This window comes from Hoylesella pleuritidis, assembly GCF_963541955.1.
GTDB lineage: Bacteria > Bacteroidota > Bacteroidia > Bacteroidales > Bacteroidaceae > Prevotella > Prevotella pleuritidis.
In genome coordinates this window covers 115,343-173,013 of the sequence record NZ_CAUTUT010000003.1, presented here as the reverse complement: position 1 = coordinate 173,013, position 57,671 = coordinate 115,343, and the positions used below count along the sequence as shown (strand labels likewise).

Below are 57,671 nucleotides of genomic sequence, written 5' to 3'. Positions count from 1 at the left end.
TTATTCAGACAGGCAACAATAAGACTGAAGTGGGCAATTACCCAATCGTGAATGTTTACGCCAATTTCCATTTAAAGCGTACTCGATTCTTTGTAATGATGAGTCATATTAATGCGGGATTGGGCAATCAGAACTATTTTCTCACCCCCCACTACCCTCTTAACGACCGTGTATTTCGTTTCGGTCTGAGCTGGAATTTCTTCAATTAACGTAAGTTTGACAACAAATTTCTCTTCGAAAAAAGACTTCTCATTGACAGACATCCCATTTACAGCAGAAGGCCGATGGATACGAGAAGTCCGTAGATAAAAATATTGCGGGCAGTTTCGCCGAGAATTCCGTTCAAGGCATGCCCCTCGTTGATTCGAACCATCTTTTGATACGTTTTTAGATGCAATAAAAGGTAGATCAGCGGAAGCAATGCGCCCCACAAACTATCGACTGCCATAAACACAAAACTCATCAGATAAGCGGCAACACCCAAGTAAGAATAAAGCCGTCGTGTAAGAGCAGGACCGAGTACAACGGCCAGAGTTCGTTTACCGGCCCGCCGATCGCCGGCAAGATCACGGTAGTTATTGACCACCAAGAGGGCGTCTATAACGATTCCGCAAGCCAGTGCCGCGATAAAAACCTCCCAAGTAACCGGTTGAGAACCTGTCGGCATTTCGAGATAGTAAGTTAATGTGACCGGTACAATACCGAAAAACAGCAGAACAAGGACATCGCCCATCGCAACGTAAGACAAATGTGTGGTATAAAGGAAACAGAACACAACGCATAGCAGACCAAAGACAACCATCCAAACACCCCCCCACGCAATGAGCGGAGCTCCCACCAGACAAGCCAAAACAGTAGCAACGGTAATACCTCGACGCATTGCCCCGACGGTAATCCAACCTTGCGAGCAAGCCCGTTTCGGGCCCAAACGAGTTTCATCATCATTATGTCGGACGAAATCAAAATAATCATTGATGAAGTTAGCATCGATCTGCATAATGAAAGCGAATAAAAAACACAAAACAACCGGCATCGCATTGATTTGCCATACCGAATCTCGCAGAGCCAGTGCCGTAGCAATCATCACCGGAACAGCTGCTCCCGTAAGTGTTTTGGGGCGTGAGGCCAGCACCCAAGCCTTTACCGAGTTCGTCTCGACAACATTATCATTCATATCTCCGTTCTATTTTCTTGCAAAGTTACGGATAAAACATTATTTTTGCAAACAAAACGAAACGCAATGATGCCTACCCCCGATGTCACACTCGATTTGATGGAGTTTGTCGAACAAAACATACTTCCCCGCTACGCAGCCTTTGACAAGGCACACCGACTACCCCACATTACGCGTATAATTCGGCGTGCACTGGAATTGGCGAAGAAGATCGGAGCCGACTGCAATATGACCTACGTTGCCGCCGCCTACCACGATCTGGGGCTCGCCGGACCACGAGCCGTACATCACCTCACAAGTGGTAAGATTCTCGGAGCCGATGCCCGACTGCGCAGGTGGTTCACGTCTCAGCAAATCAAGATAATGAAAGAAGCCGTAGAAGACCATCGGGCATCGGCCTCGCACGCTCCGAGAAACATCTACGGAAAGATCATTGCCGAAGCCAACCGCGACTTAGAGCCCGACGTCGTGTTTCGTCGCACGATAGAATACGGTTTAGACCGCTATCCCGAAAAGAATAAAGAGGCGCAATGGAAGCGTTTTGTCAGCCATCTGGAAAACAAGTATTCCACCCACGGATACGTCCGGTTATGGATTCCGAATTCTCCGAATGAGGCGAACCTCAAAAAGATTCGTGAAATCATTAACGACAAAACACTGCTGCGGGAGAGATTCGAACAGATATACGAAAGCGCCCCCGCTGCTGACCCGCTCATCTGCCCATGAGTGAGAGCGGAGCACCACACAATCTACCCCCTATCTTTCAGTTTATTTTTACCTGTCCGGCCATCTGCAAGAGCAAACAACACTGCCTATCGGTCAGACTTTTCATCATTTGAGTCCGATATAAGTATGCAAATATGCGATAGAAAAAGGACGAATTTCCGGCAAAAAAACGACATTGAAAGGAAACTTCTAACACCTTGTAAATAAGCAATTTACAAAAATTATCGGACAATCCAGGAAAAGTCATCCCAACGTCTTGTAGAAAAGTACTATCGTTTCATCAAAAAAGTACTATCGTTTTAGGTAAAAGGTACTATCGTTTTTACGAAAAGGTACTATCGTTTTTTATGAAAGATAGTATCGGGTTAAAATAAAAGTACTCCCATTTGTTTGGAAAAGCAAAAACTTTTCGTTATCTTTGTGGCAGACACTTGGGGGGAAGGTTCTGCGAAGAGTACAGATAACGTTGCCCCGTGGTCTGTAAACAAACTAAATTTTTATCATTATGGACTATTCGTTGAATAAACGGAAAATGAGTGTAGGCCCGTTGAAAGGCAAGGAAGTGTTTGTGGCAAGCCCTGTTTGCCAGAAACAGCGTGTGTCGTTCGAGAAACTCTGCGAACGGATGGCAGAAGACAGCACCGTGGGCGATGCCGACGTGGCTGCCGTGTTTTACAAGTTTCGCAAGGTGCTGAGCCAGCTTTGTTCGCAAGGCTTCATCGTCGATGCCGGTCCGCTGGGTACATTTCGCCCCACGTTCACCTCGAAATCTGTGGAGAAAGAGGAAGACTTCAAGCCGGTGGATTGCATCTCGAAGACACAGATTCTCTTCACGCCTACGCAGGAATTCCGCCAGTTGAAGAATGTTGAATTCTTCCGCGTAGCAAAGCAGGGGAAGAAGAAACCCAAACCGAAGCCTTGAAAACGCAGTGAGGGAAACCGATTGAACGGCGCGCGGCCGAGAGAAAGCACGGCGCGGCTTGCGGTCGGGTCTCAAAGCGTAAGGCTGAATTCGAGAAAGAGTGTATTGAAAACGCTTGTTATTCTGTCTGCAAAGGTCATACTTTGCGGCGAATAACAAGCGTTTTGAGGTTGAAGCGGAAGTCTGCACCATTGTTGGCAGTTCGCTCAAGGCTGAATCGTAATCCGTTCTGTTCCGACGAATCGGCGTTTTTTTATTTGCGAACGGATATATCTCAGGACTTGTCTTGCAGACTTTTATTCGGCTTTTCCGAAGGTGAGTCCGTACATCCGGTAAATGTCCGTCAGGCGACTGAGGCGCTGCTTGAAGGCGTCATAATTCTTCTTGTCTGACGGAATCCATTGTATTTCCGAGATGGCTGCCATACGCGGGAGCACCTGGTATTCTATCAATTCTTTGCAGGTTACATACTCTGTCCACAGGTTGGCCTGTACGCCGAAGATGTGTTTCTTAGCTGCATCACTGAGATTGTCGGGCACGGGCTCGAACGAATATACTTTGCTCAAGGGCAGATAACCGCCGATCAACAGTGGCTCGTTCCTCTGTTCTTTCGCTTGATAGTAGTCGAAATAGGCATAAGTTGTGGGCGACATAATCACGTCGTGCCCCATTTCTGATGCTTTCAGACCGCCGTCCATTCCTCTCCACGACATAATCGTGGCGCTTTTGTCTACATTCCCTTCGAGAATCTCATCCCAACCAATCATTTTACGTCCCTTGCTGTTGAGGTATTTCTCTACTCGTGTCATAAAATAGCCTTGCAATTTATCCTCTGCCGACATCTTTCCGTCGGCCGTAATATGCTCGTCTTTGATGCGCTGTTGACATCTGGGACAGGTCTTCCAGCGGGTCTTCGGGGCTTCGTCTCCCCCAAGATGGATGTATTCCGAGGGGAAGATATCTAATAATTCGTCGAGCACGTTGTTTACGAAGTCGAATGTTTGATCGTTGCCGGCACAAAGAATGTCGTCGAACACGCCCCATAACGGACTCACTTCATACGGACCTCCGGTACATCCCAATCGGGGATAAGCAGCCAACGCACCCAGCATATGGCCCGGCATATCGATTTCGGGGATGACGGTGATGTAGCGCTCCTTGGCGTAACGAACGATTTCGCGGGCTTCATCTTGTGTATAATATCCGCCATAAGGCGTATTGTCGAATACGGTTGAATTGCGCCCCAGCACAGTTTTCTTACGCACCGAACCTATTTTCGTCAATTCGGGATACTTCTTTATCTCTATACGCCAACCTTGGTCCTCGGTGAGATGCCAATGGAATACATTCATATTGTGCAGCGCGAGCAAGTCTATATACTCTTTCACAACATCCACGGGGAAATAATGGCGCGCACAGTCTAACATCATTCCGCGGTAAGAAAAACGCGGCGTATCAGTAATTATGACGGCAGGCAACGAAACATTTGCCGCATTCTGAATAAGGGGTAACGACTTTCTGAGGGTCTGAATACCGTAAAATACACCACGAGAGGTAGCTCCGGAAAGGTTGACAGCTTTCTTGCTGACAATCAATTTGTAGGATTCGTTTCCTGATACCTTTTTGTCCAATGCCAGAATAATGTCTGCACATTTGCTGCGCCCTTTTGTCGACAAGCTTAACGAGAGTCCCGTAGACTCTTTGACATATTCTGCCAGAAACTCGGCATTTCGCTTCATCTCGGCATTTCCGTCGGGATAAATAATTTTCGTGCCAGCGGAAAGTACAAATGCTTCTCCCTTCTGCATCGCAATCGAACGAGGCTGTGGTACGACATTATAATCTGCCGCACTTTCCGCGGCATTCACCGGCATAAAGAACATTGTTCCCACGAATGCCGAAAACAAATTAAATAAACACTTCATACGATATGTTATATAGTTTAAAAATTATTTTTTTCAAAGTTAGCACTTTGTATTGAACTATTGGGATTGGTGAAATGAAATTTAATAATATTTCACGTTATTACCTGTGATAATGGATTTTTCCCTTCCGAATATTTGGTATATTGGCAGAAATGCTCTATCTTTGCATAAGAAATAAGGAGATCACATAGGGTTGTATCGATTCGATCGGGATACTCATCAAATAAAATCGAAAAACCGAGAATGCTTCTTTTGCTAATGGCGGGCCACAAACAACCTTCGGGGACAAGCTGTAAAGCCGGTGGATTACAAAGGCGGAGAGCTCTCAAATCTTAATTACTCGGAGTTTCATCACATCATCGGTATGACCCTTTTTACAAAACGGCAGACAAGTTCTGCCGTTTTCAGCTTTCAAACATTCATTTTCAATAACTATGTTTTCTGGTATTATCGAAGAAATGGCTACTATCGTGGCTATCCATAAAGAAAAAGAGAATATTGATTTCAGTTTGAGGTGTACGTTCACCGACCAACTGAAAATCGATCAAAGCGTAAGTCATAACGGTGTTTGCCTGACCGTGGTAAGAATAGAGGATGATGTCTACACAGTCACGGCAATGAAAGAAACACTCGATCGCTCGAATCTTGGGTTGCTCCGAATTGGCGATCGAGTAAATATTGAGCGTTCGATGCCAATGAACGGACGCTTAGACGGACATATCGTGCAAGGACACGTGGACGAGACAGCCGTCTGCACAAAAATGGAAGATGCCGATGGCTCAACCTATTTCACGTTTGAATATCCCTTTGATAAGGAAATGGCACAACGCGGATATTTCACTGTTGACAAGGGTTCGGTCACGATTAACGGTGTATCTCTCACGGTCTGTAATCCTACGGAAAATACAGTTACGGTTGCCATTATTCCTTACACACGAGAGAACACCAACTTTTGTGATATGCAGATAGGTTCGGTGGTTAATTTAGAGTTTGATATTTTGGGAAAATATATCGCCCGTCTGCAAAGTTTCAACAACTAAGACAACAAACAAGGATGATTTCGAGGATTCGGAATCATCCTTGTTCCATATCATTATAAACCTCCCGGAATACAAACATTTGTTAAGAAACGGCGGGCTTGATAAACTTTTCACAACGATTTCAAGTCTAAGCAATAAACTGATCTTCGGTGTGCCGGAGTTTGTCAATCACTAAACGAAACAATTTATGAAGAAATCTCGAATCATCACAATTGCCACGCTGTTGTTTGCTTTCCTCCCGGCAGCAAGCCAAGCTAAACAATGGACTTTGAGAGATTGTATCGACTACGCGATGCGTAACAACATTACCATTCAGAAAAACCGACTTTCCAAACGAAGTGCCGAGGAAGACGTGTGGCAATCGCGAGCTGCACTGTTGCCTTCGTTGAACGCCACCACTTCGCAATCGGTTACTTATCGACCGTGGCCCAAGACAGGCAGTTCGACCGTTGCAGGAGGCTATGTGCAGTCGAGCATCGACAAGGTTTACTATAACGGCAGTTATGGTGTCAACGCCAATTGGACGGTATGGAACGGGAATCAAAACCGGAATACGGTCAAGAGAAATAAGCTCTTAGCTGACCAGGCTGAGCTCGACTCGGCTATAACGGCCAATTCGATTCAGGAGCAAATCGCCCAGTTCTATGTGCAGATTCTCTATTCCACGGATGCCATCGCGGTAAACCGACAGAGTTTGGAGACAAGTAAGAAGAACGAAGAACGCGGACAAGAAATGCTGGCTGTGGGAAAAATGAGTCGGGCTGACTTGGCCCAACTCACCTCGCAGCGCGCACAAGACGAGTATAATATTGTGGCCGCCGAAAGCAGTCTGCGAAACTACAAACGCCAGCTGAAGCAACTTTTGCAAATCACCGATGATGAAAACTTCGAAGTGGTCATTCCGACAGCTACCGATGAGATGGCCTTGCAGGAGGTCCCTGCATTGAACAACGTTTATATGACAGCTTTGGCCCAGCGACCAGAAATCAAGAATAGTCGATTGGCCATTGAGAGCAGTGGTCTTGATATCAAGATAGCTAAAGCTCAAGGACTACCTACCATTAGTATGAATGCAGGTGTGGGCACCAACACCACATCAATGAGCAACACGGTATGGGGCACGCAGCTCAAGACCAACTTCGATGTGATGGGAGGCGTGACGGTGAGTGTTCCAATTTTCGACAACCGCTCGAAGAAAACGGCTATCAACAAGGCGGTAATCCGGCAGCAGAATAGTCTGCTCGACCTGCGCGACAAGCAGACACAACTCTATTCTAACATCGAGAACTATTGGCTCGAAGCTACGACTAATCAGAATAAGTTCCGAGCTTCACAGGCGAGTGTAGCCAGTGCGCAAGAGAGTTATGAGCTGTTGAGCGAGCAATTCCGTTTGGGATTGAAGAATATTGTCGAGTTGATGACCGGAAAAAACAATCTGCTCACGGCGCAACAAAACAAGCTGCAAAGCAAATATCTCACGATATTGAATATCGACTTACTGAAATTCTATCAAACGGGCGAACTGAAGTAAGAATCACCCGTAGCAGCCTGAAATGTAGTGGCCAAGTAGTTGGGCCACTACGAGACGGTGAAAAGAAGCGGTAAGGAATATTATATTTGGTTTCATACGAGGATTCGCGGCGAATCTTAAACATTCTGACCCATATACTTGCGCATTTAAAGATATTTAATTAACTTTGCAACCAATTATGACGACATACTGTGTGCAAAATAATAAAGGTATGATGCCGATACAGGAAAACAGTGATTTTTCCGTAAACTTCTCGGCTGCTTCTTTGGGAGGTCCACATATTTTGCTACCACACCCTCCCACACACACCCACAGGCGCATCGCCGCTAACCTCTTTCCAAAACGTTTTTACGCGCGTGTGCGTGAAGCGCCGTGCATATCCATAAACAAAGGGAGCCCGAGAGTTCTCTTTGCTGGCTTTTTTGTGCCTCTTCAAAAATCTATAAGAAGGAAAATAAGATAAAGATAAACCCGTAAAATTAGTTATAAGATGAACAAAAAACACTTAATGAAGCAGGCTTATAGTAAACCTGAATTCAAAGTTATTAACATTGAACCTGACACCCATCTGTTGGAAAGCTCCTTGCAAGGCGATCACAATCCGGCCGATGATGATGAAGTGTTGAATGCTAAGCCTTATGATTCCTTCGAGGAGGAAACCTCGAAGAATCTTTGGGAAGAGTAGAAATAGAAAGTTACAAAGAGAATAGAGAATTAAAAAGAAATGAAGAAAATGAAGACAAGCATTTTTTCTGTATTAACCATAGCTACCATACTATCTACTGCCTGTTCCAATTATGACACGATGCAAAATGATAAAGAACAGGATTTTGATATAAAAGGATTGACTGAATTTGCCGTTGGTGATAACAATGCCACCCGAACTTCGGGTGAATATACGGGAACAGGCATAAAATTCTATTGGACAGAGGGCGATGAACTCTGGATAGCCGACGGTGGATTGACTAAAAGTATCAAGAGCGATATCACCGGAAAGACGGAAACAGCTAAGTTTTATTTTACAGGCACTTATACTGCCAATAGCTACCCTGTTCGTTACACGGGCGGTAATGCCGGCGACAAGGTGACGATCAAAGCTATACAAAAGCAAGAACAACCTAACGACGGATCGCATATCGGCAAAGATGGCGACTGTGGAACAGGTACGGCCACAAAGAGCGGAGGACGGTATAAATTCCGGCTCAGTCACAAAGCGTCATACATCACCTTTGTGCCTTACTACAGCCACGGATTTGCAGAAGATGTAAAAGTAACCCAAATCAAAGTAACTGCCGATAAGGCCATAGCAGGTACTTACAATTTCGACGATACAGGACTTCAGACCTCTACTGCGACAAACATTTCCAAGCGCATTACGCTTATACTCAAAAATGGCAATGACGATGGTTTTGAAATACCGAAAAGCGAAACCGTCTACAAGAATGCTGCCATTATGGTATTATCTCCCGGCACGTACAATGATTTCACGGTGGAATACACGCTCTACGACCAAAAGACTCACGTAAAAGGGACTGTTACTAAGAATTACGGCACGCGCACTTTCAATGTCGGAAAGAACAAGAAAGTAGCCTACGATTTGGCCGTTCCACATTACGGACAGGAGTATTACCTATGGGACGCCATTAACCATTGTTGGAAAGGCCACGAAACCGGACAACCCAAATTTAACAACGAAAGCAATAAAGCTGAATACCCCAAATCAGCAGATATCGATCGTTGGTTTAATGACAATGTTGGTTACCCGGAGTCAGCTTCTCGCAGTTGCAAAGATTGTCCCAACGTGAACGAGATGCACTGGTATGTTAAGAACGGAGACCCTCATTGGGATGGCACGACAATATGGGAAACAATGGGACACCTATACCAAGGTGGTGTATGGTTTAAGAAAAAGAGCGAGATAGTCGGATTCAGCTCCACTCAAGCTCCAGACAATAAAGATTACACCACAAATTCAGAGGAAGCCGAGATAAATAATAATTCTGTCAAGAAAGGTAAACCGACAGTCTCGAGCAATTATTTTTATCTTCCAACGTTAGGTTGTTATTCAAGCGGAGGTGCTCTTCTTTACGTAGGAGTATATGGAGAATATTGGTCGAAAACACCCAGCCATAAGGAATCTAAGCACCAACGCTTTTCATATTACTTAGCATTAGATGAAAACAGTGTAGGGGTGAGCAGTGAAGACCGTTTCAAGGCATTCAAAGTATGGACCGCCCAATAGTCCTTGTCTTTTGTAAGAACCATAGTTTCCTGTTACTCCAAAAGGAGCGACAGACATTCTCTCAAAACTATCTTCGACAAGATATGGTCTTCGAAAGAGAATGATACGAAATCAACCCCAGGGGTAGACATTGGTCTACCCCTGGGGTACACTTCAGTCTACCCTAAGGATACACACCTGCCAACCCTTAGGGATAGCATTAGGCTTCCCTAAGGAAACGAGAAAGAGAGCCCCCGAGGCACGCTCTTACCGCCAGCATCATCAAAACACCTAAAAGTCTGCGTCTGTCTCGACATCTGTGCAAAGCAACTCATTCGTCAAGTACCCAACATTCATCGGCAGGACTATATGCGAATCCCTCAAAATTAAAATCGAATAAGTCATCAGGCTGTGCACATCGATTGGTTATCAGATGTCGAGCCATTGCTCCGCGACACATCTTGGCATATACTACCACGGTTTTCAATCTCCCTCCCCGACGCACCACAAACTCTGGATGAATTACCCGAATGGCTTTCTCTACTTTACGCCAATCGAATAATCGCTTCATTTCTGCGCTAGCTAAATTGATTAAAATACCGTCATCGGCTTGCACAGATTCGATGAGAACATCGGTGAGAAGCGGTTTCCAATAATCGAACATACTACAATCATTCTCCGGTAACACGACGTTTCCCTCCAAACGATAAGTCTTGATTTCATCGAATGGTCTGAGCAGACCATATAAAAAGGAAGTAATCCAAAGGTGTTGTTGGGCAAATTCTGCATCGGTATTGCTGAATTCATCAGGCTTTAAATACTTATACGCAATGCCGGTATATGACAATACCGCGGCGAGTCGCTGATTCGGATTGAGAAAATCGGTATATCTCAACTTATTGAGTGTTGCAATTTGCATATTGCATCTCAACATTTGTTGCAGTTCTTCACTTGAATAATCCATCAACTGTACGGCATTCTCCTCTGCCTCACGTTGAAATCTCGGAAGGGTACGATACCTCGGAGCAATTTCGCTCTCTGTTGTCATATCCTTTGCACATGCCAGTAATATCTGCATAACTTTGCATTAAAATAAATTTATCGCCGACCTTTATTCATCGAAACAGGGAGACATCTCCGAAGATGTCTCCCTGTTTTACGAGCCTCTTGTCGGATTCGAACCAACGACCCCGAGATTACAAATCACGTGCTCTGGCCAACTGAGCTAAAGAGGCGGGGTGGGTGAGCTACTTACATCGCGCCGCTACAACCAACTACCTTTGCTACGTTCCCGTCCTGGAGGATTCGAAGGGAGCTGGCCGTGCAAGACTCACCCGTATTGCGACCGCAAAGGTAGTCAAAAAAGTTCAGACAGGAAAATGAATCAAATGAAACTTCCGCCTTTTAACACTTATTTGAATGAAGATCGTATTTGGGTGATTGTCGTTCTGTTCTTTATTCTTCTATGATTCCAATTTCGAGAAACTTTTTGACAAGTTCTTCTACATCTTTGCGGGCCTCTGCTTCGCTGACATCATAATGTGTCGTGAGGAGACAAACAAGATCTTCAATGGTAAAATCCTTATCACTAATCTGTTCCCAAAGGAATGCCGAAGTATCATTCATTGTGATAATGTTACTGAAATCAATGTTTTCTTCGCCTTCGGCTACAATAACTTGTCTACCGCAAATGGTGCGGAGATTGAATCCTTTTTTTGCTTTCATATTCTAAATGGGTTTGAAAAATCTAAGCCAAATCTGTCGGTAAACTGCCAAAAGATAACGCCGGATTGGATAGAGGAAAGTCCACAGCCACGAATAAAGCAACCATTTGAAACTGTTGGTCTTGTCAATTTTCTTCCGACTTTTACGGTAGAAACCAATAGCAAAACCTTTGATATCCTCTTTTCGACAGTGCTCTTCAAGGATATTGCCGTCACCTCGCAAGATAACATTATTATCTTCTACCTTAATAATTCTGTGAAGGACATAATGTCCGGGAGTTATTTCAGCTAATACGACATCACCTTTTCGAATGTCTTTGGCCTTAGTGAGCAAAGCCTTATCTCGATCGTTCTCCAAAAACGGCCGCATACTGAATCCTCTGAGGTTGATAGTAACCGTATGACCTTCATCCATCAATCGAACAACCTCGGGCAAGATTTCGGTGTTAGAGAAATGTATCTTTTTTACTTCGCTATGGTCTTGTTGCATAAGATGGCAGCCTCTTTATTGGGTAAACAGTGTAATGTGTAGATAGCTGTGGTCTCGACGATTCGGGTAATGGTGTCACACGCTCTGTTGAAAATGTCCGAATCCCATTTCATTGATGAACAGGAAGGAAGCAATGAAGTAAATGCCTCGATGGGAGAAAGCCTGTCTATACGATTCTCCGGAGCCCGATCAATTCGTGTGATGGCGCCTAATCGCGCTTTTACATTACGATAACAGGGAGTTTTTCCGCTCCACGGGCTTCCATAAATATATGGTTCGCCATCAACAATACGTATGATCGGGTTGTCGTCATTCATCAAATCGCAACCTGGGATATAACGGAGCCAGAGACTGACGTGTGTGCTTTTTCCTGTCCCGCTCTTGGCATTAAAAGCATAGCCATATCCGTTTTGTCTAACAAGAGAAGCGTGGATGAGCAGCGTTTGATGAAAACTTCCACCAAAGGAAAATATCATCATCAGTGCATTCTGTAAGCCGAAGCAACGCATATTATAATTGCCCCAAAGTTTGCAAGTACAGTCTGAAAAGTCCTTATTGGTCTGTAACAAACAGCAAATCTTCCCTTCAAGATCTTTGATGATATATTGATAACCGCCATTATTGAGTCGGTCAACAATCGTATCGCCGTTACCTGTATCGAAAGCACGAATTCTTTTACAATGCTCTTCGGAAACTTCAGTCAACGTATCATTAACAACAAGCTGAAAAAACAAATCTTTCGGTTCATTTAAGACCCTGAAAGGCTCGAAAGAAGGTAGTAAATCCACATTATCAATTGCGGTATCCTGAAAAACAATGCGGATATATAAATCCGCTATACAATAGTAATTAGTACTGTTATTTGCCATTTTCGTTTTGCTTCCTACAAACAAATAAAGATCAAATCTGCCTCAATCGATTTCTGTTGCAAATATAGTGCTGATGGTCTGTAACCTATCATTCCCATCTTATTTGCCCAAAACGGCATCCTGGATTTCATCATCCGTAGGGCTTACGGCTTGAAATCGGAAATCGGAAACATTGATATATTTGACATCAAAACGGCCTTTATCCGTATATTTTTTACGCATTGCGAGAAACTTCTTTTCGATATCTCTACGCTTTTCCTTGTACACGATAATACAAGTACGATGTTGCAACCCTTTATCAGACAAATAATCACGCAATTGATTTGCATAACTTTCTCTACCATAAAGAAAGTGCGACTTATCACTTACGTATGCTGTCTTAATAGATTGAATATCGGTGAAGTAAACGGTTGAGTCATTAAAAGACATCGAAACCCCATAAGCATATATTATTGCTTGTTTATTCTTGGCCGACATATTTGAAAATGTCAACAGCGTGCAAACGAAAAATGCTATCAGAAAATGTTTGTTCAATCTCATTTTACCTTAATTGTATCTTTATATTATGTATGATTCTATTGTCCGAGATAAGATTTCAGCATCTTATTTTTGGTGTTATGTCTGAGCCGTCGGATAGCTTTTTCTTTGATTTGTCGTACCCTTTCACGGGTAAGTCCATACTTATCACCGATTTCTTCAAGTGTCATTTCCGGCTGATTGATACCGAAAAAGGCTTCAATGATGTTTCGTTCGCGTTCGTTCAGCACATTCAAGGCACTCGAAATTTCAGCACGGAGCGACTCCATCACCAATTCATTGTCAGCCATCGGCGAATCCGCATTGGGCAAGACATCCAAAAGACTGTTATCTTCACCTTCAATAAAAGGAGCATCTACGGAAATGTGTTTACTGGGTGCTTTCATCGCATCCACGATTTTGTCTTCCGGCAAATCCACTTTATCGGCAATTTCATCAACACTTGGCCGCCGTTCGTTTTCCTGTTCAAACTTATTCAGAATGCGGTTGATTCTATTGACCGACCCTACTTGATTCAAAGGAAGCCGTACTATACGGCTCTGCTCGGCAATGGCTTGCAGAATACTCTGTCTGATCCACCATACGGCATAGGATATAAATTTAAATCCACGCGTTTCATCAAACTTTTCCGCGGCTTTGATAAGTCCCAGATTGCCTTCATTGATGAGGTCGGGTAAACTCAGTCCTTGATTTTGATACTGCTTTGCAACAGACACCACGAATCGTAAATTAGCTTTGGTCAATCGTTCAAGAGCCTCCTTATCTCCTTTCTTAATACGTTGAGCCAATTCCACTTCTTCTTCAATCGAGATGAGCTCTTCGTGTCCTATCTCTTGAAGATACTTGTCGAGTGATGCACTTTCTCGATTAGTGATTGATTTCGTGATTTTCAGTTGTCTCATTAAGTTCTACTTATTTATGCCTGATGCAAATTTAATGGTTTTCCTGCACTTCTGCAAATATTTTATAGTTTATTTGAGAAAATGACTCCGAAATATCCATATTGTACAAGCGTTTCAATGGAATAAGGAGTTCGATAGGGCCTCTCTGCTACTGTAAGCAAATGAGTCATACCGAACTCCTGATGGCTTTATACGGTCATTATTTATTCAAGCGGAACAGCGAAGTAGCCTTTCTTGCCCGTAGGATAAATTCCTTGAATATATAATACCGGATCTTTGCTTGTCGATGCGTCTTTCACCAACTGTTGCATAGCATCTATCGACTTCACCGGCGTATCATTGACTTTCTGGATAATGAATCCTTTGTTGATACCAGCAGTCTTCAATTTCCCGTTATTTACTTTGATAACTTCCAATCCGAAACTGATATTCAGCTGTTTTTTCAAAGTTTCCGGCACCTCACGGAAGTTACCTCCGAGAACATCTAAATCTGCTTTCTTGACAATATTCGTATTACCTTGCTCATTTTTTAAGGTAATAGTAGTCGTCTTCTTTATCTTGTTGTGCAGGTAAGTGAGTGTCAACTTATCACCCGGACGTTTGTTCGCGAGAATAGCAGACAGCTCGCCGAACTTGGTAATCTTCTTTCCATCAACAGAAACTATGACATCTCCCTCCTTGATTCCGGCTGCTTGTGCACCGCTCTCTTCCGAAACCTTAGCCACATAAACACCTTCCATTGTGCCGAGATCGATTTCTTTACCCTTGTTTTTCTGTTCATCGATATAGTTCTTTACATCGCCGCCTTGAATTCCGATAAATGCACGCTGAACAGTTCCGTAAGTTTTAAGATCGGAAACCACTTTATTCATAATAGCAGTAGGGATTGCAAAGCCGTAGCCGCTGTACGAACCTGTCTCCGAATAAAGCATTGCATTGATTCCGATAAGTTCACCGCGTGTGTTGACCAATGCCCCGCCGGAATTGCCTCGATTAATAGCAGCATCGGTCTGAATGAATGATTCCACGCCGTTTGCATACAGAGTACGAGCTTTCGCACTGACAATACCCGCCGTAACAGTATTAGTCAGGTTGAAAGGATTACCTATGGCAAGTACCCATTCGCCCACTTTCAGATCGTCGCTGTTACCTATTGATACGGCAGGAAAGTTTTTTCCCTCAACCTTAATCAATGCCAAATCTGTGGTTTTATCTGTTCCGATAATTCGAGCAGAATATTCTTTATTATCGTTTGTCGTCACAGTAAGTTCGTCGGCACCATCAACCACGTGATTATTTGTAACGATATATCCGTCGGAAGAAATTATGACGCCCGACCCGGAGCCTTGTTGCTTAGGCGTACGAACTTGCCTTTTCTGCGTACCTCCATTGCCTTGATTCGGACTCCCAAAGAAACCGAACGGATCACCAAAGAAGTCGCTGAATGGATCTGTTTGTACATCGACTGTTTGCACCTTGCTATTGCGAGTGTTCAATATATGCACTACGCTTGGCAAAGCTTTCTCTGCAGCATAAGTTAAATCAACAGGCTGCCCTGCCGGAACAGTTGCTGCCGCCGCGTTGGCTTTGACAAAAGCCCCCGCCGAAAATGCAACGGCAATGACACACATTGCTGAAAGCAAATACTTTGAATACTTTTTCATTGTCTTGTTATTTTGTTTAAATATCTTCTCTATCTGCATTGAAGCGATGAGTAGGGACACTCCCTTGTTCGCAACACTTGCAAATATAAGAGCAAAAAACGGATTTCTGCCAATCTGTCTTATTTCTTTATTCCATTTTAACACTCGAATTTAACATCTTAACGGCTCTTAATGGAGTGCTTGTCAACTTTTTACATTCGTTTAATGCCGACTATTGACAAGTTTGTCAGCTGTCAATTCTATAAGATTTTTCCGAACGATGAAGCACACAAAACAGTCATTTTATAATCTGTTGATAATCAGAGATTTCTCCATTTAAATTCATCCCATCTGCAAAAAGCTGTTTCTCAGCTTGCAAGTAACAATTAATCATCGTGTAACTAACGGTTAATTGTCACTCGTTTAATTGTTAATCGCCTTATGTTTAGCCGTTAATTGAAACATACGTCATATCTTATTGATTATCAGCAGTATATGACCATATTATAATTTATTATGAGCGGATGCCCGCAATGTCCTTATTCACCTCAGCATCGTGCGTGATTCTGAGGACAAGAAAATAGGCTCGGGCATAGTTTTCTTTAAAGAATGTTTCAAATTCTCTCATTATTCTAATATCGACTTATCACAATTCGACTATGTAAAATAGACAAAAGATAGCGAAAACGAATGTGTCGAGGTGAAAAAACAAGAAATAGAGGAGACCTTTCAGATTAATTTCGTACTTTTGCAACCATAATCAAGATGACAGTAAATAGTTATGAACGTTTTAGAATTAAGTGAGCAGGAGATTGTCAGACGGCAGAGTCTGCAACAACTGCGGGCTATGGGCATCGACCCCTACCCTGCCGCAGAGTATCCGACAAATGCTTTCTCTACCGATATAAAGGCTGATTTTAATGAGAATGATAAGCGAGAAGTATGCATTGCGGGTCGACTGATGAGTCGGCGGGTAATGGGTAAGGCCTCGTTTGCCGAGATTCAAGACTCGAAAGGACGTATTCAGGTTTATGTCTCGCGCGACGACGTTTGCCCGGGCGAAGATAAAGAGCTTTATAATACGGTATTCAAGAGACTGCTTGACATCGGCGACTTTATCGGGGTGATCGGTTTCGTTTTCCGAACACAAACAGGTGAGATTTCGGTTCACGCTCAGACACTTACACTTTTGAGCAAATCGCTCAAGCCGTTGCCCATTGTCAAATACAAAGACGGGGTTGCTTACGACAAGTTTGATGATCCTGAGTTGCGTTATCGGCAACGTTATGTCGACTTAGTTGTCAATGATGGCGTGAAGGAAACATTTCTTCAACGGGCCACGGTGATACGAACAATGCGGCAGGTTTTGGACAATGCGGGGTACACCGAGGTAGAAACACCCACGTTGCAAGCCATTGCCGGCGGTGCAAGTGCACGTCCGTTCATAACCCATTTCAATGCACTCGATGTTGATATGTATATGCGCATCGCCACCGAATTGTATTTAAAGCGCCTCATTGTAGGTGGTTTCGAAGGCGTGTATGAGATTGGAAAAAACTTCCGCAACGAGGGAATGGACCGCAATCATAATCCGGAGTTCACGTGTATGGAACTGTATGTGCAGTATAAGGACTACAACTGGATGATGGATTTCACCGAGAAACTGCTCGAAACGATTTGCATTGCCGTGAACGGAAAGCCCGAACGCGAAATCGACGGTCATATCATAAGTTTTAAAGCACCATATCGCCGGTTGTCGATATTAGATGCCATCAAAGAGAAAACGGGTTACGACCTGGACGGAAAAGATGAAAATGAAATCCGCGAAATTTGCAAACAGCTCAAAATAGAGGTCGACGAGACGATGGGTAAAGGTAAGTTGATCGACGAGATATTCGGCGAGTTTTGCGAAGGAACATTCATTCAGCCTACGTTTATCACCGACTACCCTGTCGAGATGTCACCGCTCACAAAGATGCACCGCTCTAAACCGGGTCTTACCGAGCGTTTCGAGTTGATGGTGAATGGTAAAGAGTTGGCCAATGCTTACTCAGAACTCAACGATCCGATTGATCAAGAGGAACGATTTAAGGAGCAAATGCGACTCGCCGACAAGGGAGATGACGAGGCAATGATTATCGATCAAGATTTCCTTCGCGCCTTGCAATATGGTATGCCACCCACTTCGGGTATCGGAATTGGTATAGATCGGCTCGTAATGTTAATGACTGGCAAGACCTATATACAAGAAGTCTTGTTCTTCCCACAGATGCGTCCCGAAAAGAAAATGCCCAAGAGTTCGGTTGAAGAATGGGCAGCCATCGGCGTTCCCGAGGCTTGGGTACCCGTATTTAACAAAGCCGGATACAATCTAATCAGTGATATTCGATCCGCACAAGCACAAAAACTCCAGATGGATGTGTGTGGAATCAACAAGAAATATAAGTTAGGCTATGATAATCCGAGCGTGAATGATTTCCAGACGTGGATTGATCGAGCCAACGAAAAGGTAAAGAAGTGAAGCGATGGAAAGGTGAAGGGTGAAAAGATAAAGTTATGTTCAACTGCGGAAAAATAGCGATCATCGGCGGCGGTAGCTGGGCAACGGCCATTGCTAAGATTGTGGTGAGTCACACGCATCACATCGGTTGGTATATGCGTAGAGATGACCGGATCGACGATTTTCGACGACTGGGGCACAATCCGGCGTATCTGATGAGCGTACATTTCAATACTGATGAGCTATTTTTTAGTAATGATATTAACAAAATCGTACAAGCCTACGATACGTTGGTGTTTGTTACACCCTCGCCTTACCTTAAAAACCACCTCAAAAAACTGAAAACACGTATCCACGATAAGTTTATCGTAACCGCGATCAAAGGTATCGTGCCCGACGAAAACTTAGTTTGCTCAGAGTATTTTCATCAGATTTACGACGTTCCTTACAACAATTTGGCGTGTATTGGCGGTCCATCTCACGCCGAAGAGGTGGCACTCGAACGGCTTTCTTACCTTACCGTGGGCTGTTGCGATGAAGAAAAAGCCCGTGCTTTTACGCAAATTATTCAGAGCAATTTCATTAAAACCAAAACGGGCAGTGATGTTGTCGGTATCGAATATTCGTCCGTTTTAAAGAATGTTTACGCCATTGCCGCCGGAATTTGCAGTGGATTGAAATACGGCGATAACTTTCAAGCCGTGTTGATGGCCAATGCCGTGCAGGAGATGTCACGTTTTATGCAAGCTGTCCGACCGTTGGAACGCAGTGTGTTTGACAGCGTTTACTTAGGCGATTTGCTTGTAACGGGCTACTCGAACTTCTCTCGCAACCGCACGTTCGGCACAATGATCGGTAAAGGTTACAGTGTGAAGAGTGCACAAATCGAAATGGAAATGATTGCAGAAGGCTATTTCGGAACGAAGTGTATGAAAGAAATCAATCGCCACTTACACGTCAATATGCCCATTCTTGATGCCGTTTACAACATCCTCTACGAAAAAATTGCACCCCAAATTGAGATAAAACTCCTCACCGACTCATTCCGATAAGTCGGTCAATCGACAGAGATCATTCAATAAAACGATAATGAAAAGTATTAGTTTAGACATTACAAAGGCCGCCCAATTCTTGCAATCGGGCGCCATTCAAGCGTATGAATCCAAGGTGAAAGCCGCACAAGAGGCCTTAGAAAACGGTACTTGCCCGGGCAATGACTTCTTAGGATGGCTCCATTTGCCGTCATCCATTACGCCAGAGTTTCTCAATGAAGTGCAGTGTGTAGCCGACACGCTGCGTGAGAAATGCGAAGTAATCGTCGTTGCAGGCATCGGCGGCAGTTATTTAGGTGCCCGTGCAGTCATCGAAGCATTGGGAAACGCTTTCGCTTGGCTTGTAAACGACAAGCAAAATCCCACGATCCTCTTTGCTGGAAACAATATCGGCGAAGATTATCTGTCTGAACTCACCGAATATTTGCGGGACAAACGTTTCGGTGTTATCAATATTTCGAAGTCAGGAACGACAACGGAGACCGCACTTACATTCCGTCTTCTTAAAAAGCAATGCGAACTGCAACGCGGCAAGCAACAAGCAAAAGATGCCATTGTAGCCATTACCGATGCGAAGAAAGGGGCTGCCCGCACCTGCGCAGACAAAGAGGGCTACAAGAGTTTCATCATTCCCGACAACGTGGGTGGCCGTTTCTCGGTACTTACTCCCGTGGGTTTGCTACCCATTGCGTGTGCAGGCTTCGACATCAAAGCACTTGTCGGCGGTGCTGCCGATATGGAAAAAGCAACCGGAAAGGAAGTTCCTTTCGAGCAAAACATCGCTGCCCAGTATGCTGCTGTGCGTAATGCTCTTTACAATGAGGCCGGAAAGAAGATTGAAATAATGGTAAACTATCAGCCGAAACTTCATTTCGTAAGCGAATGGTGGAAACAACTCTTCGGCGAAAGCGAAGGAAAGGAGCACAAAGGCATATTCCCTGCATCCTGCGACTTTACAACCGATCTCCACTCTATGGGTCAATGGATTCAAGAAGGAGAGCGTTCGATCTTTGAAACCGTCATCAGTATCGAACAGTCTAACCATAATTTACTGTTCCCCAACGATGAAGAAAACCTTGACGGATTGAACTTTCTCGCTGGAAAACACGTAGACGAGGTGAACAAAATGGCCGAATTAGGTACACGTCTGGCACACATCGACGGTGGCGTTCCCAACATTCGCATCAGCGTTCCGGCGTTAAATGAATATTATATCGGTCAATTAATCTACTTCTTTGAGATCGCTTGCGGCATCAGCGGCAATGTTCTCGGCGTAAATCCGTTCAATCAACCGGGGGTAGAAGCCTATAAGAAGAATATGTTTGCACTACTCAACAAACCGGGTTACGAGGCTGAAAGCAAAGCGATTCAGGATCGATTGAAATAAAAGGAAATAATGATACTCTCCCCGAAAGTCGTCCTTTTCGATATGGACGGTGTGCTTTACGACTCGATGCCCAATCACGCTATTGCGTGGCAAAGGGCTATGCAGAAGTTCGGAATTCGTATGTCAGCCTTAGATGCGTATCAGACAGAAGGGATGCGAGGCGTAGATACTATCCGAATTATGGTGAAAGAGCAACAGGGAAGAGTTATTTCTGAGACCGAAGCACAAGAAATGTATGACGAAAAGACGCGAGAGTTCGGTTTGTTACCCGTCGCTCCCATTATGGATGGCGTCGTTTCGCTGATGCAGAAGATGAAACGCGACGGTTTACAAATCGGTATTGTGACCGGAAGTGGTCAACGCCCACTCATCGAGCGAGTATTGACCGACTTTCGGCATTTTGTCAACCGTCGCCACATCGTCACGGCTTACGATGTAAAGTGCGGCAAACCTGCTCCCGATCCATATTTGATGGGACTGCAAAAAGCGGGTAATTTTCGTCCCAATGAAGGTATTGTGGTAGAGAATGCACCATTAGGTGTACGGGCAGGTGTGGCTGCCGGCATCTTCACAGTGGCCGTAAACACAGGTCCTTTATCCCAAAGTGCATTGAAAAAAGAGGGTGCCAACTTGGTGTTTGACAGTATGCCAGCGTGGTGCGACGCGTGGGATGATTTCTATTTCTCCATTAAAAAGCAAACTGACTGTTAATAATTCTCGTATATTTGCACGCTCAAACCCAATATCGGATTACCAAATCCCCTGAAACGAATACTCCCCCGCCCCACATTCCACTAAGATAAACCATCCGGTCCTGTGGTGCCTTTCGCCACGACTAACAGCTACGGAATGTATATCAAAGTAAGAATCAACGATTGGCTAACCCCCGAAAGCAACGTCAGAAAGCCGAAATCAAGCGTGTGCTCGACAACGATTAAAAGTAAAGAGCTTACTTCCCGCTTTCACTTCATTATTTCTTCATTTCTCATTTGCCGTTAAACGCACTGAGAAAAGCCGTTAAACGGCATACAATTAACGGTTAATCGCAAGGCAAGTAACCGTTAATTGAAACACAGCTTGTATATAATTGATAATCAGATTGTTATATTTTACAAATAAAAACACTTATACATCCGGATGAACGAATACGTTTTAGTCAGATATTTCTCCTTTTACTCATTCCATCTACATTTATCATTCAGCGAATCAAACCACCAATCCCGTCAATAAGTTTATCAAGAGGAATACCCGAACGCTCACTCATCATCCGCACATCAGCCTTACGTGCAATGAGTTTACCTAATGGTGAGTTGAGCATCTTAAACTCCGGAGCTAACTCGGGAAGACGTTTCCGAAGGTCGGGATATTGTTTCAGCAGATCGTGCAACCGTGTTTCTGGTGTTATCTCGGTAATAGGCACTGTCTCGCCGGCATCTTCTTCCACATTATTTACAGGCTTAGGGGACTCTTGTTGCTCCTTCTCGCCCGACCAAGTGAGTAATGTCTGCGACCCTTCCAAAGCCCGAATGTGCGTACAGTCTTGCATCATCTCGAGCACACCACGAAACTTTCCTTCCGCGTCTCGCACCGCAACGTAGACAATATAGATAAACATCCCAGGCTTATTAATCCAAAATTCGGCCTTGTTTTGCTCTCCACTGCGCAACTTGTCGATAACTTCACGCACGATATGGGCACTCTTTCGCGGATGGCAGTTCATCACTTCGCGGCCAATTACATTCTTGCTACGCGGGAAAATGCGGTGATCAGTGTCTGAATAGAAACAAACAAGTTCACGTTCGTCCACAAAAGAGATGTCGATCGGCAGGTGTTTGTAGATGAGATTAATCTGTTCGAGCGTCAATTTGCCCGTTGTTACGTCAAGCTGATCGGTTGCTCCCGCGCTGTAACCGTACTTGTTGAGTAACACTTGCAGGTCTTTGGCAAATTCATCCACTGCCGGCACAAGCCTGCTGGACGTCTTTTGCGGTTCGGCCGACACTGAGAAGAACGCGAATCCGATCTCTTGGTCACCTGATTTCATATCTTCAAACTCTGCATTATCAATCAAAACAAGCGACGTAGGATAAAGAATCACTTCCTCTTTTTCCATCAAATCGCGACAGTGGGCTATCAACGTAGTCTGTAAGGAGATAAACTTTTCTTCGTCGCCAGCTTCTAATAGGCGTGCCGACTCGCGTATTTCGTCGCGCACAATGTCGTCGAATGTCCACATTGTAGTCGTCGGTCGCGAGAAGCCTTTACGCTCCAAAATAGGGTAAAGTTGGTTTTGCTTACGCTTATAATGCAACGGATATTGACTGATTCGGTCGTAAAGTTCCAACCACTGGTTCTTGATCATTGGATATTGAACAAGGTCTTCGACTGCCAGCAACAGCTTCCGCATCTCGTCATTTTCGTTCAGATAGTGCGTAATGGGATGATTGGCGGGCAGATTAGGTCTTGAATAATCCATAAAACCATCTAAAAGGTGAATCAACGAGTGAATATCCTCCCGCAGACATTCATCTTCCGTTTCCTCGGTCATCGTCTGTTCAAGATAAGCAATGTGGTAAGCACTTACTGTGCCAACGCGCTGCCGGATTCGGTCTCGGGCCTCCTCAACAGACAACTCACCTGCTTTATAAGCATTTCTAATCTCAAAAAGTGCCTGCATCTTGGCTGGTTCCATCTTCGGAAGATAGTCTTTCATCTTATTTTCCATCGTCTTTCCGTTTTGATTTTATAGTGACAAAGGTAGCGCATCACACGCAATCGACAGGTCACAAATGTGACTTTTAATAGTTAAAAGAATCTAACAGTTTGTAAGTTGAACAGTTTTTGAGTAGTTAAATTGTTTTACTCGATGGTTTTCCGTATCTTTGCGGGACAAGATTTATTGTTATGAGCAAAGTAATTATTACCAATTTCACAGATCCCTTGTGCCCTTGGTGTTGGGGAGAAGAGCCGTATCTGCGCAAAATCGAAACCCATTTCCCGGGGCAAATCGAGTTTCGCTATGTGATGGGAGGACTTATTGAGGATTTAAACAAGAAGAAACCAACCGATGAAACGCCCGAATCCTATTATCGAAAAATCAATATCAGCACAGCTCGTCACCTTTTAGAAACGGCCCAGAAACATAAAATGCCCATCGGAACGACTGATTTTCAACTGTATTCAGAGACTGAAAGTTCGTCTTATCCCACAAATATTGCTTTTAAAGCAGCAGAGAAAGCAAATGCAGGAAAAGCTGAATTATTCCTCTATAATTTACGGGCAGCAGCGATGGCAGAAGTAAAACCAGCCATCAAAGAAGACGAATTGATTGGCATTGCCGATGCAACCGGCATCGATTTAGCCGATTTTTTGGAAGCGATGAACGATGAGTCAACCCGTGAAGCCTTTCAATCTGACTTGCAATTCACCGAAAAAGAAAATATCGAAGTGTTCCCGACATTCATCATTGAATATGAAAACAAGCAGATGAAATTAGCTAACTTCCGCGATTACAAGACCCTCGTAGCCTTCATCAAGACGGTAAGTGGCGGTGCGGTGACACCGATCCCCGTTACCTTTTCGCCTGAATCGCTGTTCACATTAATGGAGAAGCATCCTAAAATGGCTGCCGAAGAGGTGAAAGAGGCTTTTGACTTCACTTCGATTGATGAGATGGAACAAGCTATTAGACCATTGCTCGATAGAGGTGAACTCATAAAACAGTCTGCCACTTACAGTTATTTTGTAAAGCTTCCCTTACAAGGAATGTCTTGCGACTTAACTACCGGTATCTGCAAATGAGATATTCGATTGTATAAATAACCAATTATCAGAAATAAGATGGCCTTCTAACATCCTTAAATACATTAATCAAAGATTGACAGACAGGCCTCTTCTCTTATAGAAAATAGATACGGAGAGGAGCAAACCGGCTGTTGTTAGCAATGCTCCGAAGCTCCAATACTTCCATCCTTCAACACATAAAATTACAACATAAACACTTATCAGCAAAGGAAGCTGCAGCAAGATACATTTCCAAACATTACGAGACAGGCAGAAACGATACCGATATTTTGCATAAAAAGCGATGACTCCGAAATCTATCAATCCCAGAACGGCAATGGAAACGCCTATTCCGGTCAGTCCGCCAACCTCATAACCGACAGCAACAAGAGGCACAAGCAGAATATAATAAAAGCTCTCTAATAAAAGATAAGACTTTGACTCGCCTCTTGCCAAAGTCAAATAGGCTATCGGAAGTTTTACAGCTCGAAGAAAAAAAGCGATTGCCATTGCTTGTATCATCCCCAAAACGGGTATAAATTTACTGCTATACAGCAACGGAAGCAAGACAGGCAACAAGACGAGAAGCCCCATCAACATCGGCGAAACAATCAATAAAGAAACTTCTATTTGTTGATTCACCGCCAGATTGAGCTCTTTACCAAGATTCGTTATGGCAGACAGTCGCGGAAAATAATCCGTTTCCATTGCCGTAAATGCAATACCTACATACGTCATCATCATCATCATACCTGTATTGTAAAGTCCAACAACCTCTAACGAACCGTAATTATTCAGATAAGAACGTATCAGGAAGTCGGCTCCGCTACTCAAAATACCGGCAATCACAAATGCAATACCCAACCGAATCATCCCTAAACCTTCATTCAAAAGCTGTTTCATACCCGAAAGACATAAAGGATAAAGGCGATAAGAGACTGCAACGGTCACTCCCATTTGTATCAATATCATCACACACAATGACGGAACAATGGCCGACTCGCCCCAAAAGTAATATAAAGGTACTGTTGTCAACAACGCCCCTATTACATTATAGACGGACAACAACGCTAAATGACGCAATTGTCTCACGCCTTTGAGTACTGCCAATTCACAAGTCGTAACGGCCATAAGCCCTACTGCCGGTGCTAAAAACATAAAATGGATAGTATGATTAGCCCAACCGAACGTGAATTTGCTTAAAAACGGACTCAATAAAAAGCAAATCAAGGTGCCTAAAACTGCTGTTAGAAATCCCCAAGCGCGCAGTACGCTGATAGAATGAGCCAGTCTATCTTTATCACCAGAAGCATAAGACTCAGAGATTTCTTTTACTGCACTCATCGACAAACCAAGATTCGTAGTATTAGAAACAAAGGTTATCGTTGTGTTGAACAGTGCAATAAGTCCCATTCCTCCCGGTCCGAGGAGCAGTGCAACCAACTTATTCCGAACAATTCCAATTAAAATACACAATCCCTGTGCTCCACCGAACACTCCGGTGTATTTTAAGATATGCCCGTATCCGTTGTTTTCCTCTGTCCGTTTCATCGGAATAAAAAACGAAGATTCGCTTGCTTTATTGCTTTTTTGGCGTATCTTTGCTCACGGAACGATGGAATTAAGCATTATCATACCTATTTATAACGCTGAGAAAACATTGCGCAGATGTGTGGAAAGTGTGCTCGGACAGACGTATGCAGATTACGAACTTATACTTATCGACGATGGTTCGACAGATAACAGTCCTGTGATTTGCAATGAACTGTCACTGATAAACAACCGAATCCGTGTAATTCACCAAGCAAATGGCGGTCTGTGTGCAGCTCGAAATTCAGGATTATCCGTCGTTAAGGGAACATTCGTTACATTCCTCGATGCAGACGATTATATCAGAACAGGCACTTTACAAGAAGTGATGAATGAATTCAAGAATCATCCCACGTGCAACATCCTCGAATATCCTGTGTATGTGTATTACGGAAGTACCCGACAACGGTTGCTGACTTTTGAAAACAAAGAGCACCACGATGTCAATAGCTATTGGATTACTTATAGAGCTTATCTTCATAGTTATGTTTGCAACAAGATTTTCAGGGTCGAACTCTTCCGAAATACCCGTTTTCCTGTGGGACAAGTGTTTGAAGATGTCACAACAACGGCCCGTTTGCTCAGTATTTCTCAGAATATTGCGACAACTGACAAAGGCCTTTATTATTACGTTGCAAATCCAAATGGCATCACAGCTCATGCCGATGTCAAAGAACTCTCACAATTACTGTCTGCTCATCTTGATGCCATACATCAATACTTTTGTACTGACGGGATTCCTCAAAAAGATTTGGCTATCTACTATTTGCATTTGGTCAATATTCAATTAGATCTCATACGTGGCGGTAAAACAGATGTTTCGTTGCCTCGGATACCTATTCCTGCCAGTATTTTGATTGATAGGACTCTCTCTTTAACTACTAAACTAAAAGCATTTATCATCAAAACGATAGGAGAAAACGCATTATGCAAACTCTACTCACAAAGAAAATAAGCTTCATCATCACCTATTACAACCTCCCGGCAGAGATGCTTCACACGTGTATCGAGAGTATCTTGGCCTTAACCTTACGCGCAGGAGAGCGAGAGATCATCATCGTCGATGACGGTTCAGATGAATGCCCGATCAATGAATTGGCTCCTTACTCAGACGATATTATTTATATCCGTCAGCGAAATATAGGCTTAAGCGCTGCCCGAAACATTGGTATCCGCGTATCCACAGGCGAATATATCCAATTCATCGATGCTGACGACTACCTTATCCAAGCACCCTATGAACACTGTCTCGACATCGTACGTTATCACAATCCGGATATTGTGCTTTTCAATTCAGCTGATCGGATTCCGACAGAAATACCTTACACTTTCGAAGGACCGATGGAAGGTAACTCCTATATGCGCCGAAACAATATTAAAGCAGCCGCTTGGAGTTACATCATTCGCCGAAAAACGTTAGCCAATTTGCGATTTCGCGAGGGAATCTTCCACGAAGATGAAGAATTCACTCCACAGCTGTTGCTACGTGCCGAACGCTTGTTTACGACCGATGCCAAGGCCTATTTCTATCGTCGACGTGCTAACTCGATCACTCACAATCAAGATATCCGACACGTAGTCAAACGTCTCAGCGATACGGAAAGCGTAATTCTGAATCTCCGGAATTTAGCCTTCACCGGACCGGAGGCCGACCGTGAAGCGTTGCAACGACGTGTGGCGCAGCTGACAATGGATTATTTATACAATATTATCATCCAAACCGGCTCTTTCCACCATTTGGAACAATGTGTGGAAAGACTATATCGAAAAGGACTTTTTCCCCTACCCGACCGTAATTACACCCGGAAGTACAATTGGTTCAGACGTCTCTCGGCAAGTAAATTAGGGCGACGAATGTTGTGTAAATTAATACAAGTTCGGGATAAATTTGTATTCTGCGAGTGAGGAAGGAGCGTAACAAGTAAGTTCAGACAATATTTACTCCACGAGAGAGGACTCTCTGCACCTCACTTGTGAGGTATCTCCATACCCCACGAGTGGGATAAGATGAACGATGTACTGTATAAGAAAATGCTTGATCCAAACTCGCGTTAGATGAAGTAAGTCCAACGAATTTATGAATGCGTAGGGCATCGTGCTTCAAGTATCAAAAATATCAATGTTCACAGCATCAAGGCAGCGGCCCCTATTGCTACTCCGTTACTCCTTTTGCCGTAACTCCGTTACTACACTTGCCATAATTCAGTTACGACTTTGACAGTTGTTTGGAAAGGAAATTTCGAACTCACCGCTAAGTTACAACCTAAAAGGAAAGGATAAATAAATGAAAAAGTGAAAGCCCACTTTTGAAAGCTTGGATTACAGTATTCTAATCCTCATCGAATATACTCGGAGCCTCGTTTTCGTGTGAACCGATGGTGAGTTTGCGCAAATCGTAATACGAACCGTTATAAATATTGAAATCAACATAGCCTTTGATGCCCGGGAGGCGACCAGCATCGGTATGTTGCCAAAACTTCCACTTCCCCTTATATTCCACTTTATCGACGTAATAATGGGCTATCCAATAAGGGTAATCATCAAAAACGGGAGCACTGAGATAACTCTCCTTAAACTTGTAATAGGTATAGATAATAGGCTTTGCGTGATATTTGTCTTCCACAATGTGCAGCCACGTGAGCACATCTCGCTGAAAATCTTCAACCGATCTGCCCTTAGGCTTGTGTTCGATATCCAATACCGGCGGCAAATCTCCATCTTCCAAGTGCACCTGTTTGAGGAAATAATAAGCCTGTGAACGTGCCGATGACCTGTTACTCCAAAAATGATAGGCTCCTCGAATGAAGCCATACTCGCGTGCTTGATAGAAGTTATCGTTGAAGTTTTCATCCAACTGACCGGCCCCTTCGGTTGATTTCACGATAATAAAACGTAGCGGATTACCCTCGATTTGTGCGTTTTGAAGAGCATCCCAATCAATGGTACCTTGATAATGAGAGATATCTATACCATGAATTTCATAGCCTTCGGGATAGCGAGCATCGCCATATAGCGCGCGCCAACGAAACCCTGTGGGTCCGACAAAGAACGAATAAAAAGCCCATATATAAATGACGACAATGCCAATACCGCCTACCCACCAAGCCCAACGGGGATAACGGTGCAGGAGAGCAGGCAGAAACGAGGAGCGATGACGTACTGATCGCTTGTGTCGGCGATAGGTTCGCCGGGTCGTTCGACGTGCAGAAGACATCCTGATAAATGCGTTTTGCCAAAGGTTCAACACTCAGAACCTTTGACAAAACAATGCAATCATTATTGTTGTTCGAGTTCGAGCGTGCGCGTTGTACGGTCGCACACTGCCGCAGGACCCCAATACTGTATCGGACCGGGATAAATAAAACAGGTCTCTTTAGCCCATTCGTCGCGCAGACGAGCAAACTCACGGAAAGGTGCACCGTCTAATTCGACAAGCGCCTTACGTATAACGGGTTTCATCTCGCCACTTCGGCGTTCCATATTCATCATCATCGTAATAGGTACACCGCCTGCTTTCCACTCATCGGTGGGCGCCGTCGTATTCTTAACAATGGCCATATAGCCGGTCTTTCCATTGGCAATGAGTTGCGCGGCACTTACACCTAAGGCATAACAATAGTCTGCATCGAAGTTAGATGGTGCTGCGCAGCGTCCCTCATAACCGAAGAAGTGGTACAACGGAGCAAACTTCCCGTCGAACTTTCCATCTTTTTTCCAGGCTACAAGTTTTGCTTCCACCATATCAGAGAGCAGTCGTTCGGTTTCAATCAACGACACCTGAACGTTGCCGTGTGGATCGCGATCAAGCGAAAGCTGACGAGCCACACCTTCGGGAAGTGTTGCAAAAGTCTCGGCATTCTCTTTACTCAGATGTGCAAGAATGTAAGCGCGCTGTGCTTCTTTGTCAAGGTCTTTGTAATCGGCCCCGTGAGCGGCCAGCAAATCATTGAGTTCGCCAATCAGTCTACCAATAGAGGGGATAAACTCTATCAATCCTTCGGGAATCAAAACCACGCCGAAGTTCATTCCCCGACTTGCTCTGTCGGCCACGGCCGCAGCAATTTGCTCAACGATTTGGTTGAGTGTCATATCTTTCTGTTGCACTTCCTCAGAGACGATGCAGACATTCGGCTGACATTGCAGCGCACACTCCAAAGCGATGTGAGATGCAGATCGTCCCATCAACTTGATGAAATGCCAATACTTGCGAGCCGAATTACAGTCGCGTTCGATATTACCGATCAACTCTGCGTAAGTCTTCGTAGCTGTGTCAAATCCGAAAGAGGTTTCGATCTGATCGTTTTTCAGATCGCCGTCAATGGTTTTCGGGCAGCCGATTACTTGCACACCACACTTCTTGGCAGCATAATATTCGGCCAAAACACAGGCGTTGGTATTCGAGTCATCACCACCGATAATAACGATGGCCTGTATATCGAGCTTGCGAATAATCTCTAACCCCTTCTCAAACTGGTCTTCTTCCTCCAATTTAGTACGTCCGCTACCGATCATATCAAATCCGCCGGTGTTACGATAATCGTCAATGATTTCGGCAGTCAGCTCTATATAGTTATGCTCTACCAGTCCACCAGGCCCCATCAAAAAGCCATACAGACGATTGTTCGGGTTGAGTTTCTTCACCTCATCGAATATTCCGCAAATCACATTGTGCCCACCGGGAGCCTGACCTCCACTCAAAATAACACCCACATTCATTGCCTCGTGGTTTGCCTCATTACCGGGAACAAACTCAACCAACGGCATTCCGTATGTGTTCGGGAATAATTTCTGAATCTCTTCGCGGTCGGAGACACTCTGTGTCGGCGCTCCTTCTTTCACCTTTACTGCACCCTGAAGTCCCTTAGGCAGCTTAGGCTGATAAGAAGAACGTTCTTTTTGCAAAAGACTTTTTTTCATTTTACCTTTTTGTTTATTATAGAGAATTATTTTATTGTTATCGAGCCAGCATCTGCTTAACGCCCTACAAAAGTACGATAAATCTGCGATATGAGGAAGTGTTTCCATCAGAAAACCAACAATTAAGAATATTTTTTCGGGCAAAACGATACCACTTATCATTTTTTTTTCTATCTTTGGACAGAATTTAGCAACTAAACCGATATAATTATGACGAATAAACGAGATTTAAAACGCACAATTAATTACATTTGCAGCGACTTATTTGCAGAGTGCGTAGGGGCTTCTCTATACAACGGGACACCCGAGAAAGATAACGTAGAGAGTTTGCTCACCTCTATTATCACTACGCACGCAGACTTCATCCGCCGCATTTCGCATCCCGAACCGGGACTACCGCAACGGCAATACTATAAAAATCTGATCGTAGAATTCAACGAACAAGTGTCTGAAATCATTGATCAGATCGGCAACCTGAATTGATAATGTATGTGGAAAAAGATATGTAGCTGGCTATTATACAAGTATATGGGATGGTCAAAAACCGTCAACCAGCCCCATCCCGACAAGTATATCATCTGCCTTGCACCACATACGAGCAACTGGGATTTTGTAATCGGACTACTATATGCGCAGGCTGAAGGATTGGAAAGCAACTTTCTGATGAAAAGAGAGTGGTTTTTCTGGCCACTCGGGTCCATTTTCCGCCATTTGGGAGGCATCCCTGTGTGGCGCAGCAAACACACAAGTATGACCGACAACCTGGCCGACGAGGCCGCAAAGAGTACTCGTTTTCATCTTTGTGTCACGCCCGAGGGTACCCGTTCATTGAATCCCGATTGGAAGAAAGGCTTCTATTACATTGCACAGAAAGCCCGAATCCCCATTTTGCTATATGGTGTCGATTACAGCAAAAAACACATTCAATGCACCCGAACACTGATTCCGACAGGTGATATTGATAGCGAAATGCGAGAGATTAAACTTTACTTCAAAGACTTTCGAGGCAAAAGACCGGAACGTTTCACCATCGGCGAAATCGGTCAGGAGGATGAGTAATGCAAACAAAAAGATGGAGCTTCATACTACTTTGTAACTTCCTGATTCTCAGCTCTTATGCAGAGGACTTGCAATTAACGGCTTTTCACCCTGCGATTAACGGCTTTTCGCAAGGTGAAAAGCCGTTAATCAGAAGTCAAAAAGATGCTTCTGATAATCAGGGTATATATAGGATGTGGGGAGACATAGAATACAAGGGCGATCCGTGGGTGCGAAACATCTCCCGTTCCAACACCATTACGCACGGTCTCTACAATCGACACATTGCTTTATGGGCCAGTCACGGCCGATTTTACAACGCCAAAACCGGAGCGTGGGAATGGCAACGCCCTAACTTGTTCGGCACCAATGAAGATCTGTTTACACAAACCATCGTCGTTCCTTATCTGATTCCAATGCTACAAAATGCCGGTGCCGTGGTTTTCACACCACGTGAACGAGACTGGCAGAAAAATGAAATCATCGTCGATAATGATGGAAATACAGACGCTTCTGTCTATACCGAGACAACTGCAAAAGATATTTGGCGATCTACAAACACACGAGGTTTTGCCCAACACACGGGTGCTTACGCCAACGGAGAGAATCCTTTTGAGGCCGGAACAGCACGAATGACGAAAACGACAACCAAGGAACGCAACACCAGTGAAATCGTTTACCGCCCACAGATACCCGAAGCTGGCCGCTATGCCGTGTATGTGAGCTACCAAACGGTTGCCGGAAGCATTTCGGACGCACAATACACAATATTCCACAAAGGCCAAAAGACGGTCTTCAAAGTCAATCAACAGATGGGCGGAGGCACATGGGTGTATCTCGGAACATTCGATTTCGACCGTGGCTGCAATCCTTATAACCAAGTGGTTTTGAGCAACAAATCGTCTCAACATGGCGTAGTAACAGGTGATGCCGTGAGATTTGGCGGCGGAATGGGCAACATCCAACGGGGCGGAGACGTCAGCAATCTGCCCCGTTCGTTAGAAGGCGCCCGCTATTACGCCCAATGGGCCGGCGCACCTTACAGCGTCTATAATACCAAAGGCGGTGAAGACGACTATGGAGACGACATCAACGCGCGATCGAATATGGTGAACTGGTTGGCCGGCGGATCTGTTTTCGTGCCATCATTAGAGGGGAAAGGCGTACCGTTAGAGCTATCTCTGGCCGTACATAGCGATGCCGGCTTTGCCGAAAATGGCACTTCACTCGTCGGATCGTTGGCAATCTGCACGACCGACTATAACGACGGGCGCCTGAATACAAATATCTCGCGTATGATTTCACGCGATTTCGCTGATGCACTCTTATCTGATGTTACCCGCGATATTCGTCAAACTTATCGTGATTGGGCCCGAAGAGATTTGCTCGACCGCAACTATTCAGAGACACGCAACCCCGAAATACCTTCCGCCATATTAGAAACAATGTCGCACCAGAACTTTCCTGATATGCTGCGTGGGCAAGATCCGAACTTCCGTTTCACGTTAGCCCGCTCCATATATAAAACCATTCTGCGGTTTATCACAACCCAACACGGTCAATCTTACACCGTTGAACCACTGGCACCGACCGACTTCGCCATCGCGTTTGTCGGCAAAAACAAAATCAAATTGAGCTGGACAGCCGTACAAGACTCGTTGGAACCGACAGCCAGCCCCACTTCCTATAATGTTTATATGGCCACTGGAACAGGTGGTTTTAACAACGGTCGGCGAACGAAAAGGCCGTCGCTGACACTCGAATTGGAGCCCGGTGTACACTATCGATTTAAAGTTACGGCCGTCAATCGCGGCGGCGAGAGTTTCCCGACAGAGGTTTTGTCTGCCGTTTATCGGTCGAATACGGCAAAAACAATCCTTGTCGTCAATGGATTTCATCGTCTTTCAGGTCCCACCGTTATCAATACGGAGTTCGAACAAGGTTTCGATCTTAACCGAGATGCAGGCGTTTCAGAGGGTCTTACAGCCGGTTGGGCCGGTGCACAGCAATGCTTTGACAAGTCGTGTATGGGTATTGAGGGGCCCGGCGGATTAGGATTCGGTGGCGACGAAATGGCCGGCCGATTCGTGATGGGCAATACTTTCGATTACGTTGCTACACATACGGAGGCCATTGCGAGTGTTGCCCGCTACAATGTCGTAAGTTGTTCGAGCCGAGCCATCGAATCAGGTAAAGTACAGATTGGCACCTATCCCTGTGTAGATCTGATCTTGGGATTAGAGAAATTCACACCAAGCGCATTGCGGTTCTATAAAACTTTCACACCCAAAATGCAAAAAATACTGCGTGCCTACACGCAGAAGCACGGCCGACTGATGGTGAGTGGAGCTTATCTGGGCTCTGATCAGACAAATACGAACGGTGAACGCTTTCTTGCAGAAGTGTTGAAAGTAAAGTTTTCGGGTACGAATCGGCTCGACACACTACCTTATATAAAAGGTATGGAACAAAAGTTTGAAATCTATCAGGCACTCAATGACAAGCATTATGCTGCCATTGCACCCGACATTTTAGAGCCATTGACACCCGCCTATTGCACTTTGCGCTACCAGAACGAGCAGAGTGCAGGTGTCGCTTACGATGGTTCAGACTATAAATGCTTTACAATGGCCTTCCCGTTCGAGTGTATCCGATCGCCGAAAGTGCGAAACGACATAATGAGAGGTATCTTGACTTATTTACTAAAATAACATTTCATACGATTATGATTTATAAAATTCAAGCCAACACATCCGGAACAAGGAATATAGAAGTGACTGATGAACATTTGGAAAGTATCGAGAAATATGCCTTATTGCGTAATCTCATCGACAGTAACGGTATTATCGACGAAGCCGTTTTAGACAAATTGAAGTTTAATCTGCGATCGCTGTTAGAGTCGGATGAGGGCAGAGACAAGGCACTTCTTGACCTTTGTCTTGACGTGATATACAACAGTAATATGAAAGCATTCGGTCTTCACCAACTCGTTTTGCTCTATCTTGATTGGAAATCCAAACAAAAAACCGTTGGAGAATAAGCGAAGCACAACCCGGCTTACCGACTTCTTGCCGACAACCAAGAAAGAATATGAGCTGCGGGGCAGGCAACAGCTATACATTTCTTGTTCTTGAGCGACGCCTACGTAGATCATCCATCGTTCGGAACAACTGTTATCGGGCTTTGTTTAGAAGCTGCCGGCTATCGTGTGGCCATTGTTTCGCAACCCGATTGCAAACCGGAATATCCCACAATCGTGCATAATCGTATTCTGAAACAACTGTTTCCCGACGTCCCCGTAGTGTTTGCTGGCATCAAAGCCTCGATGCGACACCTCACACATTACGATTATTGGCAAGACAAATTGCGCCGATACATCCTTTACGATGCCGGTGCCGATCTTATTTTACGGTATGGACGCTAAGTCGATACTGCAACTCTGCGAAGGTATTGCCGCAGGGTGATCGTTCAACGAGATTCACGACATCCTGTAAACCGTGTATTTGGTCCGTGAAAAAGACATTCACGACAGAATTACCGGAGCCGCCATCGTGCTCCATAGTCACGAAGATTGTTTGCGGATAAGCGTTTCGAGGCTGATGCGAAAACCCTCTTTGAAACAGTTTTACGCTTTCAAGCAACTCTTTGACAAGATCAATGCCAAAGAAAACCTACGTCAATGGCTTATCCCTTAGTTCATTAGCAGTTATCCTGCGTGCAAAGAAAAAGATATGAAATAATAATTATTTTCAAGCGATCCACATCTATGGAAGCTCTCCGATATTCATCGGAGTTTTTTCCACGGACGTAGATCGGTTATCTTTCCTTATTAAGAACAGACAGAATTCATCACTCCCTTATTTGCGCAACGGGTACGACGCACTGACCTAAGCCGATGAGTGCGTTGATGAGCGCAACGGAATGAAAGTGTGAGAGATCGTTCGCAGCAATGCGCCGGGTCGTGACAAAGCCACGATCCAACAGCCAAGCGCGCATTGTTCCGGGTAAAAGAGGGGTGTCGGGAGTAAACCAATGATATCCGTCGAACAAGGCAATATTGGTGAAAGAGGTGTCAGTAACGAGACCGTTCTTGATGATCAGAATGTCATCGCAAGTGCCTCGCTGCGCAAAGAGCTGGTTAAGATACGTGCGGTCGGTACTTTTGAAAGAATAATCTACATCGTCTGCACAAACGAGACGCAGGCTGCTGATCTGTCGCATCGTGTAAGGTAGATACGTTTTAGTTATCACACCGTGCTCATTATAAATCAATCGCGCTTTAAAGAGACCGTCTGCTGACGGCGCATCGGAAAGTACAGAAGCTAAAGAAATATCTTTCGCCTCGGGCCAAAAATGTCGGCGGGTAGCATTGAGCCGCTGCTCGTGGTAAGATAAATGGCGTACCCGACCGGCAACAACGGCAAGAGTTTCAATAAATGGGCACATATACTTTCTGAATCACTTCTTGATATTCGTCTCGGCAGACACTCCTGGCTGTGATTCCACCGCCTGCTTTGTAATAAAGTTGCCCATCTTCGGCATCAATCAAACGAATCATTACAGCGCTCTCTAACCTTCCTGGTGCACAATAGCCCATAACGCCCGAATAGAAACCGCGCTGATAGTCTTCTGCTTCGGCAATAATAGCCATCGTTTTGGGCTTGGGTGCACCGGTAATAGAGCCGGCCGGTAACTGGCTGTAAAGCATTTGGCCAATATGGTGCAAGTAATAGTCGGTGAGCTGACCGTTAATCTCAGAACTGGTTTGCAGAATGGCACCTCGATTGGTCGTCAACCGCTCCACATATCGATAGCGAGACACATGCACGTGATCAGCAACGATACTGAGATCGTTTCTAATCAGGTCGACTATTGTTGCATGTTCGGCAGCCTCTTTCTCGTTATTATATAGCACGTCGGTCGCATCGGGAATGGTGGCGTCAATGGTTCCTTTCATCGGGAACGAACTGATAGTACGACCATCAACGCGTACGAACGTTTCGGGCGAAAAACAGACAAGGCGATCTTTGAGCCAAAATCGATACGGAGCGTGGGCTCGAAGAAAAATGTCGCGCAGCGAAATGTTGGTCTCCACGGGGATTCGGCACGTGAGATTAACTAAATAACTATTTCCCTTTTGCAAATGATCTTTGACGATTTGCAATTGACGGGCGTAAGTTTGCTGCGTGGGCACATAAGCCTTCCACATCACCGAGTGCGCATCAATGGCTGCGTTGGCAGGAATATTATTCAAACCGGGAAAGGCGAAAAGACATTCGCAACTGTTGACGGCTGCCGCTTCTTCGACGACGGCAGTCTCTGTGTCATAACTGATGGCAAAAATAAACGTGCAACCAGCTGCTGCCAACTCATCGATTCGTCGTATAGCCGCTTCGCGGTGGTATATTTTCATTGTATTCACAGTGAGTTAAAAGTCGACGACGGTAATGCCTGCGCCGCCGAATTGCACATGTTCGTCGTGATAATCCGCGACATTCGGCACCGTAGAAAGATACTGGCGGATCAACTGGCGGAGAATTCCGTTACCCTTTCCGTGCAAGATTCGCACCCGCGGCATACCCACAAGAATGGCATCGTCGATAAAATATGTCACAGCATTGAGTGCTTCATCACCTCGCATACCGCGTATATCAAGGTCTTGTTTGAAATTCAACTTACGATTGTCGATGGTCTCACGTGTAGACCGACTGACAGAATAAGACTGCAACGAAGACTCCGTTTTCGCCTGTTCAACCGTCTTCACATATTCTAAACGATCTGTGCGCATCTTCGTTCGCATATCTCCGAAAATGACAGTAGCGATTTTCCCATCCACAGACTTAACTTTCCCCACTGACGACAGACCTTTGATGCGCACGGCATCGCCCATCTGAAAGCCGGCCGAAGACGCCGATCGTTTGTCCTGCACAGCCACTTTGACGGCGTCGGCATCGCGTCGTCGCTCTTCGGCTTTCTCGCGTTTGCGTTTCTCGTGACGCTCTTTGCGCTGCTGAATCTGCACCATTTTACGAGCAATTTTTTCATCATTATCTTTCGTATCGAACTCTTTAACCTCCTCTTTGAAAGCATTCAACTCCTCACGAATACGCTTGGTTTCCTCTTTTTCGGCCTGACTCTCACGAATCTCACGAATCGTTTGCTCGATCTTTCGATTGCTTTCGCGCAACAACTCTTCTGCTTCTTCTCGAGCTTTACGTAGAATATCCTTTCGGTTTTGCTCTATTTCGCTGATGGCGTTCTCGTATTTCGCGATGGTTTTCTCCATCTCTTTCTCACGCTGATGAACGGTTCGGCGTTTGTTTTCCCAGTAACGCTTGTCGCGAATGATGTCTTGCAGATATTTTTCGCTCTGTATATAAGCAGTCCCAACCATCTCAGATGCATCACAAATCACCTCTTCGGGCAAACCCGTCTTACGCGCAATTTCAATGGCAAAACTGCTACCGGGCTGCCCGATTTGCAACTGAAAGAGCGCACGCATTTCTTGCCGGTCATACAACATTGCGCCATTGACTACGCCATTGTGGTCTTCGGCAAAATATTTCAGATTTTGATAATGCGTCGTTATTACCCCATAAACATCTTTCTTGCAGTATTGTCGCAGCACCGACTCGGCTATCGCACCGCCGATTTGCGGTTCGGTTCCCGACCCGAATTCATCAATCAACAACAGCGTGCAGTCATCGGCCTGCCGTATCATTTGCTTCATATTCATCAAGTGTGACGAATAAGTGCTCAAATCATTTTCAATGCTTTGCTCATCGCCGATATCAATCATGATGTTTTGAAAGATTCCAACAGTCGAACGTTCGCCGATAGGAATGGAAAGACCGCATTGAAGCATATACTGTAACAGGCCGACAGTCTTCAAACACACAGATTTTCCACCGGCATTAGGACCTGAAATGATCAGGATTCGGTGTTCACGAGTCAGCATAATATCAAGGGGGACAACCGATTTTTCTTGCTTCTGCAAAGAGCTTTGCAATAAGGGGTGAACAGCTTGTATCCAATCGATATGCGGGAAAGCGTTAATCACAGGCTCGAAAGCCGTTAAACGCGCAGCAAGTAACGCCTTTGCGCGAACTAAGTCGATAACAGCCAGAAAATCATACGAATAGAGTATATCGTCGATCCGTGGTCGGAGCACGACTGAGAATTCTTTCAAAATACGAATTATTTCGCGCTTTTCTTCAGCTTCTAATTCTCGGATACGATTGTTTGCCTCGACAACCTCGGCCGGTTCGATGTAAACCGTCCGACCGGTAGCAGACTCATCGTGGACGATTCCTTTGATTCGGCGCTTCAAACCAGGCGCAACGGGAATCACCAAACGCCCGTCTCTGAGTGTGGGGTTGACGTCTTTTTCTACAAGCCCCTCACTCTGAGCCAACCGAAGAATGCTATATAATGTACGCGAAACACTCCCCTCGGTCTTGGCTAACTCGCTCTGAATACGTGCAAGATCGACAGACGCGCTATCGCGAATATTTCCGAACTTGTCTATCAGCTGATCGATACGCTGTATTAGTTGCGGAAAGGTGAGTACATCTTGTGTCAATCGGTGAAGTGCAGGATAAGGATAACGTACAGGCTCACTGTCTGTCGGCTCATCCGTACGATTAAGATAACGAACGATAAGGTGTATCGTTTCGAGCGAACGACGTAAATCGAAAAGCTCATTTGTCTCCAAATAAGTCCCATCGAGTCTTATTCGCGCTACCGATTGTCGCACATCGAAGAAGTATTGCAATGGGAAATCATCGGCCTCTTCCTGCAATCGTCTAAACTCCCGTACCTGTTCCAACCACTCGTTGATAGTTTCGACATCAGTAGAAAATGTAATTCGGTCCACTTTCTCCCTTCCCAACGCAGACAAACAATGCTCTTTCAGCATCACACGAATATCATTGAAGCCTATCTTTTGCTCAAAATTGCTTGGATAAATCATACTGCAAAAGTACGCGAAGTTGGGCAAACGACAAAAGATTCTTTTAAATTTTATCTTTTTCCAATATAGATATTCATATGACTTTCCTTCTCTTTTTTCTTTGTTTTCCCAATATAAATCCTTACTTTTGCACCCTAAATCACGTTGTACTATTGCATTAAAAATGAAAAAAATTATCTATGATAAATTTGATAAACACGCTATAACAAACCTGCCGACAATCACCTTTCCCGGGCGAATCATTACGATTGTTTCTCCCGAAGAAACTGGGAAAGCTGTGAATTATCTGCTCGAGAGTGATATCTTGGGTATCGACACAGAGACACGACCGGCCTTTAAAAAAGGAGAACAACACAAGGTTGCACTTCTCCAAGTTTCCACACACGACACATGTTTCCTTTTTCGACTGAAATATACGGGAATAACATCTGCTATTCTGCAGCTCCTCGAAAATAAGGAGATACCGATGATCGGGCTTTCGCTGCACGATGATATTTTATCTCTGCATAAAAGTATTGATTTCAAGCCAGGACACTTTATCGATTTACAGGATGTAGTAGGTGATCTTGGTATTCAAGATCAGAGTTTACAGAAGCTCTACGCTAACCTTTTCAGCAGAAAAATCAGTAAACGTCAACGCTTAACGAATTGGGATGCGCCTGTGTTAACTGAAAAACAGAAAACTTATGCTGCCACAGATGCGTGGGCATGCATTAATCTGTACGAGGAAATCTGTCGACTAAAAGCCACAGGAGAATATGAATTGATAACAAGTTAGTCTTTAAGTTCTACGATAATTCTTAATTTAATACGAAAGCTTATAGACTCATAAACTTGAACTCAAAAACAAATAGACTAAAATACAAGTATGAATTATAAAAAGATTTTTTTAAAGCACGGTAAGGATGAGAGTCTTAAACGCTTCCATCCTTGGATATTTTCTGGTGCCATAACAAGAATGGATAATGGTATCACGGAAGGAGAAATCGTTCGTGTTCTTACCTCTGAGGGTGATTTTATTGCCATTGGACATTATCAAATCGGATCTATTGCTGTGCGTGTACTTTCGTTTCGAGATGTGAAAATCGATGCTGCTTTCTGGCAAGATCGACTATTAGCGGCTTTCCAGATGCGCATTGCTATCGGTATTGCCAACACCGTTTATGAAAATGATACTTATCGATTGGTGCACGGCGAAGGAGATTGTCTCCCAGGACTTGTCATTGACTGTTATGGCCGCACAGCCGTAATGCAAGCCCATAGTGTAGGAATGCATTATTGCCGGAATGAAATTTGTAAAGCACTTGTTGCGGTAATGGGTGAACGAATCAAGAATATTTACTATAAAAGTGATACAACATTGCCTTTTAAGGCTGAACTTGAGCAGAAGAACGAATTTCTTGTAGGAGGTAGCGGAGAGGATATAGCAGTTGAGAATGGCTTGAAATTCCATATCGATTGGCTAAAAGGACAGAAAACAGGATTCTTTGTCGATCAACGAGAAAATCGCGCGCTATTAGAACGATATGCCCGTGGACGACGAGTCTTGAATATATTCTGTTATACAGGTGGTTTCTCTGTCTATGCGATACGAGGTGGGGCAAAACTTGTTCACTCTGTGGACAGTAGTGCGAAAGCAATCGAACTCACTAACAAAAATGTAGAAATGAATTTTCCTGGCAACTTTTGTCACGAAGCGTTCTGTGAGGATGCTTTCAAATTTTTGGATGCCAGTGAGGGAAAATATGATTTACTAATTCTTGACCCTCCTGCTTTTGCTAAAAGACTGACAGCTTTACGAAATGCGTTGAAGGGCTACACACGTCTGAATGCAAAAGGACTTGAACGAATCAAATCTGGTGGTATCTTATTTACATTCAGTTGCAGTCAAGTAGTAACCAAAGATCATTTCCGTAATGCAGTATTCACAGCAGCAACGCAAACCGGGCGTAAAATACGCATCCTGCATCAGCTTCACCAATCAGCCGACCATCCTATCAATATTTACCATCCCGAAAGCGAATATTTAAAAGGGTTAGTATTATATGTCGAGTGAACGATAAATGTGAAAGATGTATTTCGTATAATAGTACATAATGAAAGGCAAATTCCTAAAAACAATTTCTGACTATATTTCCCATTATAAACTGCTTAAAGTCAATGGGAAATATTTGGTGGCACTTTCAGGCGGAGCTGACAGTGTTGCCTTGTTACGCGTACTTCTAACATTAGGATATGCTGTTGAAGCAATACATTGCAATTTCCATCTCCGAGGGGAAGAATCAAATCGCGATGAATTTTTCTGCAAAACTCTGTGCAATAAATTGGGAGTCACTTTTCATTCTGTGCATTTCGACACAATAACTTACGCTCGACAGCACAAGGTAAGTATTGAGATGGCAGCACGCGAGCTCCGCTACCGCTATTTCGAACGGTTATGTCAAGATATAGATGCCACTGCTATTTGTGTAGCTCATCACCGTGATGACAATGCAGAGACAGTGCTTCTCAACCTCATTCGAGGAACGGGTATCACAGGACTTGCAGGGATTGCTCCACGACGTGGATATATCATCCGTCCTCTATTGGGTGTTAACAGGCAAGAAATCATAGAATATCTTGATTCGATTAAGCAAGATTTTGTGACTGATAGCACCAATCTTACAGATAATGTAGTACGAAATAAAATCCGTCTCCATATTCTCCCACTTTTAGCAGACATCAACCCTTCAGTTAGTGAGAGCATTGCCAAGACAGCCGATCACGTGCGTGAGGCTACTAAATACGTAGAGAGCGGTGTGAAAGCAGCAGTCAATCAAATTTGTAAACCCACGGATCGAGGATGTTACATTTCACTGGATGAATTAAAAAAAACGATCTCTGTGAAATATACATTATATGAAATCCTCAAAACTTATGGTTTCAATTCATCTCAAATCAAACAAATAGCAGAAAGTCTCAATGTAGAAACAGGAAAAGAGTGGCATTCTAAAACTCATACCACACTGATAGACCGAGGCCACTTACTGATCGAATTGATAGATGATAAAGATATACTACCACTAAAAATATATGAAGACGGCACTTACATTTATGGGAGAGAGATGAAGTTTTACTTCTTATCCAAACAGATAAATAGCAATAACGAGGTGTTTAAAAAGCCCAATTGCGTATGCTTGGATGCACGAAATATTCATTATCCATTAATTATCCGCAAGATAAAAGCAGGTGACAGATTTGTTCCTTTCGGAATGACTGGATCCAAACTCGTTAGTGACTATCTGACAGATTGTAAGATGCCGCTCTTTAAAAAACGTCGACAACTCGTCGTAACGAATGACGAAGGTAAGATATTATGGTTAGTCAACCAGCGTCCAAGCAATGAATTCTGTATCACGCCTTCATCAAAAAAACAATTAATCATTCGATTTATGGAGGCAGGGAAAGGGTAAGAAATCTCTGATTTATATAAAAATAATTGAGAACTTACATTAGATAAGTTCTCAATTATCAATAAAATTCAATCAAAACTTATAACCCAAGGTAAACAACAGTTGATGACGTTTATTATTCACACGCACAGCATCTACAATATTATTCTCTTTTGGATTAGAATTATCATAATAACTCATAAACGGATAGAAGTCTCCCTTGGTTGCACTGAATTGATAAGCGAAATCAAAATTGTACTTGCCAATCATATAACCGAAACCACAGGTGAAGCGATTCGTCGATTGCCAATTGGTATAAGCGGTCTGTGAAGCATAGAAAGTACCTGCCGACGAGATAGAACCATCTTTAAATCCATCACGATCGAACATCGGTGAGACATAATTATATCCCATACGAACGGCAAAGTCAGATAAAGGCTTATATTCTAAACCAAGCTTCAAAATAGAGACTCCTTTCAAAACCCGCTTGGTGTGATCATTCATTGCCTTGTCGCTGCTACTTGACTCATAATACTGTCCATACCAAGAATCATAATAGCCACCATCATTAATACGAGTATCAGTGGTACCGTAATCGGCATACTCATAACTTGCGCCGAGAGCAAGCCAATTACCCACAGTGTGACCGGCACTCACCCCAAAACGCCACGGAGTAAAAATCTTGAAATCATAAGATTCTCCTATACGCTGACTTTTCTTACCAGTATCAACAGTTGTGCTATTACTTGTAGTGAGATCATACCAAGTCGGAGTAGTAATAGAAAGACCGACGCGGAACGGCGATCCTTCGATTGGTCGGAAAATGGCACCTAACTTAAGATCAACTCCCGTTCCTGTAATCTCACGATTATCAGCAATACGAACACCCTGAATATTCTCTTTATTAGGCACGAATACTTCCTGATATTCTCCATAATGCTTATAATGTACATCGTGAATCCCAACAGTCATACCTAAATAGATACGATCCTGAATATTACCACTCACATTGAAGTCATATTCACCAATATATCCCTTCACCGCTTGATCAAAAGTGTATCCCGTAGCAGGATAATATCCAAAAGTTTTACCACCGGCAGCATTGGTTTGCTGTACCAAATTGTTCATATAAAGATGGTCTAACTGATTATAAGTGGCATCTTTATTACTCTTAAATATACCGAGTCGAGCTTTCGTTGTAGTCAACTTATTCTGTGAAGCATTCGACAAAACTCCAGAAGCTGATAAAATCTGATCGAAGTTACGACTCTTATGATAGTTGAATGCAAAGTTAAGAAATGAATTTCGACCATTACGTAAGGCATAAACAAAGCCGATCTGATCAAAACTTGCATTATTTTTATGTCCCGAAGTAAAGTTTTTTACTCCTTGTTGTGATATTAAACCAAATGAAAGATTAGCCATTGACCGACGAAAAAGACCGATACCCGCAGGATTAGTACTAATCGTCGATATATCAGATCCAAGTGCATCCATCGCTCCTCCCATACCCACATAACGGGCAGTACCATTAAGATCGTTGTCAATGAATTTGGTATTCTCATATGTTTCCTGTGCGACAGCAGACATTGTAAACAGAACTGCAATCGCTAAAAATAAATATCTCATATTTATCAAAATATAAATTGTTTTTGAATACACGGACTGGTGTTTTATCTTCTTCCATTTCCAAAGTGACCACCGCTGCCACCAGCATTACCACCTCCACCGAAACTCCGGCCGCCTCCACCAAAACTTCTACCACCGTTCATCGGTGTATAACTACGGATAGGCGTATTATTGTCATAGCTACGCGAACCGACATAACGTCCGAAATTATTGTCTTCCTGTCTATTCCAGCGTGTATTATCATTACGCGAACCAAATGAACGAGATCGATTACCATTTCCGAACGTGAAGTCACGTCTTCCCTCAATGCGCGGACTTACGCCCCCAGAGTGATTACGCGTACCGGTTATGCCACGATAAACCGTATAGCCACCATAATAATAAGGATAACTCCATCCCCAATCATAGTAATAGGGATATCTCCATCTATATCCGTAATAGCCATAATACCAAGGATCAAACCAAGGATCAGCCCATCCTGCATAACCGTAATAACGATAATACCAAGGATTATACCATCCCCAACGTGCCGACCAATAAGCTCCATAGCCCCAATGACCGTAGAACCAGGGATCATACCAACCATAATAATCATCAAAACGGCTCATTCTACGGCAATACGCATAATCATCCTCATAATTATAAATCGCATCCGAATAAATAGCACGACCACTATCATAATCAACTATATCGTCAGAGAGAGAATCAGACTCTATCCTCCCATAACGATTTCTGAATTTACCACGATGATTATATTCATCAATATTCCGATTACTTCCGATATAATAAGTAGGTTTTCCTGTTCGATCAGCAATCGAATGATTTGTCTCAACCACCTTTTTCGGTACGAAATAGAGGTCGTCATCCTGTGCCATCATTGTGAAAGACGGCATTGACAACAGGACTAAGGTTAAAAATAACTTATTCATTTATACACTCCTTTCTATCTGTTTTTAATATTTACAGCAAAAATAGAACCTATTTCCTATGCAAAAATAAGGAAAAACCCTAAATAAGGATAGGTTTTCTCCTATTTTTTATATATTTGCATCGCTTTTTTAACGTATCAACCCAATTTGTGACAAAATATCACCGACAAGACACAAACAATAGACAGATGAAATATTCAGTAGCAAATTTTAAGATCACCTGTACAGAAGAACTAATGCAGATAGCGCAAGACTTACTCGCAGATGCAGCAGGGGAAGCAGGATTTGAATCATTTGAAGAGATAACCGACGGATTGAAAGGTTATATCCAACAAAATATGTATGATTACAAAGCTTTAGATGCGAAACTGAAAACATTCCCAATTCCCAATGTCCAAATCAGTTATACCATTCAAGAAATAGAAGACCGTAATTGGAATGAGCGATGGGAATCCACAGGTTTCACTCCTATCGATATCGCAAATAAAGTGACTATATATGATGCTGCACACTATTCCTCTGATGTTGCACACACAGATATCGCTATCGGAATCGATGTGCGACAAGCATTTGGCACCGGAACTCATCAAACAACACGGTTAGTCATCTCAGCTCTTTTAGACAATAATATCTCCGGTAAACGAGTTTTGGATTGTGGATGCGGAAGCGGGATACTGAGTATCGCAGCCTCTAAACTGGGTGCCGATGAGATATGGGCTTATGATATTGATGAATGGTGCATTAAAAACACCCGACATAACACCGTTCTTAACAACATCGACAATATCAACATACAGGCAGGAGATGTACGCATATTGACAAATATAAATAAGAGTTTTGGTATTATAATGGCTAATATCAATCGCAACATTCTTCTCAATGATATGTCTGCTTTCGTACAAGTAATGGAAAAAGACGGCATATTGATATTAAGCGGCTTTTATGAGATCGATGCCGTTGTCATATTGAAACGAGCTTCAGAACTCGGACTTATTGAAACCAGAAGGCATAAAGAAGATGAATGGATTTGTCTCACATTACGACTGTCAAGAATTTGAGATAACAGCCTGACCGGATAGGGTATATTTATTACAATCTTTTCTTTCATATCTCAAATTTTATCACTACTTTTGCCAATGAAAATCATTATGATATGGACGAAAAAATTCGAATCAAAGACATTGCAGAAAGGGCCGGTGTCTCTGTCGGAACCGTAGACCGTGTACTGCATAAACGACCGAATGTGTCGCAAAAAGCACGTGAAAAGGTAGAGAAAGCCTTGGCAGAGATGGATTATCAGCCCAATATGTATGCCAGTGCACTGGCTTATAACAAGGCTTATACATTCTATCTGTTGATGCCGAAGCACGAATCCGAAGCCTATTGGGAAGAAATTGAGGAGGGAGCAATGAAGGCTTGTGAACTGATGCGCGATTTCCAAATCAACGTGAAGATTATGTACTACAAACGATTCGACACTCCTTCATTTATTAAGAAATATACTGAATGTCTCGACTCCGCCCCCGATGGCGTAATTATCGTACCTGCCGAACTTGAAACAACACGCCAATTCACTGATAAACTGCACCAACACAATATCCCTTTTGTGTTGCTTGACTCGAATATGCCCGATTTGCGGCCTCTCTCTTTTTATGGACAAGACTCTTTCAGCAGCGGTTCATTTGCAGCAAAAGTTCTGATGCTCGTTGCATCCAACGAACAGGAGATTATGCTGATGAAGCAAATGAAAGACGGAAAAGTAGTCAGCAAGCAACAGGAAAACCGCGAAGTAGGATTCAGACATTATATGCATGACCACTTCCCGCATATAAAAATTACCGAACTTAATTTGCCTTTGGAATACGAACGCAAGAATTATGATGAGATATTAGAAGATTTCTTCACAGCTCATCCGCAGTTGCATCACTGCATTACGCTTAACTCCAAGGCCCATATTGTGGGCTCATTTCTTCTGCATACCAATCGACGCGATGTACAAATAATGGGTTATGATATGGTGGGTAAGAATGTGGAGTGCCTCAAACAAGGTAGTATCTCTTTCCTGATTGCTCAGCATGCTTATATGCAAGGCTATTCGTGCGTGGATACTTTGTTTCGGGCCATCGTGCTCAAAAAAGAAGTCGAGCCAGTGAATTATATGCCGATAGAGTTGCTTCTCAAAGAAAACGTGGACTTTTATCGACGCACCCAATTATAAACAACAATGAGCGACAAATTTAAGATAAATGCTTTCATTATAGCTCTCGCAACCATCTCCATCTTAATGATTCATCGCATCGCCAACGCTCAGATCCAGGCTCAGATACAAATCTCAGAGGTGGAATATATCACAATCCAACCTGATATTATGGTGTTCATCACGGCACTATGCGTGATGAATGTGATGTCGGTGTTAACTACAGAATTGGCCAAAATCAATCCTATTAAGATGTTGCCTTATCTTTATTACCCAATGGCTATCGGCATCGCAGCTCTGCTTTCCATTCTTTTGCATCATCCCAAACACTATTCTTAAATGCAAAGCAATGAAAACAGACGTCATTAAACGCAACTTCTTTCGACTCATCCGGTCAGGGGCACTCAACGAATTTGAGTCTTTGGAGCCAATGTCAGCATTCAAGTGGAATCAACTGATGCAATATGTCAAGGCCCAAAATGTACTGTCAATTGTCCAAAAAGGTATCAAGAATCATCAGTATGACGAGGGAATGAATGTCCCCCCAATCCTTTTAGCCGACCTGACACAAGCAACTGACACACATCCCACACTTCGCTTGCCCACCGTGATGAGTAATCCCGTACTTAATAAACGTCTGAGAAACATTCAAGAAAATGAACGTCATGAAATCGATGCATCTGTTGAAACGATCGAACTACTCAATATGATCGTCCGCAATGCCTATGCACTCCTTAATCGAGACATCGCACTATGTGCTGTTTTAGAGTTGGGTGTCTTTCTGCGAACTCGTGGTAACAAAGTAGATTTCGTCAAATTAGATCGTTGGTTATTACAGCTACATCTACGCCGAATGGCCCGCTTGGAAGGCAGTTTGCTCATTTCACTTTTCCAATTTGAACAAGCAGAAATCCCGTTTGTGGAAAGACTCGAAGCAGGAGCAACTCGATTAGCACTTCGATCACTTGAAACCTCTGTGGAAATAATAACCGATGAATGGCATTTCAAACAAAGTCGCAGTGGCTTTGTGCAGAATAATCCCGTCACACTCAAACGTAATCTGCGCCGCAGTATCCGCTGCATCCGCTATGCTCCGATAGAAACCGTAAGTAGTTTTATAAGCAATTTCACCCACTCTCTATCAGAGATAGAGGAGTAAAAGTTTAATATTTATGAAAAACCCCATACGGAACTCCAGCATATCTCAGCTTTTTACTACCTTTGCGACTATGAATCGATTCATAGTCATCATATTAAGTCTGCTTTCTTTTATATCGGCAAACGCACAAAACAGCAATGTTCAATGCGAAGATACTTGCTCACATATCCACGGTATTGACCTCAGCCATTATCAAGGCAACGTTTTTTGGGAAATTATCGGAGACAATACCAAAATGGCCTATGTTTATCTCAAAGCAACCGAAGGAGGTGATAACCGCGATGATAAATATGTACGCAATATCGAACTCGCCCATCAATACGGACTCAAAGTGGGTTCCTATCATTTTTATCGACCTAAAATCGAGCAACAGAAACAGTTAGAAAACTTTATGACACAATGTCTGCCCGGTGACCAGGATCTTATTCCAATGATCGATATTGAGACTACAAGTGGGCTCAGAACCGACGAGTTTTGTGACTCTTTATTCAAATTCATCGATCTGGTAGAGAAAGCTTACAAACAGAAACCCTTACTTTATACTTTTACTAATTTCTATAACCGCTATTTAATAGGTAAGATCAACGATTATAAACTGATGATTGCACAATATACGCAACGAGAACCCGTATTGAGAGACGGACGCGATTTCGAAATGTGGCAATACACAGGAAAGGGTCAAATCAATGGCATTAACGGCTATGTAGATAAAAGCCGCTTTATGAGCAACCACAAATTACGAGAAATCCGGTTTCGACATCGATGACCGAAAACGAGAGAAAGAATCAGAACTAACGAATCATTAAGAATATGGCAATTATTAAATGCCCTGAATGTGGGCACCAAGTGAGTGATAAAGCACCCGTATGCCTTTCGTGCGGAGTGGAGATAGCCGGTAAGATAATCAAATGTCCACAATGCGGCGAGGCGTATTTCAAAGATTTGGAAATATGCCCCAACTGTCACCACTCTACGTTCGGCCCCAGCGTTACACCACGTGCTGAGGAGATCTCTTATGTTCCTGAGCAGCAAGACATTAGGGAACAGCCCGATGAAAGGCCGTTAAACGCATCGCAAAAGACCGCTAATGAGCCACCGATTAACAGTCAATCACTTCACGAAAAACCGTTAATGGATCAGCCACGAAAAAAAGGACACGCAACCCTTATCGTTTCTTTCATTTTAGCTCTAATTGTATGTGCTGTTTGTTTCTATTTTTACAGTGATGCAAAAAGCGGTAAGGAGCGCGAAGCTTACGACTATGCAATTGTCAGCAATGACCCTGTGGTGTTGCAAAGTTATCTTGATACTTATAAAGATGCGCCCGACGCACATCGGGACTCTATCCAAGCCCATCTGCAAAGAATTCAACAGCTTGATCAAAACTGGACCAATGCCATCGTGAGCGGATCTAAAAGTGATCTCGAAGACTATCTTGCAAAACACCCGGATAGTCCCCATAAAACCGAGGCCATACATAAAATCGACTCTATCGACTGGCTGCAAGCTAAAGCCGAGAATACTCAAACTTCTTACAATAGCTATTTACAAGAACACACTGACGGCGATCACGTGGACGAAGCCAATGATGCATTGAAAGCTTTGAAGGCTAAGACAGTACAGCCCGAAGAACAATCAGCTATCAATACGATATTCCGACGTTTCTTTCAAAGTATCAATACCAAAGATGAAGAGAGTTTGACTTCTACCGTCGGCACATTACTTACATCTTTCTTAGGTAAAGCCGATGCCACTAAGAATGATGTTGCCACATTCCTTCAAAAGCTCTACAAGGACGATATTGTAAATATGAACTGGCACATCAACAACGATTACAAGATCAGCAAGAAAGAAGTAGGCAATAACCAATATGAATATACAGTACAGTTTTCTGCTAATCAACAGATCGAACGCACTGATCCGACTAAGGAAAAGGATGCCAAATACCGTATCAAAGCCAAAGTCGGCCCCGACGGAAAGATCTCTGAGTTCAATATGGTGAAGATATTGGAGTAATTAATAACAACACAATACATCCCCACTATCGGCGACTTAGATTTTGAATCTAAGCCGCCGATCCACTATTTATCCATACAAGACGTACCATTTAATATTGTGAACGACAAATAATATCACAGAACAGCGATAAATACTATAACCTTGATTCCGTGAATACCGATTTTCAGACATTTGAAGTGCGATGCCCCATGCATTGATAATTCATCGAACTCACGTTCATTCTACTCCTTTCATCTCGCGCAGAAGAGCTTTTTGTCGCTCATTCAGTGATGTTGGTAGCTGCACATTATATGTAATGATGAGATCACCGAATGTTCCGTCGCCACGGTCATAGCCTTTTCCGCGTACCCGAACTTTTGTACCATTCTGCGTGTTCTCCTTTACCCGCAGTTTGATCTTTGTTCCATTGCTGAGCTGAATAATCATTTCACCACCTAAAAGGGCAGTATAAAGATCAATGTTGACCGTCGCATTCATCTCACCCGAACGCATTCGGCTCCCTCGTTGAGATGTTCCGCCACGACCGGAAGCACCAAACAGATCACGGAAGAAGTCTGAGAAACCACCTCCGCCACGACTGAATCCGCTAAAATCGAACCCCTCAAAGGGCGAATCTCCACTACCTCCGCTCCAATGGTAAGTGCTGCCCGCCCCACCTCCGGCTCGCTCGTAGACTTCAGCATTGCGCCATTGCTCACCATATTGATCGTATTTTCGACGTTTTTCAGGATCGTTAATCACATCAAAAGCTTCGTTCAAGGCCTGGAATTTAGCCTTAGCCTTGGGATCGTCCGGATGTAAATCGGGGTGGAATAACTTTGCCCGTTTAAGGTAAGCCTTACGAACCTCTTTCTGGGGAATATCCCTTTGCACGCCCAAAATTTTGTAATAGTCTATGAATGCCATTGTTTTATCTCTTTATTTTACTAATAATCGGGCAAAAACTGTGCCGCATTTTGTGCGGAAAAGACGTGAGTTTTTCGTATCTTTGCAGGCAAATAGGAGTGAAAGATATGAAAAATCTGATCTTGGCGTCTATCTTGGCGTTCGGTGTTTTACCTTCATCTACAACAATGGCAAAGACTAAAACGGTGCGGTTGCGCGTCATTCAGACCAGTGATGTGCACGGAAGTTTCTTTCCGTACGACTTTATCGGCCGCAAAGAACGCGGTGGTTCGCTGGCTCGGGTCATCACATATGTAGATTCATTGCGCAAGACCTACGGTCGCAACTTGATTCTTTTAGACAACGGCGACATCTTACAAGGCCAACCCACGTGCTATTATTGCAACTTCGTTAAGCCCCAAATGCCCAATGTAGCGGCCTCAGTGATCAACTATATGCGGTATGATGCAGAGACAATAGGCAATCACGACATCGAAACAGGACACCGGGTGTATGACAAATGGATTAGTGAAGTGAAATGTCCGATGCTGGGTGCTAACATCATCGACACGAAGACAGGGCAGCCTTACGTGCATCCGTACACCATTCTCGACCGAGATGGCGTGAAGATAGCTGTTATCGGGATGCTCACTCCGGCTATTCCCAATTGGCTCAATGAGAGTCTGTGGAATGGATTAAGATTTGATGAGATGGTGAAAACAGCCCGATATTGGGTAGATTATTTGCAGAAAAACGAGCATCCCGACGTCATCATCGGTTTGTTTCACTCAGGGAAAGACGGCGGAATCAAAACAGCCAATTATGCCGAAGATGCTTCGCTTGAAGTAGCTAAGCAGGTACCAGGCTTCGACTTGATTCTTTACGGACACGATCACACACGACATCGTGACATAGTAGAAAATATACGGGGGGAGAAAGTGCTGTGTTTAGACCCTTCCTGCAATGCTTATCTCGTGAGCGATGCGATGATCACGATCAAGAAAGACGGCAGGAAAATAGTCAGGAAAGATGTAACAGGCGACCTTGTCGACATCAGCAAGCAAGCCATAGATGCTGACTATATGGCCCATTTCAAGCCTGAGATTGACAGTGTAAATGCCTTTGTGAATCGCAAAATCGGTCATTTCAAACGCTCGATATACACACGCGACTGCTATTTCGGCAGTGCTCCGTTCACAGATTTTATTCACGACTTGCAATTAAGTATCACCAGAGCCGATATTTCATTCAATGCACCCTTGTTGTTCGATACGAGTATCCAGGCAGGCGATGTCCACGTGAGCGATATGTTCAACCTCTACAAATACGAAAATCAAATCTATGTGCTTCAGATGACAGGTAAAGAGATTCGTAAACACTTAGAGATGAGCTACGATCTTTGGTGTAATACGATGACAAGTCCTGATGACCACATCGTGCTGATGAATAATAATGCCAAAGAAGATCAACAAAGATTCGGATTCAAAAATCTTGCTTTCAACTTCGACAGTGCTGCAGGCATTGACTATGAAGTGGATGTTACCAAGTCCAATGGCCATAAAGTACGCATTCTGCGGATGAGCAACGGACAGCCATTCGATGAAAATCGCTGGTATAAAGTAGCCATGAACAGTTATCGAGGTAATGGAGGCGGCGAGCTGTTGACCAAAGGAGCAGGCATACCTCACAACGAGTTGAAGCGCCGTATCATCTTTGAGAGCGAGCGAGATCTGCGTTATTACCTGATGAAAGAGATTGAGAAAATCGGCGTAATGGATCCGAAAGCACACGGAAACTGGCGTTTTGTACCCGACAATTGGGCAAAACCAGCTATCGAACGAGATAAAAACTTGATTTTCGGAAAACCTATCGACCCAAAAGACAGTAAATAAATGAAACGATATTGGTTTGCGTTTTGCCAATCAGATCTTATTCTTGAAAAGGTAACCGACGGCATTTATACCATCCCTTTCAGCGAAGACGCGCCCGCCTTTGTAAAATCTTCTGCAACTGTTCATACCATCACACCATTCAGCGACGGCACAGAAGTGCGGGCTGTGCGTATCGACCAACCCATAACCGACGATCCGCAATATGAGATGTGCGGGCTTCGCGCATCTTATTACAAGCTCAACATCAATCTATACAATAAAGCCGGGAAGTGCCAAGAAATTCTTTATTGGGATCAAAATACGCGCTTTTGCGGTGTATGTGGCGGTCCGATGAAACTCCATACCGATATTTCCAAACGTTGTACTGTATGCGGTAAAGAAGTTTGGCCACACTTAGCAACGGCCGTTATCGTGTTAGTGAGCCGCGGAGATGAAGTTTTACTCGTGCACGCCAAGAATTTTCGAGGCAACTTCTACGGACTTGTTGCAGGCTTTGTAGAGACCGGCGAGACCTTAGAAGAAGCCGTAAGACGAGAAGTAAAAGAAGAAACCGGTCTCGCAATCAAGCATCTTCGCTATTTCGGAAGCCAACCCTGGCCCTATCCCAGCGCGCTGATGGTAGGATTCTTTGCCGAATACGACAGTGGCGACATCCGTCTGCAACGTTCTGAATTGGCTGCGGGCGGATGGTATAAGAAGGACCATCTACCGCAGATTCCGGAAAAATTGAGCATCGCCCGTAAGCTGATCGATCATTGGCTCGACCATTTTAATACAGAAAAATAATGAAAAATCTTTTAGAAAAAGTACTCGGCTTTGATGCCAAGTCAATGAAACTGCGTACCGAACTCATTGCGGGCGCCACCACTTTTCTCACAATGAGCTACATTTTAGCTGTCAATCCTACCATTTTATCAAGTACCGGAATGGATAAAGGGGCACTGTTCACTGCTACGGCATTAGCCTCCGCCATCGCCACTCTATTGTTGGCGTTTATGGCCAAACTACCATTTGCACAAGCGCCGAGTATGGGGCTTAATGCGTTTTTTGCCTACACACTCTGTTTAGCGATGGGTTACACGTGGCAACAAGCATTGGCCATAATGCTGGCCGAGGGTGTAATCTTCATTCTGATCACCTTTTTCAATATCCGTGAACTCATTTTGGAGAGTATTCCTAAGAATATGCGGTTTTCTATTTCAGCTGGAATCGGTATGTTCATCGCCTTTATCGGACTGAAAAATGCTGATATTATCGTAGCCAAAGAAGCCACATTCGTAGGATTAGGTAAATTTACTCCCACCTGCATTCTCGGTATTGTAGCCATTCTGATGAGTGGAATTTTAATGGCTAAAAATGTCAAAGGCTCATTGTTTTACGGCATTATCGTGGCTACTTTGGTCGGAATTCCGCTCGGAGTGACGCAAATCCCAAATGGTTGGATACCCGTTTCAGCTCCGCAAAGCTTGTCACCCATTTTCTGTATGTTCGATTTCAAAGACTTTTTCACCTTACAGACGTTACTCGTAATATTCAGTCTGCTCATCGTTAACGTGTTTGATACGATCGGAACCATCGTAGGCCTCGCTTATAAAACCGGTATTGTGCGGGCTGACGGTAGTATACCACACGTGAAAGAAGCGATGATGAGCGATGCTATCGGTACGACCTGCGGTGCAATGCTCGGTTCGTCAACCATTACGACCTACGTAGAAAGTGCATCAGGAATAGCAGAAGGCGGTCGGTCAGGTGTTACTTCATTTTTCGTCGGACTACTTTTCATCATCGCTTTATTCCTCTCTCCTATCTTCCTGCTCATCCCCAGTGCTGCCACCAGTGGTGCTTTGGTATTAGTAGGTGTGTTGATGATCGACTCGGTCAAGAAGATTGATCTCAGCGATGTGAGCGAAGCATTCCCTGCTTTCATCACAATGATTACGATGGTACTATGTTACAGCATTGCCGACGGTATCTGTCTCGGTATTCTCAGCTATGTCATTGTCAAGCTCTGTACCCTCCAATTCAAGCAGCTCAATCCCACCCTTCTCATCCTCTCTGTATTGTTTATCATCAATTTTATTTTCGGGTAAAATTCAAACATTAGAAAGATTGGAAACGATTAGGTGCTTTTCGCATTATGATTAACGGCTTTTCACCGTGTAACTAACGGTTAAACGGCGGGTAGTTAACCGTTAATCGCAAAGTGAAAAGCATCCAATTGCAGGATTCTTTATATCTTACTGAGAAAAGACAAAAGACTGACAACTTACAATAAGCAGGTTATCAGTCTTTTATCTATATTTCATTCAACTTTATTGATGCTGCTCGCGCAGGAGGTCATTGACTGTTTTCACGGGATTGAAAGTAGACAGAGGAACCTCAACAAAAATCGTATTCCAGTTACTCATCGCACCGTTCCAAAGGCCAGGAAGCTCTAAAGCCTTCAAGTCGCGGCCGTTTTTACTCTTCCGACTGATAAATCCCGTTTGCCGATCTACGTAGTCAGGCAATCGGAAAGGCACTCCGTGATAGTCTTTGACGGCACAAACCAAATCGACAGGATTGAAATGCGTACTCTCAGCAAACATCTTGACATACGCCGAATTAGTCTTATCAATTTGGCTGCTTTCGAGAATCTGCGGACTGACAGAGCCGTCTTGGTTGTAAGTTAAGAATGGACCACCACCCGGTTCACCCACATTCTTGACCACGCCGCATACACGCATCGGGCGATTGAGCTTTGCACGCAGATAGTCGGCCAACTGTTCGTCGGTCAAAGTACGCGCATCGGCTTTGCGACAACATAGTGTTTGCTCCGTAAAAAGCAATATTTCTTCAAGTTGCCGACGTGTAACAGTACCGCTCTCAAGCTGATTCAGATAAGCAAAAGTCTGCTTTTGACACTCGATCAGTATGCCCGCAATGACCTGTTTGTATCTTACGGTTTCATCTTTGAGCCGATCAGGCACCACGTTGTCGATGTTTTTGATGAAGATTACATCTGCATCGATTTCATTCAGATTCTCAATCAGCGCGCCGTGTCCGCCCGGACGGAATACGAGTGATCCGTCATTATCACGGAAAGGCGTGTCATCAAGATTGACGGCAATGGTATCAGTGCTTGGCTTTTGCTCTGAGAAACTGATGTGATAACGCACGCCGAAACGCCGAGAGTAAGTATCCACTTTCTCGGTCACTTTCTGTTCAAATAGTTTCAGGTGGTCGTGACTTACCGTAAAATGTACATTAGCCTCGCCGCCGGACGTTGCATAGAGTGCTGCTTCTACCAAATGCTCTTCCATCGGTGTACGCGGACCGTCTTCGTAGTTGTGAAAAAGGAGCAATCCTTTGGGCAGATTGCCATAATCGAGGCCTTTCGCTTCGAGCAACTCGGCTACAATCTCTTTGTAATTGCCCTCTTCTAACAACGTACAGACATTCTTCTTGACATTCTGTTTACATTGGCCGCACAACTCTTTACGGAATGCAAACTCGCGGATATGTCCCAAAAACTGCTTCTCAAAATCCGTTGTCGGCACATTGTAATCAGCATTCAGGAAAGCGAATAAGTCTTTGAACATTCGGCT

51 protein-coding genes, 1 tRNA gene and 1 pseudogene (2 of these 53 running past the window's edge) are annotated in these 57,671 nt (G+C 43.9%); 31 read left to right on the top strand and 22 right to left on the bottom strand.

Annotated features, from left to right (window positions below):
* A protein-coding gene (locus RWY97_RS02235) for a putative porin (protein WP_315565271.1) crosses the window boundary here: on the top strand, positions 1 to 209 show its 3' portion. Its footprint begins 2,119 nt before the window's first position; 209 of the gene's 2,328 nt are visible here — the last part of the coding sequence; its start codon lies beyond the left edge, outside the window; its stop codon occupies positions 207 to 209.
* Positions 210 to 268: 59 nt separating this feature from the next.
* Here RWY97_RS02235 and menA read toward each other — a convergent pair whose 3' ends face one another.
* Positions 269 to 1,174, bottom strand: a complete 906-nt coding sequence (menA, locus tag RWY97_RS02230; RefSeq protein WP_315565269.1) for a 1,4-dihydroxy-2-naphthoate octaprenyltransferase — start codon at positions 1,172 to 1,174, stop codon at positions 269 to 271.
* Positions 1,175 to 1,243: 69 nt separating this feature from the next.
* Between menA and RWY97_RS02225 the strand changes: the two genes are divergently transcribed.
* Both RWY97_RS02225 and RWY97_RS02220 read left to right on the top strand, forming a co-directional pair.
* Positions 1,244 to 1,900, top strand: coding sequence for an HD domain-containing protein (locus tag RWY97_RS02225; RefSeq protein WP_315565282.1), 657 nt, complete (start codon positions 1,244 to 1,246; stop codon positions 1,898 to 1,900).
* Positions 1,901 to 2,405: 505 nt separating this feature from the next.
* A complete protein-coding gene (locus RWY97_RS02220) occupies positions 2,406 to 2,822 on the top strand; it encodes an HU family DNA-binding protein (RefSeq protein WP_024991284.1) in 417 nt (138 codons plus the stop codon).
* A gap of 296 nt (positions 2,823 to 3,118) precedes the next feature.
* On the opposite strand, the gene RWY97_RS02215 is transcribed toward RWY97_RS02220, so the two are convergent.
* Positions 3,119 to 4,747: a beta-N-acetylhexosaminidase gene (locus RWY97_RS02215; protein WP_021584339.1), complete on the bottom strand. Its 1,629-nt coding sequence runs from the start codon at positions 4,745 to 4,747 to the stop codon at positions 3,119 to 3,121.
* A 434-nt stretch (positions 4,748 to 5,181) separates the two neighbouring features.
* Here RWY97_RS02215 and RWY97_RS02210 point away from each other — a divergent pair, with 434 nt between their 5' ends.
* Complete coding sequence (locus tag RWY97_RS02210; RefSeq protein WP_021584347.1) at positions 5,182 to 5,787, top strand: riboflavin synthase; 606 nt, start codon at positions 5,182 to 5,184, stop codon at positions 5,785 to 5,787.
* Positions 5,788 to 5,974: 187 nt separating this feature from the next.
* Complete coding sequence (locus RWY97_RS02205) at positions 5,975 to 7,318, top strand: TolC family protein (RefSeq protein ID WP_315565265.1); 1,344 nt, start codon at positions 5,975 to 5,977, stop codon at positions 7,316 to 7,318.
* Between the two features lie 286 nt (positions 7,319 to 7,604).
* On the opposite strand, the gene RWY97_RS02200 is transcribed toward RWY97_RS02205, so the two are convergent.
* Positions 7,605 to 7,754, bottom strand: coding sequence for a hypothetical protein (locus tag RWY97_RS02200; protein ID WP_315565263.1), 150 nt, complete (start codon positions 7,752 to 7,754; stop codon positions 7,605 to 7,607).
* Positions 7,755 to 7,808: 54 nt separating this feature from the next.
* Here RWY97_RS02200 and RWY97_RS02195 point away from each other — a divergent pair, with 54 nt between their 5' ends.
* Positions 7,809 to 8,003 (top strand): hypothetical protein, encoded by a 195-nt coding sequence (locus RWY97_RS02195; RefSeq protein ID WP_315565261.1) that lies wholly within the window; start codon positions 7,809 to 7,811, stop codon positions 8,001 to 8,003.
* Between the two features lie 39 nt (positions 8,004 to 8,042).
* Complete coding sequence (locus tag RWY97_RS02190) at positions 8,043 to 9,560, top strand: hypothetical protein (RefSeq protein WP_315565260.1); 1,518 nt, start codon at positions 8,043 to 8,045, stop codon at positions 9,558 to 9,560.
* A 310-nt stretch (positions 9,561 to 9,870) separates the two neighbouring features.
* On the opposite strand, the gene RWY97_RS02185 is transcribed toward RWY97_RS02190, so the two are convergent.
* From RWY97_RS02185 to RWY97_RS02145, 8 genes are all read right to left on the bottom strand, one after another.
* A complete protein-coding gene (locus RWY97_RS02185) occupies positions 9,871 to 10,617 on the bottom strand; it encodes a YaaA family protein (RefSeq protein WP_315565259.1) in 747 nt (248 codons plus the stop codon).
* 83 nt (positions 10,618 to 10,700) lie between these two features.
* A tRNA-Thr gene (locus RWY97_RS02180) sits at positions 10,701 to 10,774 on the bottom strand.
* A 220-nt stretch (positions 10,775 to 10,994) separates the two neighbouring features.
* Complete coding sequence (locus tag RWY97_RS02170) at positions 10,995 to 11,264, bottom strand: PqqD family protein (RefSeq protein ID WP_315565258.1); 270 nt, start codon at positions 11,262 to 11,264, stop codon at positions 10,995 to 10,997.
* Positions 11,265 to 11,267: 3 nt separating this feature from the next.
* Positions 11,268 to 11,753: a S24/S26 family peptidase gene (locus RWY97_RS02165; RefSeq protein ID WP_315565257.1), complete on the bottom strand. Its 486-nt coding sequence runs from the start codon at positions 11,751 to 11,753 to the stop codon at positions 11,268 to 11,270.
* On the bottom strand, positions 11,729 to 12,622 hold the full coding sequence (locus RWY97_RS02160; protein WP_273177027.1) for a hypothetical protein: 894 nt from the start codon (positions 12,620 to 12,622) through the stop codon (positions 11,729 to 11,731). The genes RWY97_RS02165 and RWY97_RS02160 overlap by 25 nt, the downstream gene beginning before the upstream one ends.
* 99 nt (positions 12,623 to 12,721) lie before the next feature.
* Positions 12,722 to 13,162: a hypothetical protein gene (locus RWY97_RS02155; RefSeq protein ID WP_024991277.1), complete on the bottom strand. Its 441-nt coding sequence runs from the start codon at positions 13,160 to 13,162 to the stop codon at positions 12,722 to 12,724.
* A 35-nt stretch (positions 13,163 to 13,197) separates the two neighbouring features.
* Positions 13,198 to 14,061, bottom strand: coding sequence for a sigma-70 family RNA polymerase sigma factor (locus RWY97_RS02150; RefSeq protein ID WP_024991276.1), 864 nt, complete (start codon positions 14,059 to 14,061; stop codon positions 13,198 to 13,200).
* Between the two features lie 203 nt (positions 14,062 to 14,264).
* The gene (locus RWY97_RS02145) at positions 14,265 to 15,725 is read right to left on the bottom strand and encodes a Do family serine endopeptidase (RefSeq protein WP_315565256.1); all 1,461 of its coding nucleotides are present in this window, start codon (positions 15,723 to 15,725) and stop codon (positions 14,265 to 14,267) included.
* Positions 15,726 to 16,485: 760 nt separating this feature from the next.
* On the opposite strand from RWY97_RS02145, the gene lysS reads away from it, so the two are divergent.
* Genes lysS through RWY97_RS02125 form a run of 4 tightly spaced genes read left to right on the top strand, consistent with a single transcriptional unit; the run spans position 16,486 to position 21,354 of the window.
* Positions 16,486 to 18,225, top strand: a complete 1,740-nt coding sequence (gene lysS, locus RWY97_RS02140; protein WP_315565254.1) for a lysine--tRNA ligase — start codon at positions 16,486 to 16,488, stop codon at positions 18,223 to 18,225.
* Positions 18,226 to 18,260: 35 nt separating this feature from the next.
* On the top strand, positions 18,261 to 19,256 hold the full coding sequence (locus RWY97_RS02135) for an NAD(P)H-dependent glycerol-3-phosphate dehydrogenase (protein ID WP_315565252.1): 996 nt from the start codon (positions 18,261 to 18,263) through the stop codon (positions 19,254 to 19,256).
* A 37-nt stretch (positions 19,257 to 19,293) separates the two neighbouring features.
* On the top strand, positions 19,294 to 20,643 hold the full coding sequence (locus RWY97_RS02130) for a glucose-6-phosphate isomerase (protein WP_315565251.1): 1,350 nt from the start codon (positions 19,294 to 19,296) through the stop codon (positions 20,641 to 20,643).
* Positions 20,644 to 20,652: 9 nt separating this feature from the next.
* Positions 20,653 to 21,354 (top strand): inorganic diphosphatase, encoded by a 702-nt coding sequence (locus tag RWY97_RS02125; protein ID WP_021584377.1) that lies wholly within the window; start codon positions 20,653 to 20,655, stop codon positions 21,352 to 21,354.
* 487 nt (positions 21,355 to 21,841) lie between these two features.
* On the opposite strand, the gene RWY97_RS02120 is transcribed toward RWY97_RS02125, so the two are convergent.
* Positions 21,842 to 23,368 carry a PAS domain-containing protein gene (locus RWY97_RS02120; RefSeq protein ID WP_315565248.1) on the bottom strand — a complete coding sequence of 509 codons (1,527 nt, stop codon included), beginning with the start codon at positions 23,366 to 23,368 and terminating at the stop codon, positions 21,842 to 21,844.
* A gap of 179 nt (positions 23,369 to 23,547) precedes the next feature.
* Here RWY97_RS02120 and RWY97_RS02115 point away from each other — a divergent pair, with 179 nt between their 5' ends.
* On the top strand, positions 23,548 to 24,444 hold the full coding sequence (locus tag RWY97_RS02115) for a DsbA family protein (RefSeq protein WP_315565247.1): 897 nt from the start codon (positions 23,548 to 23,550) through the stop codon (positions 24,442 to 24,444).
* Positions 24,445 to 24,513: 69 nt separating this feature from the next.
* Here RWY97_RS02115 and RWY97_RS02110 read toward each other — a convergent pair whose 3' ends face one another.
* Entirely contained in the window at positions 24,514 to 25,977 is a 1,464-nt protein-coding gene (locus tag RWY97_RS02110) for an oligosaccharide flippase family protein (protein ID WP_315565245.1), read from the bottom strand.
* A 64-nt stretch (positions 25,978 to 26,041) separates the two neighbouring features.
* On the opposite strand from RWY97_RS02110, the gene RWY97_RS02105 reads away from it, so the two are divergent.
* Positions 26,042 to 26,971: a glycosyltransferase family 2 protein gene (locus RWY97_RS02105; protein WP_315565244.1), complete on the top strand. Its 930-nt coding sequence runs from the start codon at positions 26,042 to 26,044 to the stop codon at positions 26,969 to 26,971.
* Positions 26,944 to 27,921 carry a glycosyltransferase family 2 protein gene (locus tag RWY97_RS02100; protein ID WP_315565243.1) on the top strand — a complete coding sequence of 326 codons (978 nt, stop codon included), beginning with the start codon at positions 26,944 to 26,946 and terminating at the stop codon, positions 27,919 to 27,921. Before RWY97_RS02105 ends, RWY97_RS02100 begins: the two co-directional genes overlap by 28 nt.
* 424 nt (positions 27,922 to 28,345) lie before the next feature.
* Here the strand turns inward: RWY97_RS02100 and RWY97_RS02095 are convergent, their stop codons facing one another.
* Positions 28,346 to 29,230, bottom strand: coding sequence for a glycoside hydrolase family 25 protein (locus RWY97_RS02095; RefSeq protein WP_315565241.1), 885 nt, complete (start codon positions 29,228 to 29,230; stop codon positions 28,346 to 28,348).
* A 62-nt stretch (positions 29,231 to 29,292) separates the two neighbouring features.
* Entirely contained in the window at positions 29,293 to 30,933 is a 1,641-nt protein-coding gene (locus RWY97_RS02090) for a diphosphate--fructose-6-phosphate 1-phosphotransferase (RefSeq protein ID WP_315565239.1), read from the bottom strand.
* Between the two features lie 210 nt (positions 30,934 to 31,143).
* Here RWY97_RS02090 and RWY97_RS02085 point away from each other — a divergent pair, with 210 nt between their 5' ends.
* From RWY97_RS02085 to RWY97_RS09940, 5 genes and pseudogenes are all read left to right on the top strand, one after another.
* Positions 31,144 to 31,416 carry a hypothetical protein gene (locus tag RWY97_RS02085; RefSeq protein WP_021584369.1) on the top strand — a complete coding sequence of 91 codons (273 nt, stop codon included), beginning with the start codon at positions 31,144 to 31,146 and terminating at the stop codon, positions 31,414 to 31,416.
* 6 nt (positions 31,417 to 31,422) lie between these two features.
* A complete protein-coding gene (locus tag RWY97_RS02080; protein WP_315565235.1) occupies positions 31,423 to 31,992 on the top strand; it encodes a 1-acyl-sn-glycerol-3-phosphate acyltransferase in 570 nt (189 codons plus the stop codon).
* On the top strand, positions 31,992 to 34,682 hold the full coding sequence (locus RWY97_RS02075; protein WP_315565233.1) for a golvesin C-terminal-like domain-containing protein: 2,691 nt from the start codon (positions 31,992 to 31,994) through the stop codon (positions 34,680 to 34,682). Before RWY97_RS02080 ends, RWY97_RS02075 begins: the two co-directional genes overlap by 1 nt.
* 17 nt (positions 34,683 to 34,699) lie before the next feature.
* Positions 34,700 to 35,011, top strand: coding sequence for a DUF8442 family protein (locus RWY97_RS02070; RefSeq protein WP_024991267.1), 312 nt, complete (start codon positions 34,700 to 34,702; stop codon positions 35,009 to 35,011).
* Positions 35,001 to 35,663, top strand: a pseudogene (locus tag RWY97_RS09940) (YgiQ family radical SAM protein); the annotation flags it as partial. The gene RWY97_RS02070 and the pseudogene RWY97_RS09940, both read left to right, overlap by 11 nt.
* Positions 35,664 to 35,820: 157 nt before the next feature.
* Here the strand turns inward: RWY97_RS09940 and RWY97_RS02060 are convergent.
* Genes RWY97_RS02060 through RWY97_RS02050 form a run of 3 tightly spaced genes read right to left on the bottom strand, consistent with a single transcriptional unit; the run spans position 35,821 to position 39,943 of the window.
* Positions 35,821 to 36,417, bottom strand: coding sequence for an aminotransferase class IV family protein (locus RWY97_RS02060; RefSeq protein WP_315565231.1), 597 nt, complete (start codon positions 36,415 to 36,417; stop codon positions 35,821 to 35,823).
* Positions 36,401 to 37,384, bottom strand: coding sequence for an aminodeoxychorismate synthase component I (locus RWY97_RS02055; protein WP_039876685.1), 984 nt, complete (start codon positions 37,382 to 37,384; stop codon positions 36,401 to 36,403). The genes RWY97_RS02060 and RWY97_RS02055 overlap by 17 nt, the downstream gene beginning before the upstream one ends.
* A gap of 15 nt (positions 37,385 to 37,399) precedes the next feature.
* Positions 37,400 to 39,943, bottom strand: a complete 2,544-nt coding sequence (locus tag RWY97_RS02050) for an endonuclease MutS2 (RefSeq protein WP_315565228.1) — start codon at positions 39,941 to 39,943, stop codon at positions 37,400 to 37,402.
* A 163-nt stretch (positions 39,944 to 40,106) separates the two neighbouring features.
* On the opposite strand from RWY97_RS02050, the gene RWY97_RS02045 reads away from it, so the two are divergent.
* The 3 genes from RWY97_RS02045 to tilS all read left to right on the top strand — a co-directional run bounded on the left by RWY97_RS02045 (position 40,107) and on the right by tilS (position 43,395).
* Positions 40,107 to 40,721 carry a 3'-5' exonuclease gene (locus RWY97_RS02045; protein WP_315565226.1) on the top strand — a complete coding sequence of 205 codons (615 nt, stop codon included), beginning with the start codon at positions 40,107 to 40,109 and terminating at the stop codon, positions 40,719 to 40,721.
* Between the two features lie 90 nt (positions 40,722 to 40,811).
* On the top strand, positions 40,812 to 41,999 hold the full coding sequence (locus tag RWY97_RS02040; RefSeq protein WP_315565225.1) for a class I SAM-dependent rRNA methyltransferase: 1,188 nt from the start codon (positions 40,812 to 40,814) through the stop codon (positions 41,997 to 41,999).
* Between the two features lie 40 nt (positions 42,000 to 42,039).
* Entirely contained in the window at positions 42,040 to 43,395 is a 1,356-nt protein-coding gene (gene tilS, locus RWY97_RS02035) for a tRNA lysidine(34) synthetase TilS (RefSeq protein ID WP_315565223.1), read from the top strand.
* Positions 43,396 to 43,467: 72 nt separating this feature from the next.
* Here the strand turns inward: tilS and RWY97_RS02030 are convergent, their stop codons facing one another.
* Both RWY97_RS02030 and RWY97_RS02025 read right to left on the bottom strand, forming a co-directional pair.
* Complete coding sequence (locus tag RWY97_RS02030) at positions 43,468 to 45,003, bottom strand: hemin receptor (RefSeq protein WP_315565221.1); 1,536 nt, start codon at positions 45,001 to 45,003, stop codon at positions 43,468 to 43,470.
* 44 nt (positions 45,004 to 45,047) lie between these two features.
* Complete coding sequence (locus tag RWY97_RS02025; RefSeq protein ID WP_315565220.1) at positions 45,048 to 45,932, bottom strand: hypothetical protein; 885 nt, start codon at positions 45,930 to 45,932, stop codon at positions 45,048 to 45,050.
* 188 nt (positions 45,933 to 46,120) lie between these two features.
* Between RWY97_RS02025 and prmA the strand changes: the two genes are divergently transcribed.
* The 6 genes from prmA (at position 46,121) to RWY97_RS01995 (ending at position 51,304) form a co-directional block, all read left to right on the top strand.
* Positions 46,121 to 46,990, top strand: a complete 870-nt coding sequence (prmA, locus tag RWY97_RS02020) for a 50S ribosomal protein L11 methyltransferase (protein ID WP_021584393.1) — start codon at positions 46,121 to 46,123, stop codon at positions 46,988 to 46,990.
* 95 nt (positions 46,991 to 47,085) lie between these two features.
* Positions 47,086 to 48,150, top strand: coding sequence for a LacI family DNA-binding transcriptional regulator (locus RWY97_RS02015; RefSeq protein WP_021584357.1), 1,065 nt, complete (start codon positions 47,086 to 47,088; stop codon positions 48,148 to 48,150).
* Positions 48,151 to 48,156: 6 nt separating this feature from the next.
* Entirely contained in the window at positions 48,157 to 48,468 is a 312-nt protein-coding gene (locus RWY97_RS02010) for a hypothetical protein (RefSeq protein ID WP_315565218.1), read from the top strand.
* 10 nt (positions 48,469 to 48,478) lie between these two features.
* Positions 48,479 to 49,288 (top strand): hypothetical protein, encoded by an 810-nt coding sequence (locus tag RWY97_RS02005; RefSeq protein ID WP_314079939.1) that lies wholly within the window; start codon positions 48,479 to 48,481, stop codon positions 49,286 to 49,288.
* A gap of 70 nt (positions 49,289 to 49,358) precedes the next feature.
* Entirely contained in the window at positions 49,359 to 50,054 is a 696-nt protein-coding gene (locus RWY97_RS02000) for a glycoside hydrolase family 25 protein (RefSeq protein WP_315565216.1), read from the top strand.
* Between the two features lie 44 nt (positions 50,055 to 50,098).
* Positions 50,099 to 51,304, top strand: a complete 1,206-nt coding sequence (locus RWY97_RS01995) for a zinc ribbon domain-containing protein (RefSeq protein WP_315565214.1) — start codon at positions 50,099 to 50,101, stop codon at positions 51,302 to 51,304.
* Between the two features lie 219 nt (positions 51,305 to 51,523).
* On the opposite strand, the gene RWY97_RS01990 is transcribed toward RWY97_RS01995, so the two are convergent.
* Positions 51,524 to 52,213, bottom strand: a complete 690-nt coding sequence (locus tag RWY97_RS01990) for a DnaJ domain-containing protein (RefSeq protein ID WP_021584396.1) — start codon at positions 52,211 to 52,213, stop codon at positions 51,524 to 51,526.
* A 107-nt stretch (positions 52,214 to 52,320) separates the two neighbouring features.
* Between RWY97_RS01990 and RWY97_RS01985 the strand changes: the two genes are divergently transcribed.
* The 3 genes from RWY97_RS01985 to RWY97_RS01975 are packed head-to-tail and all read left to right on the top strand — an operon-like array spanning position 52,321 to position 56,174.
* Positions 52,321 to 54,084: a bifunctional metallophosphatase/5'-nucleotidase gene (locus tag RWY97_RS01985; RefSeq protein ID WP_315565213.1), complete on the top strand. Its 1,764-nt coding sequence runs from the start codon at positions 52,321 to 52,323 to the stop codon at positions 54,082 to 54,084.
* On the top strand, positions 54,085 to 54,870 hold the full coding sequence (nudC, locus tag RWY97_RS01980) for an NAD(+) diphosphatase (protein WP_273177376.1): 786 nt from the start codon (positions 54,085 to 54,087) through the stop codon (positions 54,868 to 54,870). It begins immediately after the preceding gene.
* Positions 54,870 to 56,174 (top strand): NCS2 family permease, encoded by a 1,305-nt coding sequence (locus RWY97_RS01975; protein WP_024991253.1) that lies wholly within the window; start codon positions 54,870 to 54,872, stop codon positions 56,172 to 56,174. The genes nudC and RWY97_RS01975 overlap by 1 nt, the downstream gene beginning before the upstream one ends.
* A gap of 222 nt (positions 56,175 to 56,396) precedes the next feature.
* Here the strand turns inward: RWY97_RS01975 and RWY97_RS01970 are convergent, their stop codons facing one another.
* A protein-coding gene (locus tag RWY97_RS01970; RefSeq protein ID WP_315565211.1) for a DUF4301 family protein crosses the window boundary here: on the bottom strand, positions 56,397 to 57,671 show its 3' portion. It continues 243 nt past the right edge of the window; the window shows 1,275 of its 1,518 coding nt (coding positions 244-1,518); its start codon lies beyond the right edge, outside the window; it ends in the stop codon at positions 56,397 to 56,399.

What these genes read in the sequence shown, in the direction of transcription:
- menA (WP_315565269.1), bottom strand. Translation starts at nt 1,174, where the DNA reads ATGAATGATAATGTTGTCGAGACGAACTCGGTAAAGGCTTGGGTGCTG.
- RWY97_RS02225 (WP_315565282.1), top strand. Translation starts at nt 1,244, where the DNA reads ATGCCTACCCCCGATGTCACACTCGATTTGATGGAGTTTGTCGAACAA.
- RWY97_RS02220 (WP_024991284.1), top strand. Translation starts at nt 2,406, where the DNA reads ATGGACTATTCGTTGAATAAACGGAAAATGAGTGTAGGCCCGTTGAAA.
- RWY97_RS02215 (WP_021584339.1), bottom strand. Translation starts at nt 4,747, where the DNA reads ATGAAGTGTTTATTTAATTTGTTTTCGGCATTCGTGGGAACAATGTTC.
- RWY97_RS02210 (WP_021584347.1), top strand. Translation starts at nt 5,182, where the DNA reads ATGTTTTCTGGTATTATCGAAGAAATGGCTACTATCGTGGCTATCCAT.
- RWY97_RS02205 (WP_315565265.1), top strand. Translation starts at nt 5,975, where the DNA reads ATGAAGAAATCTCGAATCATCACAATTGCCACGCTGTTGTTTGCTTTC.
- RWY97_RS02195 (WP_315565261.1), top strand. Translation starts at nt 7,809, where the DNA reads ATGAACAAAAAACACTTAATGAAGCAGGCTTATAGTAAACCTGAATTC.
- RWY97_RS02190 (WP_315565260.1), top strand. Translation starts at nt 8,043, where the DNA reads ATGAAGAAAATGAAGACAAGCATTTTTTCTGTATTAACCATAGCTACC.
- RWY97_RS02185 (WP_315565259.1), bottom strand. Translation starts at nt 10,617, where the DNA reads ATGCAGATATTACTGGCATGTGCAAAGGATATGACAACAGAGAGCGAA.
- RWY97_RS02170 (WP_315565258.1), bottom strand. Translation starts at nt 11,264, where the DNA reads ATGAAAGCAAAAAAAGGATTCAATCTCCGCACCATTTGCGGTAGACAA.
- RWY97_RS02165 (WP_315565257.1), bottom strand. Translation starts at nt 11,753, where the DNA reads ATGCAACAAGACCATAGCGAAGTAAAAAAGATACATTTCTCTAACACC.
- RWY97_RS02160 (WP_273177027.1), bottom strand. Translation starts at nt 12,622, where the DNA reads ATGGCAAATAACAGTACTAATTACTATTGTATAGCGGATTTATATATC.
- RWY97_RS02155 (WP_024991277.1), bottom strand. Translation starts at nt 13,162, where the DNA reads ATGAGATTGAACAAACATTTTCTGATAGCATTTTTCGTTTGCACGCTG.
- RWY97_RS02150 (WP_024991276.1), bottom strand. Translation starts at nt 14,061, where the DNA reads ATGAGACAACTGAAAATCACGAAATCAATCACTAATCGAGAAAGTGCA.
- RWY97_RS02145 (WP_315565256.1), bottom strand. Translation starts at nt 15,725, where the DNA reads ATGAAAAAGTATTCAAAGTATTTGCTTTCAGCAATGTGTGTCATTGCC.
- lysS (WP_315565254.1), top strand. Translation starts at nt 16,486, where the DNA reads ATGAACGTTTTAGAATTAAGTGAGCAGGAGATTGTCAGACGGCAGAGT.
- RWY97_RS02135 (WP_315565252.1), top strand. Translation starts at nt 18,261, where the DNA reads ATGTTCAACTGCGGAAAAATAGCGATCATCGGCGGCGGTAGCTGGGCA.
- RWY97_RS02130 (WP_315565251.1), top strand. Translation starts at nt 19,294, where the DNA reads ATGAAAAGTATTAGTTTAGACATTACAAAGGCCGCCCAATTCTTGCAA.
- RWY97_RS02125 (WP_021584377.1), top strand. Translation starts at nt 20,653, where the DNA reads ATGATACTCTCCCCGAAAGTCGTCCTTTTCGATATGGACGGTGTGCTT.
- RWY97_RS02120 (WP_315565248.1), bottom strand. Translation starts at nt 23,368, where the DNA reads ATGGAAAATAAGATGAAAGACTATCTTCCGAAGATGGAACCAGCCAAG.
- RWY97_RS02115 (WP_315565247.1), top strand. Translation starts at nt 23,548, where the DNA reads ATGAGCAAAGTAATTATTACCAATTTCACAGATCCCTTGTGCCCTTGG.
- RWY97_RS02110 (WP_315565245.1), bottom strand. Translation starts at nt 25,977, where the DNA reads ATGAAACGGACAGAGGAAAACAACGGATACGGGCATATCTTAAAATAC.
- RWY97_RS02105 (WP_315565244.1), top strand. Translation starts at nt 26,042, where the DNA reads ATGGAATTAAGCATTATCATACCTATTTATAACGCTGAGAAAACATTG.
- RWY97_RS02100 (WP_315565243.1), top strand. Translation starts at nt 26,944, where the DNA reads ATGCAAACTCTACTCACAAAGAAAATAAGCTTCATCATCACCTATTAC.
- RWY97_RS02095 (WP_315565241.1), bottom strand. Translation starts at nt 29,230, where the DNA reads ATGTCTTCTGCACGTCGAACGACCCGGCGAACCTATCGCCGACACAAG.
- RWY97_RS02090 (WP_315565239.1), bottom strand. Translation starts at nt 30,933, where the DNA reads ATGAAAAAAAGTCTTTTGCAAAAAGAACGTTCTTCTTATCAGCCTAAG.
- RWY97_RS02085 (WP_021584369.1), top strand. Translation starts at nt 31,144, where the DNA reads ATGACGAATAAACGAGATTTAAAACGCACAATTAATTACATTTGCAGC.
- RWY97_RS02080 (WP_315565235.1), top strand. Translation starts at nt 31,423, where the DNA reads ATGTGGAAAAAGATATGTAGCTGGCTATTATACAAGTATATGGGATGG.
- RWY97_RS02075 (WP_315565233.1), top strand. Translation starts at nt 31,992, where the DNA reads ATGCAAACAAAAAGATGGAGCTTCATACTACTTTGTAACTTCCTGATT.
- RWY97_RS02060 (WP_315565231.1), bottom strand. Translation starts at nt 36,417, where the DNA reads ATGTGCCCATTTATTGAAACTCTTGCCGTTGTTGCCGGTCGGGTACGC.
- RWY97_RS02055 (WP_039876685.1), bottom strand. Translation starts at nt 37,384, where the DNA reads ATGAAAATATACCACCGCGAAGCGGCTATACGACGAATCGATGAGTTG.
- RWY97_RS02050 (WP_315565228.1), bottom strand. Translation starts at nt 39,943, where the DNA reads ATGATTTATCCAAGCAATTTTGAGCAAAAGATAGGCTTCAATGATATT.
- RWY97_RS02045 (WP_315565226.1), top strand. Translation starts at nt 40,107, where the DNA reads ATGAAAAAAATTATCTATGATAAATTTGATAAACACGCTATAACAAAC.
- RWY97_RS02040 (WP_315565225.1), top strand. Translation starts at nt 40,812, where the DNA reads ATGAATTATAAAAAGATTTTTTTAAAGCACGGTAAGGATGAGAGTCTT.
- tilS (WP_315565223.1), top strand. Translation starts at nt 42,040, where the DNA reads ATGAAAGGCAAATTCCTAAAAACAATTTCTGACTATATTTCCCATTAT.
- RWY97_RS02030 (WP_315565221.1), bottom strand. Translation starts at nt 45,003, where the DNA reads ATGAGATATTTATTTTTAGCGATTGCAGTTCTGTTTACAATGTCTGCT.
- RWY97_RS02025 (WP_315565220.1), bottom strand. Translation starts at nt 45,932, where the DNA reads ATGAATAAGTTATTTTTAACCTTAGTCCTGTTGTCAATGCCGTCTTTC.
- prmA (WP_021584393.1), top strand. Translation starts at nt 46,121, where the DNA reads ATGAAATATTCAGTAGCAAATTTTAAGATCACCTGTACAGAAGAACTA.
- RWY97_RS02015 (WP_021584357.1), top strand. Translation starts at nt 47,086, where the DNA reads ATGGACGAAAAAATTCGAATCAAAGACATTGCAGAAAGGGCCGGTGTC.
- RWY97_RS02010 (WP_315565218.1), top strand. Translation starts at nt 48,157, where the DNA reads ATGAGCGACAAATTTAAGATAAATGCTTTCATTATAGCTCTCGCAACC.
- RWY97_RS02005 (WP_314079939.1), top strand. Translation starts at nt 48,479, where the DNA reads ATGAAAACAGACGTCATTAAACGCAACTTCTTTCGACTCATCCGGTCA.
- RWY97_RS02000 (WP_315565216.1), top strand. Translation starts at nt 49,359, where the DNA reads ATGAATCGATTCATAGTCATCATATTAAGTCTGCTTTCTTTTATATCG.
- RWY97_RS01995 (WP_315565214.1), top strand. Translation starts at nt 50,099, where the DNA reads ATGGCAATTATTAAATGCCCTGAATGTGGGCACCAAGTGAGTGATAAA.
- RWY97_RS01990 (WP_021584396.1), bottom strand. Translation starts at nt 52,213, where the DNA reads ATGGCATTCATAGACTATTACAAAATTTTGGGCGTGCAAAGGGATATT.
- RWY97_RS01985 (WP_315565213.1), top strand. Translation starts at nt 52,321, where the DNA reads ATGAAAAATCTGATCTTGGCGTCTATCTTGGCGTTCGGTGTTTTACCT.
- nudC (WP_273177376.1), top strand. Translation starts at nt 54,085, where the DNA reads ATGAAACGATATTGGTTTGCGTTTTGCCAATCAGATCTTATTCTTGAA.
- RWY97_RS01975 (WP_024991253.1), top strand. Translation starts at nt 54,870, where the DNA reads ATGAAAAATCTTTTAGAAAAAGTACTCGGCTTTGATGCCAAGTCAATG.